Source organism: Enterobacter sichuanensis, from assembly GCF_002939185.1.
GTDB classification, from domain to species: domain Bacteria; phylum Pseudomonadota; class Gammaproteobacteria; order Enterobacterales; family Enterobacteriaceae; genus Enterobacter; species Enterobacter sichuanensis.
On record NZ_POVL01000033.1, the window covers coordinates 1 to 55331 of the forward strand.

Annotated in this window: 60 protein-coding genes; 16 read left to right on the plus strand and 44 right to left on the minus strand. The window is 55.3% G+C overall.

All coding sequences use genetic code 11. The annotated features are described in order from the left end of the window. Nucleotides 1-1070: Fic family protein (locus C5687_RS15060; protein ID WP_104557242.1), on the minus strand; the 1070-nt coding region annotated here is incomplete at its 3' end. A 204-nt stretch (nucleotides 1071-1274) separates the two neighbouring features. On the opposite strand from C5687_RS15060, the gene C5687_RS15065 reads away from it, so the two are divergent. Then, entirely contained in the window at nucleotides 1275-1634 is a 360-nt protein-coding gene (locus C5687_RS15065; RefSeq protein ID WP_104557243.1) for a hypothetical protein, read from the plus strand. On the opposite strand, the gene C5687_RS15070 is transcribed toward C5687_RS15065, so the two are convergent. From C5687_RS15070 to C5687_RS15145, 16 genes are all read right to left on the minus strand, one after another. Next, entirely contained in the window at nucleotides 1627-2169 is a 543-nt protein-coding gene (locus C5687_RS15070; RefSeq protein WP_104557244.1) for a plasmid pRiA4b ORF-3 family protein, read from the minus strand. The genes C5687_RS15065 and C5687_RS15070 overlap by 8 nt on opposite strands. 120 nt (nucleotides 2170-2289) lie before the next feature. Continuing rightward, nucleotides 2290-2475, minus strand: coding sequence for a hypothetical protein (locus C5687_RS15075; RefSeq protein ID WP_032645661.1), 186 nt, complete (start codon nucleotides 2473-2475; stop codon nucleotides 2290-2292). 69 nt (nucleotides 2476-2544) lie between these two features. Next, nucleotides 2545-3156, minus strand: coding sequence for a hypothetical protein (locus tag C5687_RS15080; protein WP_104557245.1), 612 nt, complete (start codon nucleotides 3154-3156; stop codon nucleotides 2545-2547). A gap of 680 nt (nucleotides 3157-3836) precedes the next feature. Continuing rightward, entirely contained in the window at nucleotides 3837-4148 is a 312-nt protein-coding gene (locus C5687_RS15085) for a PerC family transcriptional regulator (protein WP_104557246.1), read from the minus strand. Nucleotides 4149-4159: 11 nt separating this feature from the next. Further along, nucleotides 4160-4594, minus strand: a complete 435-nt coding sequence (locus tag C5687_RS15090) for a single-stranded DNA-binding protein (protein ID WP_104557247.1) — start codon at nucleotides 4592-4594, stop codon at nucleotides 4160-4162. 374 nt (nucleotides 4595-4968) lie between these two features. Then, nucleotides 4969-7725 (minus strand): TOPRIM and DUF927 domain-containing protein, encoded by a 2757-nt coding sequence (locus C5687_RS15095; protein WP_104557265.1) that lies wholly within the window; start codon nucleotides 7723-7725, stop codon nucleotides 4969-4971. 13 nt (nucleotides 7726-7738) lie between these two features. Further along, nucleotides 7739-8329 (minus strand): hypothetical protein, encoded by a 591-nt coding sequence (locus C5687_RS15100; protein WP_104557248.1) that lies wholly within the window; start codon nucleotides 8327-8329, stop codon nucleotides 7739-7741. Further along, nucleotides 8326-8526, minus strand: a complete 201-nt coding sequence (locus C5687_RS15105; protein WP_104557249.1) for a hypothetical protein — start codon at nucleotides 8524-8526, stop codon at nucleotides 8326-8328. The genes C5687_RS15100 and C5687_RS15105 overlap by 4 nt, the downstream gene beginning before the upstream one ends. Beyond that, nucleotides 8523-8786, minus strand: a complete 264-nt coding sequence (locus C5687_RS15110; protein ID WP_086872405.1) for a nicotinic acetylcholine receptor subunit beta — start codon at nucleotides 8784-8786, stop codon at nucleotides 8523-8525. Before C5687_RS15110 ends, C5687_RS15105 begins: the two co-directional genes overlap by 4 nt. Continuing rightward, on the minus strand, nucleotides 8783-9412 hold the full coding sequence (locus C5687_RS15115) for a host cell division inhibitor Icd-like protein (RefSeq protein ID WP_238380486.1): 630 nt from the start codon (nucleotides 9410-9412) through the stop codon (nucleotides 8783-8785). Before C5687_RS15115 ends, C5687_RS15110 begins: the two co-directional genes overlap by 4 nt. A 41-nt stretch (nucleotides 9413-9453) precedes the next feature. Continuing rightward, nucleotides 9454-10041 carry a BRO-N domain-containing protein gene (locus tag C5687_RS15120; RefSeq protein WP_104557251.1) on the minus strand — a complete coding sequence of 196 codons (588 nt, stop codon included), beginning with the start codon at nucleotides 10039-10041 and terminating at the stop codon, nucleotides 9454-9456. Between the two features lie 13 nt (nucleotides 10042-10054). Next, nucleotides 10055-10489: a hypothetical protein gene (locus C5687_RS15125; RefSeq protein WP_048994681.1), complete on the minus strand. Its 435-nt coding sequence runs from the start codon at nucleotides 10487-10489 to the stop codon at nucleotides 10055-10057. Then, nucleotides 10489-10707 carry a helix-turn-helix transcriptional regulator gene (locus tag C5687_RS15130; protein ID WP_001705541.1) on the minus strand — a complete coding sequence of 73 codons (219 nt, stop codon included), beginning with the start codon at nucleotides 10705-10707 and terminating at the stop codon, nucleotides 10489-10491. Before C5687_RS15130 ends, C5687_RS15125 begins: the two co-directional genes overlap by 1 nt. Before the next feature lie 105 nt (nucleotides 10708-10812). Then, nucleotides 10813-11694: a hypothetical protein gene (locus tag C5687_RS15135; protein WP_032635306.1), complete on the minus strand. Its 882-nt coding sequence runs from the start codon at nucleotides 11692-11694 to the stop codon at nucleotides 10813-10815. A 92-nt stretch (nucleotides 11695-11786) separates the two neighbouring features. After that, on the minus strand, nucleotides 11787-13115 hold the full coding sequence (locus C5687_RS15140) for a tyrosine-type recombinase/integrase (protein WP_104557252.1): 1329 nt from the start codon (nucleotides 13113-13115) through the stop codon (nucleotides 11787-11789). A 130-nt stretch (nucleotides 13116-13245) separates the two neighbouring features. After that, on the minus strand, nucleotides 13246-14109 hold the full coding sequence (locus C5687_RS15145; RefSeq protein ID WP_014830145.1) for a YicC/YloC family endoribonuclease: 864 nt from the start codon (nucleotides 14107-14109) through the stop codon (nucleotides 13246-13248). A 125-nt stretch (nucleotides 14110-14234) separates the two neighbouring features. Between C5687_RS15145 and rph the strand changes: the two genes are divergently transcribed. Both rph and pyrE read left to right on the plus strand, forming a co-directional pair. Then, a complete protein-coding gene (gene rph / locus C5687_RS15155; RefSeq protein ID WP_095452062.1) occupies nucleotides 14235-14951 on the plus strand; it encodes a ribonuclease PH in 717 nt (238 codons plus the stop codon). A gap of 67 nt (nucleotides 14952-15018) precedes the next feature. Beyond that, nucleotides 15019-15660, plus strand: coding sequence for an orotate phosphoribosyltransferase (gene pyrE, locus C5687_RS15160; protein ID WP_025758463.1), 642 nt, complete (start codon nucleotides 15019-15021; stop codon nucleotides 15658-15660). Between the two features lie 81 nt (nucleotides 15661-15741). Here the strand turns inward: pyrE and slmA are convergent, their stop codons facing one another. From slmA to coaBC, 3 genes are all read right to left on the minus strand, one after another. Continuing rightward, nucleotides 15742-16338, minus strand: coding sequence for a nucleoid occlusion factor SlmA (gene slmA, locus C5687_RS15165; protein WP_047957446.1), 597 nt, complete (start codon nucleotides 16336-16338; stop codon nucleotides 15742-15744). 120 nt (nucleotides 16339-16458) lie between these two features. Then, a complete protein-coding gene (gene dut / locus C5687_RS15170; RefSeq protein ID WP_008502691.1) occupies nucleotides 16459-16917 on the minus strand; it encodes a dUTP diphosphatase in 459 nt (152 codons plus the stop codon). Further along, nucleotides 16895-18106 (minus strand): bifunctional phosphopantothenoylcysteine decarboxylase/phosphopantothenate--cysteine ligase CoaBC, encoded by a 1212-nt coding sequence (gene coaBC, locus C5687_RS15175; protein WP_104557266.1) that lies wholly within the window; start codon nucleotides 18104-18106, stop codon nucleotides 16895-16897. The genes dut and coaBC overlap by 23 nt, the downstream gene beginning before the upstream one ends. 171 nt (nucleotides 18107-18277) lie before the next feature. Between coaBC and radC the strand changes: the two genes are divergently transcribed. The 4 genes from radC to mutM all read left to right on the plus strand — a co-directional run bounded on the left by radC (nucleotide 18278) and on the right by mutM (nucleotide 20473). Beyond that, nucleotides 18278-18946: a RadC family protein gene (gene radC / locus C5687_RS15180; protein ID WP_047957448.1), complete on the plus strand. Its 669-nt coding sequence runs from the start codon at nucleotides 18278-18280 to the stop codon at nucleotides 18944-18946. A gap of 218 nt (nucleotides 18947-19164) precedes the next feature. Beyond that, nucleotides 19165-19401, plus strand: a complete 237-nt coding sequence (gene rpmB / locus C5687_RS15185; RefSeq protein ID WP_002436699.1) for a 50S ribosomal protein L28 — start codon at nucleotides 19165-19167, stop codon at nucleotides 19399-19401. 22 nt (nucleotides 19402-19423) lie between these two features. Further along, nucleotides 19424-19591: a 50S ribosomal protein L33 gene (gene rpmG / locus C5687_RS15190; RefSeq protein ID WP_003024094.1), complete on the plus strand. Its 168-nt coding sequence runs from the start codon at nucleotides 19424-19426 to the stop codon at nucleotides 19589-19591. Between the two features lie 72 nt (nucleotides 19592-19663). Then, complete coding sequence (mutM, locus tag C5687_RS15195; protein ID WP_023309890.1) at nucleotides 19664-20473, plus strand: bifunctional DNA-formamidopyrimidine glycosylase/DNA-(apurinic or apyrimidinic site) lyase; 810 nt, start codon at nucleotides 19664-19666, stop codon at nucleotides 20471-20473. A gap of 2 nt (nucleotides 20474-20475) precedes the next feature. Here mutM and coaD read toward each other — a convergent pair whose 3' ends face one another. The 7 genes from coaD to C5687_RS15230 all read right to left on the minus strand — a co-directional run bounded on the left by coaD (nucleotide 20476) and on the right by C5687_RS15230 (nucleotide 28292). Then, a complete protein-coding gene (coaD, locus tag C5687_RS15200) occupies nucleotides 20476-20955 on the minus strand; it encodes a pantetheine-phosphate adenylyltransferase (RefSeq protein ID WP_025758454.1) in 480 nt (159 codons plus the stop codon). Between the two features lie 3 nt (nucleotides 20956-20958). Beyond that, nucleotides 20959-21729, minus strand: coding sequence for a glycosyltransferase family 2 protein (locus C5687_RS15205; protein ID WP_095452063.1), 771 nt, complete (start codon nucleotides 21727-21729; stop codon nucleotides 20959-20961). Next, a complete protein-coding gene (waaA, locus tag C5687_RS15210; protein WP_025758451.1) occupies nucleotides 21729-23003 on the minus strand; it encodes a lipid IV(A) 3-deoxy-D-manno-octulosonic acid transferase in 1275 nt (424 codons plus the stop codon). The genes C5687_RS15205 and waaA overlap by 1 nt, the downstream gene beginning before the upstream one ends. A 156-nt stretch (nucleotides 23004-23159) precedes the next feature. Continuing rightward, entirely contained in the window at nucleotides 23160-24794 is a 1635-nt protein-coding gene (locus C5687_RS15215) for a sulfatase-like hydrolase/transferase (protein ID WP_104557253.1), read from the minus strand. A gap of 18 nt (nucleotides 24795-24812) precedes the next feature. After that, nucleotides 24813-25784 (minus strand): glycosyltransferase, encoded by a 972-nt coding sequence (locus C5687_RS15220; protein ID WP_104557254.1) that lies wholly within the window; start codon nucleotides 25782-25784, stop codon nucleotides 24813-24815. An 8-nt stretch (nucleotides 25785-25792) separates the two neighbouring features. Continuing rightward, nucleotides 25793-26776 carry a glycosyltransferase gene (locus tag C5687_RS15225; protein ID WP_104557255.1) on the minus strand — a complete coding sequence of 328 codons (984 nt, stop codon included), beginning with the start codon at nucleotides 26774-26776 and terminating at the stop codon, nucleotides 25793-25795. A gap of 145 nt (nucleotides 26777-26921) precedes the next feature. Then, a complete protein-coding gene (locus C5687_RS15230; RefSeq protein WP_104557256.1) occupies nucleotides 26922-28292 on the minus strand; it encodes an O-antigen ligase family protein in 1371 nt (456 codons plus the stop codon). Between the two features lie 230 nt (nucleotides 28293-28522). Between C5687_RS15230 and C5687_RS15235 the strand changes: the two genes are divergently transcribed. Beyond that, nucleotides 28523-29626 carry a glycosyltransferase family 4 protein gene (locus C5687_RS15235; RefSeq protein ID WP_104557257.1) on the plus strand — a complete coding sequence of 368 codons (1104 nt, stop codon included), beginning with the start codon at nucleotides 28523-28525 and terminating at the stop codon, nucleotides 29624-29626. Here C5687_RS15235 and C5687_RS15240 read toward each other — a convergent pair. The 5 genes from C5687_RS15240 to rfaD are packed head-to-tail and all read right to left on the minus strand — an operon-like array spanning nucleotide 29605 to nucleotide 34784. Beyond that, complete coding sequence (locus C5687_RS15240) at nucleotides 29605-30714, minus strand: glycosyltransferase family 4 protein (RefSeq protein WP_104557258.1); 1110 nt, start codon at nucleotides 30712-30714, stop codon at nucleotides 29605-29607. The genes C5687_RS15235 and C5687_RS15240 overlap by 22 nt on opposite strands. Next, a complete protein-coding gene (gene rfaQ / locus C5687_RS15245) occupies nucleotides 30711-31820 on the minus strand; it encodes a putative lipopolysaccharide heptosyltransferase III (protein WP_104557259.1) in 1110 nt (369 codons plus the stop codon). The genes C5687_RS15240 and rfaQ overlap by 4 nt, the downstream gene beginning before the upstream one ends. Then, nucleotides 31813-32799, minus strand: a complete 987-nt coding sequence (gene rfaC, locus C5687_RS15250) for a lipopolysaccharide heptosyltransferase RfaC (RefSeq protein WP_059386609.1) — start codon at nucleotides 32797-32799, stop codon at nucleotides 31813-31815. Before rfaC ends, rfaQ begins: the two co-directional genes overlap by 8 nt. Nucleotides 32800-32802: 3 nt before the next feature. Continuing rightward, nucleotides 32803-33849: an ADP-heptose--LPS heptosyltransferase RfaF gene (gene rfaF / locus C5687_RS15255; RefSeq protein WP_025758441.1), complete on the minus strand. Its 1047-nt coding sequence runs from the start codon at nucleotides 33847-33849 to the stop codon at nucleotides 32803-32805. A gap of 2 nt (nucleotides 33850-33851) precedes the next feature. Then, on the minus strand, nucleotides 33852-34784 hold the full coding sequence (gene rfaD, locus C5687_RS15260; protein WP_104557260.1) for an ADP-glyceromanno-heptose 6-epimerase: 933 nt from the start codon (nucleotides 34782-34784) through the stop codon (nucleotides 33852-33854). A 215-nt stretch (nucleotides 34785-34999) separates the two neighbouring features. Between rfaD and kbl the strand changes: the two genes are divergently transcribed. The 3 genes from kbl to C5687_RS15275 all read left to right on the plus strand — a co-directional run bounded on the left by kbl (nucleotide 35000) and on the right by C5687_RS15275 (nucleotide 38173). Next, complete coding sequence (gene kbl / locus C5687_RS15265) at nucleotides 35000-36196, plus strand: glycine C-acetyltransferase (RefSeq protein ID WP_104557261.1); 1197 nt, start codon at nucleotides 35000-35002, stop codon at nucleotides 36194-36196. Between the two features lie 9 nt (nucleotides 36197-36205). Beyond that, complete coding sequence (gene tdh / locus C5687_RS15270; RefSeq protein WP_021242426.1) at nucleotides 36206-37231, plus strand: L-threonine 3-dehydrogenase; 1026 nt, start codon at nucleotides 36206-36208, stop codon at nucleotides 37229-37231. A gap of 141 nt (nucleotides 37232-37372) precedes the next feature. Continuing rightward, entirely contained in the window at nucleotides 37373-38173 is an 801-nt protein-coding gene (locus C5687_RS15275) for a glycosyltransferase family 2 protein (RefSeq protein ID WP_025758436.1), read from the plus strand. Between the two features lie 11 nt (nucleotides 38174-38184). On the opposite strand, the gene C5687_RS15280 is transcribed toward C5687_RS15275, so the two are convergent. From C5687_RS15280 to gpmM, 3 genes are read right to left on the minus strand one after another with little or no spacing between them, the layout of a single operon-like run. Then, a complete protein-coding gene (locus C5687_RS15280; RefSeq protein WP_045286242.1) occupies nucleotides 38185-39117 on the minus strand; it encodes a divergent polysaccharide deacetylase family protein in 933 nt (310 codons plus the stop codon). Nucleotides 39118-39120: 3 nt separating this feature from the next. Further along, nucleotides 39121-40380 (minus strand): murein hydrolase activator EnvC, encoded by a 1260-nt coding sequence (envC, locus tag C5687_RS15285; protein ID WP_025758434.1) that lies wholly within the window; start codon nucleotides 40378-40380, stop codon nucleotides 39121-39123. Between the two features lie 33 nt (nucleotides 40381-40413). Then, entirely contained in the window at nucleotides 40414-41958 is a 1545-nt protein-coding gene (gpmM, locus tag C5687_RS15290) for a 2,3-bisphosphoglycerate-independent phosphoglycerate mutase (protein ID WP_059386604.1), read from the minus strand. 247 nt (nucleotides 41959-42205) lie between these two features. Here gpmM and C5687_RS15295 point away from each other — a divergent pair, with 247 nt between their 5' ends. The 5 genes from C5687_RS15295 (at nucleotide 42206) to cysE (ending at nucleotide 45316) form a co-directional block, all read left to right on the plus strand. Beyond that, nucleotides 42206-42637: a rhodanese-like domain-containing protein gene (locus C5687_RS15295; RefSeq protein ID WP_013094920.1), complete on the plus strand. Its 432-nt coding sequence runs from the start codon at nucleotides 42206-42208 to the stop codon at nucleotides 42635-42637. 11 nt (nucleotides 42638-42648) lie between these two features. Then, nucleotides 42649-42900: a glutaredoxin 3 gene (grxC, locus tag C5687_RS15300; RefSeq protein WP_010426371.1), complete on the plus strand. Its 252-nt coding sequence runs from the start codon at nucleotides 42649-42651 to the stop codon at nucleotides 42898-42900. Between the two features lie 32 nt (nucleotides 42901-42932). Beyond that, complete coding sequence (gene secB / locus C5687_RS15305) at nucleotides 42933-43400, plus strand: protein-export chaperone SecB (protein ID WP_003860835.1); 468 nt, start codon at nucleotides 42933-42935, stop codon at nucleotides 43398-43400. Next, a complete protein-coding gene (gene gpsA / locus C5687_RS15310) occupies nucleotides 43400-44419 on the plus strand; it encodes an NAD(P)H-dependent glycerol-3-phosphate dehydrogenase (protein ID WP_025758430.1) in 1020 nt (339 codons plus the stop codon). The genes secB and gpsA overlap by 1 nt, the downstream gene beginning before the upstream one ends. A gap of 75 nt (nucleotides 44420-44494) precedes the next feature. Then, on the plus strand, nucleotides 44495-45316 hold the full coding sequence (cysE, locus tag C5687_RS15315; protein WP_008502718.1) for a serine O-acetyltransferase: 822 nt from the start codon (nucleotides 44495-44497) through the stop codon (nucleotides 45314-45316). Between the two features lie 32 nt (nucleotides 45317-45348). On the opposite strand, the gene trmL is transcribed toward cysE, so the two are convergent. The 9 genes from trmL to C5687_RS15360 all read right to left on the minus strand — a co-directional run bounded on the left by trmL (nucleotide 45349) and on the right by C5687_RS15360 (nucleotide 55302). Further along, nucleotides 45349-45819, minus strand: a complete 471-nt coding sequence (trmL, locus tag C5687_RS15320; RefSeq protein ID WP_025758428.1) for a tRNA (uridine(34)/cytosine(34)/5-carboxymethylaminomethyluridine(34)-2'-O)-methyltransferase TrmL — start codon at nucleotides 45817-45819, stop codon at nucleotides 45349-45351. Between the two features lie 45 nt (nucleotides 45820-45864). Then, the gene (locus tag C5687_RS15325; protein WP_104557262.1) at nucleotides 45865-47205 is read right to left on the minus strand and encodes an MFS transporter; all 1341 of its coding nucleotides are present in this window, start codon (nucleotides 47203-47205) and stop codon (nucleotides 45865-45867) included. A gap of 178 nt (nucleotides 47206-47383) precedes the next feature. Beyond that, nucleotides 47384-48571, minus strand: coding sequence for an FMN-dependent L-lactate dehydrogenase LldD (gene lldD, locus C5687_RS15330; protein ID WP_047957463.1), 1188 nt, complete (start codon nucleotides 48569-48571; stop codon nucleotides 47384-47386). After that, the gene (gene lldR / locus C5687_RS15335; RefSeq protein ID WP_025758422.1) at nucleotides 48568-49341 is read right to left on the minus strand and encodes a transcriptional regulator LldR; all 774 of its coding nucleotides are present in this window, start codon (nucleotides 49339-49341) and stop codon (nucleotides 48568-48570) included. The genes lldD and lldR overlap by 4 nt, the downstream gene beginning before the upstream one ends. Then, complete coding sequence (gene lldP / locus C5687_RS15340) at nucleotides 49338-50993, minus strand: L-lactate permease (protein WP_104557263.1); 1656 nt, start codon at nucleotides 50991-50993, stop codon at nucleotides 49338-49340. The genes lldR and lldP overlap by 4 nt, the downstream gene beginning before the upstream one ends. A 271-nt stretch (nucleotides 50994-51264) precedes the next feature. Continuing rightward, nucleotides 51265-51627 carry a YibL family ribosome-associated protein gene (locus C5687_RS15345; RefSeq protein WP_095441432.1) on the minus strand — a complete coding sequence of 121 codons (363 nt, stop codon included), beginning with the start codon at nucleotides 51625-51627 and terminating at the stop codon, nucleotides 51265-51267. Nucleotides 51628-51685: 58 nt separating this feature from the next. Continuing rightward, nucleotides 51686-52276 (minus strand): mannitol operon repressor MtlR, encoded by a 591-nt coding sequence (gene mtlR, locus C5687_RS15350; protein WP_025758418.1) that lies wholly within the window; start codon nucleotides 52274-52276, stop codon nucleotides 51686-51688. Beyond that, a complete protein-coding gene (gene mtlD, locus C5687_RS15355) occupies nucleotides 52273-53421 on the minus strand; it encodes a mannitol-1-phosphate 5-dehydrogenase (RefSeq protein WP_047957464.1) in 1149 nt (382 codons plus the stop codon). The genes mtlR and mtlD overlap by 4 nt, the downstream gene beginning before the upstream one ends. Before the next feature lie 99 nt (nucleotides 53422-53520). Further along, nucleotides 53521-55302, minus strand: coding sequence for a PTS mannitol transporter subunit IICBA (locus C5687_RS15360; RefSeq protein ID WP_104557264.1), 1782 nt, complete (start codon nucleotides 55300-55302; stop codon nucleotides 53521-53523). Between the last annotated feature and the right edge of the window lie 29 nt (nucleotides 55303-55331).

Below are 55331 nucleotides of genomic sequence, written 5' to 3' on the forward strand. Positions count from 1 at the left end.
TTAGCTGTGTATGTCCTTGCGCCTTCTTCTATAGGTTGAAGCATCCCACGCTCGATCAGCTTACCAATCTGATAAGTTATCTGCGGCCCCTTAAGCTCTGGGAGAACATCCTTCAAATCGCCTGCTTTTATGGTGCCTTTTTCCACGGCTCTTTTTAGCACCTTCGCTTCAAGGTCATTAATAAGACCGCGTTCAACGGAATAATCTACAGCCGGGTATAAAATCTTCGAGCTGAGGAAGCTTAGGTTGGTTAACTGGTCAACTTTTTTTAGTTCTACAGATATCCCAGACAGTACATATAGGCACCATCTTTCCAGCCCGTCTTCTGTGCCTTTATCTGCCTCACCCAGCATGGTGTAGTAACGTTCTCGGTCGTTACAGAAGACTGCTGTAGGATTTAGCACCCGGCCACCAGCCTGCACATTAAAGCCGTACTTAATTAACAGTGCGTAGGTTAGTAAGCGGACTGTTCGACCATTACCATTCCCGAATGGGTGGATCCAACCAAAACGATGGTGAGCCAGAGCTATCTTCATCAGGTCATATTTTGGTTTATCTGCACGATTAATAAAGGCAGTCAATTCTTCCATGTACCCTGGCACCAGCATGTGTTCGGGTGGAAGGTGTGCCGATTGTGCGATACTTACGTTGTGTTGGCGATATGCTCCGGGGGTTTTGTCGCCCTCTCGATCCAGCCCCAATACAGCAAGACTGTGCAGCTCCCTGATAAAGTGCTCAGTTATTGGTTCACCGTTTTTAAAATGCTGGTCGATGAATTCCATCGCTTCTTCGATGTTGTAAATCTCTTTCAACTGGTCAGTGGAACTGCTGGTGCCCTCAACCTTACTTTCAACGTAATCGGCAAGAGTTGTGTGGTTCCCCTCGATACGGGCTGAGCCTAGACTTTCAAGCATGTGAAAAACATCTTTTAACTGGACGAACAAAATCGGGTGCACGTCAGTTTCAAGCCTTAGGTGCCTAAGTAGCTCCAGCTCAGTTAGAACGTCAACTAACGGTGAGTCGAATTCAGGATTTATCAGGCCAAGCTCGAAGTGATTGAAGGTCGCCATAGTTTAATTATCTAAAATGCCGTGTATGCGTTATCTCAAAATCTACACGAAAAAACCTTTTCTATCCACCAGTTGTGGGTCATATGTACATGTGGTTATCTCAAATAACGCATTGTGAACATCTCAAAAAAGAGGAAACTTGAGCTTGCTATTTTCGCTCTTATTGTATGATACCTCTATCCCACAATAAGGAATCAGCCAGCCATGAGAATGACCAACCGCAAAAAAGAGATACTCAGCTACTTTGAACCTGATAGCCTCGATTGGGTTACTGGTGAGATTGGTGCGCCGCCGTTCGATGTGTCGGGCGTGGCCTACCTTCTTCATGGCATGGCGTCGTTCGATAAGCGCCACCAGCACGAATCAACCCGGCGAACTCTTGAAAGTATGGTTGCTGGTGGGTTGCTTGAGCGTGTGACGGTGTATGAGTCTCGTCAGGTACGGCGCGGCGGTGAGACTAACGCAACGGTCGTGCGTTACGGTTTACCCGGTCATTGTGCTGTTATGCGCGATACTGGCGGCGCTGATAACGCAATATCAGGTGAATACATGCGGGTCAGTTAAGAGCCTGCAATCTGTCGTTGATGCTGCTCAGGTCGTAAACCCGGCGCTCAATATCCAGCATCAGGAAATTGTGGATCTCGGCCTGTTGAGGATTATCAGAATCTCTGGCCTGTAAGAGCAATTCATTGTATCCATGCAAACCACCTGAGTTTTCCGCCGGGGTGGTGCCTTTCCCACGCAGGCAGCTAATGGGCTGATTACTCGTATCGTGTGTTTGCTTCTCCAGCACAATGACGCAATCCCACCAGTCGCCAAAGTCATACGTGTAAACCAGCTTATCCCCTTCATTCTGGAGCGCTGCCCATAGTGGTGTGATTGCCGCATTACCCATGCTTTCATCCTCACCCCATACGCGATACTCGCTACCGGGATCACCTTTACGCCCTTTCTCGAACATATACAGATGTTTGTCATTCCAGCCAAAAGCCAACTGGATGACCGCGTGAAGTTCACTAAAGGGGATTTGCTCCGGAACCAGCACACGCCGCCATATTGGTGGTTTGCTGTCTCGGATGGTTATCTTTAGTTGGTACATGCAAATCCTGAATAAATGCGAATCGGAAGGATAACGATACTGACGCACTCACAATTCTGTAAAGGTGAATAAAGGTAATTTGCTTAATACGCATAAGTTACATGGGGAATAATCCCGTATCTACCTGCGCGGCGCTGGCTTCTTCCACTGGTAGGCAGGCGCTCGCATCATCTCCCCGAACCGTTTACGCCGGACTGTATCAGCTTCAATAATACGCTCCATTTCCCGAACCTCTGCCGGGGTAAGCTGGTGGCCTTCATGCTCCAGCTTGGCGGCGGTCAGCGCTGCTATTTCACGTGGTGTCACTATGGCAGCCCCTGCTGTGGTGGGTAACTGGCTGATTTTAGCTAATTCTGTCAGAAAACCAGAATATCGCTACAACTCCAGCCCTATAGCTCGCGCTGCTTTCCCCGTCTTACGCTCAACCACGCCCCTGATTCTATCTACTACCGGACTGAATGCCTGCCAGTAAGCCATCTCCATAACTGATAACTCTGCCCGCTTCCTGTCAAACGTAGCCCAGCGCATCCCCTTTGGTTTTGGGAACATGCGAATGTCATTAAACAGATTATTGGCAAGGTCATTGCTTCCCCATATCGCGCATCGCTGCTGGCGTATCTTCATGCGCATCCTGTCCAGGATGTCGGCACTCTGGCTTTTGTAGTGGAGTTTCCAGCACGCCCGGCAGCCAATATCTTTCTTGCCGATATACAGCTTTGCAGCCCGTCTCATACAGTGGGGACAAACGTACCATTCCCGGACGCCATACCCGGCCTTCGTGGTTGTGGTGCGAATAGCCCGCGTCACGCCGTTGATTGTCATGGCGTAGCTGTCGGCTTGCCGGAAGGTATACAACGTTCCGCTTTCGGTCTGGGTATAAAGCTGCGTACCCGGTTCAGCATCCGCCAGCCTGCTACGCATGTTCGCAAGGAATGGCAACCCTATACGGGGCAGGTCGGTGGTATAGCTGCGCGTTCTGTCTCTCACTGGCTGGTCTCCTGCGAATTACTGCGCATTAACTGCGAACGGTGCGCAAATTGAATACGAAATAATATGCGTATTTTACTGTAAATTGCGCACCAATTTTGCAATTTCACATCAATAAAGCCAGTAACCGCGCGGGGTTGAGGATGGTTTGCGCATTGGTATCCGTTTCGTTTTGCGCAGATTTTTTGTGAACTGCGCAATTCGCAATTTACTGCGCAATATTCGGGTTTCGTATTTGGAGGATTTTTCACTTTGCGTACTGCGTTCGACTGTAGAAACCCAGCGATAATGCGGCTTACACGCTGGTACGCAATTGCGAATCGGTTTCGTATCACGCAATTAAAACTTAGGAAATCTTAGGAATCCTTATCAAAACTTATCATCTCCGTGGTGCTACTAACTGCGAATGGACTACACCAGAGCCAGCAGTATCAAGCCTATCCGCTATTTTGCGAATTCGCATTGCCGCCGTTAGAATTCGTCAGATGGTACGCACGCTGAATGCGCAGTTTTGCCGCGTACCTGACTGCGTACTGCGAACCAGTGGCGCGAACCAGAATATTATGGACAACCTAAATCACGTTCTGGCTTCCAGCCCGCGACTGGCGCGGGTTTAGCGCTACGAGGGTTTAAAATCTGTCAAGAACAGTCCAGAATTTACAGCCGTTTTAGTGCGAACATTACTGCGAACAGTCGCCCCCGATGGTGGCCTGTCGTTGCTTCTTACCACCATTTAATCGGAAGGCATTGCCGTTTGGTTGCGCTATCCCCATGCGGTGTTGTGTCTCAGTGACTGCTTTATGCAGATCTCCGTAATCACCGGTTTTCACTGGGGGGCGCTTCACGTTCGTCAGACACGTATCACGGCGCTGCTTTACCCATTCCCGTTCATCATCCTCAGCACAAAGCATCATGACTTCCTGCCAGCGTGTCGCAGCCCTGCGATACAGCCCCTTTGCTTCCAGAGCCTCTGCTTTACTATCGTTGACCATGTTTATCTCCCTCAGAATGGCGTTTCATCGTCTAATGGTGGGCGTTGGTCGTATTCATCACGGGATGGCTGCTGTGCACGTCTCAGCGCGTCCGTTGCCTGTCCTCGCTGTCCTGCCTTCCCGCCGGGGCGTACCGTTCTGGCGCTGATCACACTGTCGGCTACTACCTGATACCCCTGCTGTGTACCGCCATCCTGCCCTGTCCACTGGTTGAGTTGCATATTGCCTGCCACGCTCACAAGGTCGCCTTTCTGGTGCTTTGCCAGCGCATCGGCCTGCTTCCCAAAAGCAATAACGCCCAGCCAGAAGGTTGACTCTCCCGCCTCTGCCGCATTACAGGGGAGCGACACCGCCAGCCGCGCCATAGCCATGTTGTTACCGTTCGTTGTGGTGCGAGTCTGGGGATCTGCCACCAGCCGCCCGTATGCTGAAATTTGTGCTGTCATTGTTACCTCACCGGATTATTAGTTTTGCTAATAACGATTTCTTAACGTGGGACACCTGCCGATTTTTTTTCATAGTAAGCAGAAATAGTGTTGTCTCAGTTGTCTTTGTTGTCTCACGGCGCTACAGGCCGCGCCACGTCTGGATTTTGCCGAGACAACATTGATGATTTTGTGTTGTCTCACGCAGGGTAAATGTTGTCTCACTGCCAGCCAGGCAAAAAATCAAACTTTCACTATGTTGTCTCAAAACAGCTAAATGTTGTCTCGATGTTGTCTCAGGAAATGAAATAAAAACCTTATAAATCAATTGAATTTACAAGTTGAGACAACAAAGACAACTGAGACAACACTAAAACTACGTATGTGAAAAAATATCACTCCTCTGGCTGGGTGGTTTCCTCTGCCATGAAGTTGAGCACATAAACGCGGATTTGCCTGCCATCCTCTCGCACACGCCCCTGATAACCTCTGCCACTGGTCGGTGGGGTGAGCATCCCGACGCGTTTAAGTACCTCGGCAAACTGTTTGGCATTGAATCCCCGCGCTATCTCCTGCTCGAAGGTCGCCGGGAAGGTGTAGAAAATTATCGGGTCGCTGTCGTGGTTCCCCTTCTTCCTGTATCCGGCTAAATCACGGATGGGTAAATCACGGGGGTCATAACCCAACGGTGCGTAGCGACTCAGGCCATGCGCATTCAAAAACGCCTCCGTCTGCTCAATAATCTGCTGGTGTTCTTTGTTCCCCGTACCGAACTCACGCAACCATGCGTTGTAGCTGTGCTGTATCGCATCGCGGCACGTCTGAGCATCCCACCCGGTGACTACTTCACCCAGCAGCAAAGCAGCCTCCAGAATGGCAAAACGTGCGGCCACGCGGTGTACCTGCTCGCCATAGTCAGCAGGAATAAGACCGCGCCAGCGGGCTTCACACGCACGCACGGTATCAATGGCCTGCTGCTGGTGGTTTGCCAGCCACCTGATCCACTCCCGCCCGGCAGCGCCGTGATGGTGCTGGTAAGCATCTTTCAGCGCGTCGGCGTGCTGTTTGCCGTTCTGGTGGTCGTGGAAGCGTACCGCCTTACTCAGCGGGATATTCAGCAGGCGCACCAGTTGCCCGGCTTTGGTTTTGCGTCCGGCGGTGGCGATGAAGGTTTCTAAGTCCATTTCACCGGTACTGATCGCCACGGTGCGCCAGCGCTTTAAATCGCGGTTGCCACCCTCTTTTGCGCCCTGCAATTTCCCCACACCGTTAAACAGCGCATAGGCAGACTGCGACACGCTTACCGGGTCTGCCCCTTGCCCGACTTCATCCAGGGGCATCAGCCCGTCATTGTGTGCGGCGGCTTCGTTCGCCAGCCCCAGCGCCGTGCCGTACCATGTCAGGCGGAGTAAGTCCGGGTTGCCGTATAAGCTGCTCGCCACGTTCGCCGTGGTGGTTTTACCTGCGCTCGATTGCTCATAAAAGTGAATACCGAACCCGTCAGCGCCCGCCAGCCCGATTAACGGTGCTGCCAGTGCGGCGGCAATGCCCGTCATCATCGCGTAGTTACCGTATGCCAGACGCGCAACACTGTTACGCCAGCTCTCTGAGGTTCCCTCCACGGTGTACCCGGCAGCGGCAGAACTGCGGCCACTGAATAAAACGGGTTGCGCAGGTGCGCCGATTATCTCCCCGTCCGGCATGATGTATGCCCCGCACTGCCAGCCCGTAGCGTGAGCAACACGCCACAATTCCCGCGAGCCGCTACGCTGTAGCCAGTCAGCCAAAATTGCACGTAGACTGCTTTTGGTGGTGACGTTAACGCCGCCCGCTTTCAGGGTGCGCCATCCCTCTCGCTCGCCAATGTCAGCCAGGGGAATAGCCGCTGTTGTCGGTATGCCTGCGCCAAAGGCCAGCCAGCGCAGTATCAGATACTGATCCTTATCGTCCCTCCCGGTGCCGATAACGTCCATCGGTGAGGCCAGCCAGCTTTCATTGTTGATAATCTCGCCGCTTTCCTTGTCCACCTTAGGCGTGATCCAGTAAACGCCATCTTTGCGGCTCTCAATGCGGGGTTTTAGCGGGTCTTTCTCTGGCTGGTCAGTTTTACCGCCCTCAATGGCCTGTAGTTGTGGTTTCACGCATTCCCCCTGCGGCTGGTACATCGAATCGTTAAACGCAGCCGTAGCGACTTCCAGCCCGTTTTGCTGGTGATAGTCGTTCCAGTCGGCTTTGTAGTCTGTTGGCGGTACAGCAACCCAGCCCCTGACGGCAAGCGCAGCCTTTTCTGCGGCATCCGTGCCGGTATTGGGTTTGTCGTCCAGTCGGTCGTTATCCGCCGCAATGATGATTTCCGCCTGTGGGTGCTGCTGGCGTATCTGTATTGCGACGGGTAGCAGGTTGCCCGCGTCTATTGCACACACTGCCAGCGCGTCAGGACGCATCAGGTAAGCGGATAAGGTCGTTGCCAGTCCCTCAGCAATAATCACCTCCTGCGGCTGTTCCGGTGCGTTTACGGCGTGATATGCCCCGCGCTTTGCTGAACCTGTCAGGAGTCGCTTATCTCCCTGCGGCGTGATGGTCTGCGCCGCCACTACTGCGCCGGATTCATCCACCAGCGGCAGGAGTAGCGAACCATCGGACATAACCGGGTAATTAAACCCGGTCAGCCCTTTTGATTGCAGGTAATCAGATTCGCCCTGTGTGACACTCTGGCGCATTCCGGCATACAGACGGGCAAACGTAGCCCTTCGCTGCTCTGCGTCCTCTGCTGCCTGCTGCTGGCGCTCCTGCTCACGCTGCTGGCGGTCAGCTTCCAGTTGCTCCCTTCTCTGGCTGGCTGCTGTCGGGTCGGTTTGCGCTGCCCGGTAATCAATACCCAGCACATCAGCGGCAAGCTGTGCCGCCTCCGTGGTGTCGCAGTTGTTCACCTTCTTAATCAGGTCTAAGCCGTCGCCCGCGCCGCATTGGTTACAGATAAAGCTACCGCGACCGTTGTCGTCGAATCGGAAGCGATCCGTGCCGCCGCACGCGGGGCAGGGGGCATGGCGGCGTGATGAATCAGGCACATCGATAGACAGGCCAGCCAGTACATAAGGCCAGTTACCAGCAGCGGCGGCGGTCACTTCGCGGATAAGGTCGATATTACGCATCATGTTTCCCCCCTCAGTGCGCCAGCGGCATTTCAGGCCAGCCGTTTTCATCCAGATCAGCAATGAAGTGATCGTGTAGCTCTGCCAGCGTTTCACGTCCGAACGGGGTCAGCTCACCGCGCTCCGTATCCAGCATGGCCTGATAGAACACAATGGCGTTCTCCGTCCCCTGCTCAGTGCCGTAGCGCTCAATCAGTGCGCCCTCAATGTTGTTTGCCATCGCCAGCCGTTCAGCAAACGGGTAAACCACCATGCCCGCATTACCACTCGAGTAAATCGCAACCTGCGATGATGTGCCGTCAGCCTCAGTAACCGTGGTGGTGCCGTTCTCGCGCTTCATCTCAGAAACAAACGTCGCAGCAATCAGCCAGCGCCACATAATGACGTTATGCTGCGCGGTGAAGTCGAACCAACCACGCGCCCCGCCGTCAGCCACTGCAAAATGCAGGGCAAATCCTCCATCGGGCTTATTGTCATACTCACCCGCATCCAGACGTATTACAGCTTTTTCGTAGTTGATAAGATCAACATGCTCATACATCCCGGCATCATTCCGGGTCATGATATTGACGCCGTGCGGTGTGGCCTCTGCGCGATAATTCATGCCACCACCTCTATGCCCTTACTGATTTTTCTATGCTGCACACAAATAATTGCCCCAACGCTCCAGCCGTTGCGCTGTGCTTCGTGGGTCATTTGCAATTTGGCATCACTGGAGCTGACGGCATTGCCGTACCATGTGACCGGGATCGGCGCACCAGCGCCATCAAAGCAGGTGGCAATAACGCGGAAATTGCTCATGCGCTGGCCTCCGCATCAATTCTGGCTATATCGACAATCGTCAGGACTTTACTCAACCAGCAATACACGATAGCGGCCTGTTCATCGTTTAGTTGAGTGGCTAAATCGGTCATAACGTGAGCCAGCCCATTACGGGCGCGGGTCATACGTTCTGCTGTTCGGTCTGCCAGCGTAAAATCATCCGGGTAAGCCTGCTCGCGGGATAACATCGCTTCGGCTTCAAGCTCGGACGGATGGCGGTATAAGGCGTTAATGTTCATGCTGCCACCTCCTGACGGATACGGCCTGCAAAGAAACAGACATGATCTCGCGCCAGCGTGCGGCGGGCTTCGCGCTCAGTTTCAGCAGCAATGTGATGGATTTTGGCGGTAATTGTCGGCATGTCGCGGCGAACGGCAGCGATTAACCAGATAAATTGTGGATTTTGGGTAGGGGTAGTAGCCAGCATAGCGGCAGCCTCTGATTCATGGTTTTGAGAACCACCACCGGAAACGCCAATTTCGCTGGTGGTGAACTGTACAGGGTTGGCGTAACCGGGAATCAGAGAAACCGGCGCGGATTGCTCCGCCCCCATACAGTCCACCATTGAACGGGTGTAACTGCGCGGCACAAAAAAACACGCATAGCGCGTGTTGTGCGCTCTGATAATTACCGGGACGCCAATCCCGGCACCAGATTTTGCTGGTGCGCTATAACCATAAACCGGGTTGGCGATAGTCGGCAAGCCCTTTTTTCTGGACTCCAGAAACTCACCTTCGCGCGTGCGCGTACTGGTCTCGAAACTCTCCTCGTCACCACGACGAGAAAATGAGGAGCTGGCATTAGCTGGCACTGTTATGCCAGCTTTACCCTCATGCGCGTGCGCGATCCCGCGCAAGGTACACATCAGGCCAGCCAGGGGAAAGTCTCTTTTCTGGACGGCGGGCATTAGTGAACCTCCGGCAATTGAGGCTGATATTTGCGCCATAACTCAGTTTCTTCGGCGATTAGGCGGGACTTCTCACCTTTGCAGGCTTGCAGGTCTTTACCGCGCTTACTGGCCTTCTTGATGTAAGCTGCTTTGCGTTTGCTGTGGTCGTTCAGGAAGGCGAACGGCACACCATAGGAGCCAGTTTTACGAATAGACGGGATAACCTCGCGGAATACCCAGTTAGTGAAACGATGTGCGAACGTTCCGGCGGTGCTGGCCTTCCGGCTGCGGGCGATTAATTTGTAAAAGCCCGATTCGCAGACAGTACGCATAACCTGCAATCCACCGGGGGTGGGTGTTAAACACTCCCCCTTTTCATCGGCATCTAATCGCCTCAATGCGACTTTGTGATCGGCTATTTCCAGTGCCTCACAAACATCTTTGGCGATAAACCACGGATCGCCATCCATATTGACGATGCGAACTTTGATACCCTCAAACCGGATAACGGAAATATCCCCCTCGACTGCTTGAGGAATTTTTTTCTGGCTAACGTAGGATTGTGGGGCGGCCTCCGAATTGAATCGGCTTTTTTCGATAGTCATATTTTCGGCTCCGTTATGCGGCGTTAAACGCGTCCGGGTAGAGGTTCAGAATGTCGGTAATATCCTGCTGAGATAGCCCGTGATGTTCATTAATGGCGGCATTATGGTTCACAAGTTGGATCACCTTGAGAACGTCGCCACGGCAGGAAAAGCGGTAGCGCAGGTGTGCGCCGATACCATCCGGGTTTTTCTCGTCGATACGCTCCAGTTGAATATCAAGCTGGCGCTCCAGTTCAGACGCATAATTACGCCCGGATGAAAGACGGCAGTAGCGCAGAATATCATTTTCTGTCCATCCCTCTACGCCAGTGCGCAGCATATAGACGCGGGCGCGGTGTTTCTTTGGGGTTCGCTTAGGTACTTGTACCGGGCTGGTGGTCGGCGTAATATCAGACGTGCGAATATCTGAGTTAGCCGCCTGCTGTACGGGGCGGTTTTTCTTTTCCATTACGCTACCTTTCCCCGGCGCTCAGCCAGCCAGTTATTAATCTCTACCGCATCAAAGGCGGTCACGTTATCGGTGAGTTTTACCGGGCGCGGCAGAGTACCGTTCTTAACCCAGCGGTCAATAGTTGGCATGGAAACACCCAGAAGTTCCGGCATACGAAAACGGCGGATGTATCCAGTAGTAGGAAGTGCTGATTGCGCTGCGTTATGTGCTGTCATATGTCCTGTAACTCCTGTGATAGCTGTTGAAGTTACGGTAATCATGTGAGCAGGGGGATTAGATGTCATCGCAACGAAAAATGGATTTTCGCTGCGAAATTATCTTTATGATTTAAAAGATTTGTTAGCCGATGAGAAATATTCATCCAGTAAGCGGGAGCTTAATTTTAAACCCCTATCCAGCATTTCTGCTTTGAGGGCTTCTTGTGTCCACCTTTTAGAGGTTGGTTCGGCTTTTTTTAAAGCGTTGAGCACCGCGCCAAGCAGTAAAAGGCTTTCATCGAGGTTCAGGAGACTGTTGTTATCACTGAGTGTTTTCTTTTCAAATTCTGCAATATTTTCTTTTCTGAATACGAACTCGACATTACCCAGCCCATCAGCAGGATAGAAAAAGGGATGATAACCATCGAGGCTAAAGTCAACAAACCTCTGTGATTCTTTGTCGTACAGTTTAGGTTTTCCATTTTCATCTGACTTGATGGCATATTCATTGAACGCGTTCAGAATATTCACCAGACCAAATTCTGTTAAGAGGAAAGCACCTTCCATGTTGTGAAATTCACGGGGAACCTTGTCGCGTGAAAGGTCAAACTCGTGCATAACATCTAAAGATTCTGCCCCAACCATCGGTAGATCGTATATGCCATGATTTATACGAAAAACATCACTGACTCTTTCTATATCTTCGTATTCATAATCTAGTTGCTCGTTAGAATAGAACTCATCACCAGCAATGGTTCTAATTACTGCGCCGTCGCTATTGGTTTCAATGATCCATTTTTCACAAACCTTTCGTTGTGATGTTTTGATGACCTGTGAAGCGATAGCGTAACGGCCTTCATCCAGCATTGCTGAAATTGTAATGTGGCCTTCTACAGCCAATTGTAGACAATCGGCTACAGATACCTTTTCACCGAGAGTTGTGGTTAACCTGTTTGCGGTTTCCTCGATGGTCAACCAACTTTTTAACTGGAACAATTTGCTCATAGCGTAACCTTTCACGCAATGCCTAAAATAGGATTGAGTCAGGCGGTAAGGCTATCCGCTTTTCGTCCCGTCGAACTAGGCTCAATCTGTTCTTACGATAGCTTATGCGCCTTTATGATAGGCGTCACGTTGTAATCTTCACCGCGTTCCAGTGCCACCAGCAAATCACACCACAATGTAAGTGCGGCTTTGCGTTCCTCAAAATATTGGTAGCGGTTATAAATCCCTTCAACCCCCTTAATTCGGTGGTTGAGGCAGCGTTCGGCCACCACTGGATCAACGCCCAGCGCAGCAAGATGGGTACGGGCAGTACGCCGGAAATCATGAATGGTGTAGTTGGGTACATCGGGCATTTCAGCGCGAACCTTTGCCAGCGCAACGGGCAGGGTACTTTCCTGAATATGGGGGATCATCCGGCTTTGCATCTTTCTGGCTGGCAGCACCCATGCTGTATTGCATGAGAACGTGTGAAGCTCCCGTAGCCATGCAACTGCTGGTGGGGGTAACGGTATGTCGATAGCATCGCCGTTTTTGCTGCGTTCTTCGGGTAAGTGCCAGATTGCCCCGTCTAAGTCGAATTCTTCCCAGCGGGCAGCGCACAATTCCATCTTACGCACGCATAAGGTCAGCAGTAGCTTGAAGGTAAGCTCGTTCTGGCGGCTGAATCCCTTCGCCATACGCATGGCCTGAAACAGCCTGATCAGTTCTTCACGGGTTAACCATCGGTCACGGGCAACCTCTTTCCCGCCAGCGTCTGACACCTCAAAGGCTGAACACGGGTTAATCTCCAGTGCGTGCCGCTTAATGCCGTAGTCAAATATGCGGCGTGTCCAGCGCAGAACGTCCGTAGCGATGGTTGGCGCACCACGGTCAACAATACCTTTCAGCATGTCGTCAATGTGGCGGGGCTTCACGTCCTCCACCTTCATGTTACCAATGCAGGGGTTTATATCTTTGTCGATACGGCGGCGCAGAATGTCGGGGTGCTTCCAGCGCGGCAGTATCTGACGCTCAAAGTATTCAGCCGCCAGATCTGAAACGCGCATAGCGTTCTTCTCTGCTTCCATCTTCGCCAGTGCTTCGGTTTTGCGCTCCTGCTTCTCTCCGGCAACGTCATAGCCCAGCGATACACGCGCCGATAATTCTTTGGCGGATTCTCTGGCTTTGGCTAATGACAGTTCAGCATAAGAGCCAATTAGCATAGCGCGGGACTTCCCGGCAAGTTTATAGCGGAATCTCCATGTAGGGATTTTGTCGGCCGCACGGTAACGCAGGTATAAACCGTTCCCGTCTGCCCGCCCCTCGAATCGCTCCCCGCTCTTAATCCATGCACGGATCTGCATATCAGTCAGTTTTGGCATTTTGCGAATATCCAAACTTTGAATAGGGGGTGTACCCAAAGTGATGTACACAAACCTCATTGGGTACACCTTTGTGTACACTCTAATCATGCGCTTTGTTGCGTCGTTATGATAGCCCATGATAACAAAAAAGCCCGCTGGGTTGCGGGCTTGTTGTGATCTATGCGTCGTCTTGAATCTTGCTGATAGTTTACTCGATATTCTGAATCTGCTCGCGCATTTGCTCAATCAGTACCTTGAGCTCAATTGCTGAATTCGTTACCTCAGCATTGATCGACTTAGATGCCAGAGTGTTCGACTCGCGGTTGAACTCCTGCATCATAAAGTCGAGGCGGCGACCTACGGCTTCTTTCTTCTTCAGAATGTTGTAGGTCTCTTTAACGTGCGCTTCCAGACGATCCAGCTCTTCTGCGACGTCAACGCGCTGCGCCATCAGTACCAGCTCTTGTTCCAGGCGGTTGTTTTCCAGCTGAACTTCCGCTTCTTCCAGTTTGGCAACCAGGCGCTCGCGCTGCCACTGCAGCACTTCTGGCATATGCGTGCGCACTTTTGCCACTTCGGCGCTGACCCCTTCAAGGCGCTGCTCAATCATCGCTTTCAGCGCCTGGCCTTCGGTTTCACGGGCAACGATAAAGTCATCCAGCGTGCTGTCGAGGGCGGCAAGAATTTCAGCGGCAATCGCGTCCAGATCCTGCTCACCGGCGGCCATCACGCCAGGCCAGCGCAGAATATCAACCGGGTTGATTTCGCCTTCATCGCTCTGCATTTTGACCCAGTTCGCTGCATTGACGAGCTGTTTCGCCAGTTTTTCGTTAAGGATCAGTTCGCCCTGCGCGCTGGCATCAGGCTCAAAACGCAGATTACATTCCACTTTGCCGCGCGTCAGACGGGTACGGATACGCTCACGTACCACTGGCTCAAGGCTGCGGAACTGCTCCGGCATACGGAAATACGTTTCCAGGTAACGCTGGTTTACCGAGCGCATTTCCCATGTGGCGCTACCCCAGCTACCCTTGATTTCACGCCGGGCGTAGGCGGTCATACTGCGGATCATAGACATTCCCGTTTTTAAAGGAGAGATGGGGGGATTATAGCTTTCGGGGGCTTCTCAGGATAGGAATAAGCGTCCTTTATCCGTATAATGCGCAGCCACATTCGTTTCAAGCCGGAGAATTCATCATGCGTCCAGCAGGTCGTAGCGCCAATCAGGTGCGTCCCGTCACTCTGACCCGTAACTATACAAAACACGCTGAAGGCTCCGTTCTGGTTGAGTTTGGTGACACTAAAGTGCTGTGCACCGCCTCCATCGAAGAAGGCGTTCCGCGCTTCCTGAAAGGCCAGGGCCAGGGCTGGATCACGGCTGAATACGGCATGCTGCCGCGTGCGACCCATACCCGTAATGCCCGCGAAGCGGCAAAAGGTAAGCAGGGCGGTCGTACCATGGAAATTCAGCGTCTGATTGCGCGGGCGCTGCGTGCCGCTGTTGACCTGAAAACGCTGGGCGAATTCACCATCACGCTGGATTGCGACGTCATTCAGGCTGACGGTGGTACGCGTACCGCCTCCATTACCGGGGCCTGTGTAGCGCTGGCGGATGCTCTGAATAAACTGGTTGCGACCGGCAAGCTGAAAACGAATCCAATGAAAGGCATGGTTGCGGCGGTCTCCGTGGGTATCGTTAACGGTGAAGCGCTGTGCGATCTGGAATATGTCGAAGACTCTGCCGCCGAGACCGATATGAACGTGGTCATGACCGAAGACGGTCGTATCATTGAGGTGCAGGGCACCGCAGAAGGCGAACCTTTCACCCACGAAGAACTTCTCACCTTGCTGGCTCTGGCCCGAGGGGGAATTGAATCTATTGTAACGACGCAGAAGGCGGCGTTAGAAAATTGATTTTAAAGGCGACTGATGAGTCGCCTTTTTTTTGCCTGTAAGACAGAAAAGACAAAGGAGCGAATCCATGAAACCGTATCAGCGCCAGTTTATTGAGTTTGCGCTTAACAAGCAGGTTCTTAAGTTTGGCGAGTTTACGCTGAAATCCGGGCGCAAGAGCCCCTATTTCTTCAATGCCGGGCTGTTTAATACCGGGCGCGATCTGGCATTGTTAGGCCGTTTCTATGCCGAAGCGCTGGTGGACTCCGGGATTGATTTTGACCTGCTGTTTGGCCCGGCCTATAAAGGCATTCCGATTGCGACCACCACCGCGGTAGCGCTGGCGGAACACCACGATCGCGACGTGCCGTACTGCTTTAACCGCAAAGAGGCCAAAACTCACGGTGAAGGCGGGAATCTGGTCGGCAGCGCGCTGCAGGGCCGCGTGATGCTGGTGGATGATGTGATCACCGCGGGCACGGCGATCCGTGAATCGATGGAGATTATTCAGGCTAACGGGGCGACGCTGGCTGGCGTGCTGATTTGTCTGGATCGTCAGGAGCGGGGTCGCGGCGAGATCTCCGCCATTCAGGAAGTGGAGCGTGATTATCATTGCTCAGTGACGTCAATCATCACCCTGAAAGACCTGATTGCGTACCTGGAAGAGAAGCCTGAGATGGCTGACCATCTGGCGGCGGTACGCGCATACCGGGAAGAGTTCGGAGTATAATTGTATTGCCCGGTGGCGCCAGCTTTACCGGGCAATACAACCCCAGGCCGGATAAGGCGAAGCCGCCATCCGGCAACGATGTTACTGTAACTGAGCAGCCACTAGCGGCCAGCGGGCGTCAAAATCGTCCGTTGGGCTGTATTTGAACTCGCTGCGCACAAAGCGGGAGAGCATCCCTTCGCAAAACGCCAGGATCTGGCTCGCCAGTAGTGTTTCATCCGTGCTGTAACCTTCACCTTCACGCATTTTCTTCTCGCGCAGTACCTGGCGCAGCTGCGCTTCAATACGCTCGAAAAGCTGATTAATGCGGCCCTGCAGTCTGTCCTGCTCGAACATCAGCGCGTGGCCGGTCAGGATACGGGTTAAACCTGGATTGCGTTCACCAAAGCCCAGGATTAACAGCACAATCAGACGTAGACGCGCGGTGGTGTCTTTTTCGTCTTTCAGGATCAGGTTGATGCGTGTGATCAGGCTGTCTTCGATAAATTCGATCAGGCTGTCGAACATCCGGGTTTTGCTCGGAAAATGACGATACAGCGCCGCTTCAGACACGCCTACGGAGGCGGCCAGTTTGGCGGTGGTGATGCGTTGGCTACCATCGCTGGATTCAAGCATCAGCGCCAGAGATTGAAGTATTTCTTCGCGACGATTCCTTTTCGCGGTTTGTTTTTCTGCCATGTTACAAAATACCCCTGAAAATAAGCACTTGTCAGGCTGGCATCCACACAGCGACCGCAAACTGACGTTTGCGGTTTGTTATGACGTTATGGCGCTGTGAGATGCGTGTCTGTCGGGCGGTTATTTGCGCCCGGAATGGCCGAAGCCGCCTTCGCCACGGTCGGTGGCATCAAAGTCTGCCACCAGGTTAAATTCTGCCTGTACCACCGGTACAAAGACCATTTGCGCAATACGCTCACCCGGTTCAATGGTGAAACTGTCCTGACCACGGTTCCAGACGGAGACCATCAGTTGACCCTGGTAGTCGGAGTCAATCAGGCCCACCAGGTTACCCAGCACGACGCCATGCTTATGGCCGAGGCCAGAACGCGGCAGGATCACCGCCGCCAGAGACGGGTCAGCAATGTGAATGGCCAGGCCAGTCGGCACCAGGGTGGTGGCACCCGGCGCCAGTTCTACGGCGTCATCGAGACAGGCGCGCAGGTCAAGTCCGGCAGAGCCGGAGGTGGCATAGGTTGGCAGCGGGAATTGCTCGCCAACACGCGGGTCCAGAATCTTAACGTCGATTTTTTTCATCATAACGGGTAACGATCTCGTCGAGTAATTGTTGGCCCAGGAGTTCCTTGCGCTCAAGCGGTAAGACTTTATCTCCATCCTGCCAGAAAAGGTGCAGTGCGTTGCTGTCGCTGTTAAATCCTTGTGTGGCCAGCGATACGTCGTTCGCGCAAATCAAATCGAGGTTTTTGCGGGTACGTTTTTGCCGGGCATATTCTTCCACATTATTTGTTTCTGCGGCAAACCCAACAACGTAAGGACGGTGGCTTTTTAGTGCGGCGACACCGGCAACAATGTCCGGGTTTTTCACCATTTTTAGTGTTAATTCATCACCTTGCTTTTTAATTTTCGCCTCGGCGATGGTCTCGGCGCGGTAATCTGCGACGGCCGCACAGCCGATAAATATTTGCTGGCTTTGCGCATGCGCCTGCACGGCGGCTTCCATCTCCAGCGCGGTGGTGACGTCAATTCGCGTGACAAACGCAGGCGTAGGCAGCGACACCGGGCCGCTCACCAGCGTCACGTTCGCGCCGCGTTTTGCTGCCGCGGCCGCAATCGCAAAGCCCATTTTGCCGGAGCTGTGGTTGGTGATATAGCGCACTGGATCCAGCGGCTCACGCGTCGGGCCTGCGGTAATCATGATGTTGAGATGTTGCAGATCGTTGACAGGCGAAAAATGCGCGGCGGCCATATCGACAATGGTTAGCGGGTCAAGCATACGCCCAGGGCCAACGTCACCACAGGCCTGGCTGCCGCTGTCCGGTCCCCAGATCAGCAGGCCGCGCGAGGTCAGCGTCGCCAGATTATGCTGAGTCGCCGCGTTGCGGTACATCTGCTGGTTCATGGCAGGCACAACGGCAACAGGCGCAGGTGTGGCCAGACAAATGGTGGAGACAAGGTCGTTTGCCATACCGGCGGCCACCCGGGCGATTAAATCCGCGGTGGCGGGGGCAAGGATAACCAGGTCAGCCCATTTCCCGAGCTCAATATGGCCCATCGCGGCTTCAGCGGCCGGATCAAGCAGACTGTCCGAGACCGGGTACCCTGAAACCGCCTGCAGGCTCAATGGAGTGATAAAGGCTTTACCGCCTTCGGTTATCGCGACCCGCACATCGGCCCCGCGCTCGCGCAGACGACGCACCAGCTCTGGCGCTTTATAGGCAGCAATACCGCCGCTCACGCCAAGAACGATTTTTTTACCGGCCAGGCTCATCATGATTCTTTCCTGTTGGGTTTCACCAGAGAGCGGGCATTTTATCACAATCCCTAAAACCGGGTGATGTTGTCCTTCGGGCTCTTTGCGAGGCGCTACGCAAGAACGCAACGTGGCCGTCGAGCGGCTGGTTGGCCTGTGGCAGCATGAGGTTAAAAAAGGAGAAAGAACATGGAAGACGAGGATGAGCAGCTGCTGCCGCGCGAAAAGCTGCTGCGCAATGGCGTCACTCTGTTAAAAGACGATGAACTGCTGGCGCTCTTTTTACGTACCGGCACGCCCGGAAAAAACGTCTTTGCGCTGGCAAAAGAGCTGATCGCGCATTTTGGTTCACTGTATGGGCTGTTGACCGCCGATCTGGCGCAGTTTAAGCACGTCGAGGGGATCGGCGTGGCGAAATATGCCCAGTTACGGGGCATTGCCGAACTTGCCCGCCGTTTTCACAATGTTCGCATTGAGAAGGAAGAGCCGATCCTGACCCCCGTGATGACGCGCGAATTTCTGCAAAGCCAGTTAACGGATGCCGAACGTGAGATCTTTATGGTGATCTTTCTCGACAACAGAAACCGGGTGCTGAAACATAGCTGTCTCTTTGCGGGCACATTAAGCCATGTTGAGGTGCATCCGCGTGAAATTGTGCGGGAAGCGATAAAAGTGAATGCAGCGGGCGTGATCCTCGCGCATAATCACCCCTCTGGCTGTGCACAACCAAGCAGAGCTGACAAAGAGATCACCGAACGCATTATCAAATGCTGTCAATTCATGGACATTCGTGTGCTGGACCATCTGATAATTGGCCGCGGAGAGTACATTTCTTTTGCAGAACATGGCTGGATTTAGGCTATTTCTCGCGATCCATCGGGATCTTTGTCTGTTCGGGACTTGAGCACACCGCCGAGTCAGCGTATACTACGCCACCTTTGAGAATCTCGGGTTTGGCATTTGGGCCTGGCAATCGAGAGTTCACTTAGAACTATGCGATGACCGGGCTGTAAAGCCTGACGAGGCGCCGATACCCCATACGAAGCTCGAGCTAATTTGATTTTTGGAGAATAGACATGTCCCGAGTCTGCCAAGTTACTGGCAAGCGTCCTGTGACCGGTAACAACCGTTCCCACGCACTGAACGCGACTAAACGCCGTTTCCTGCCGAACCTGCACTCTCACCGTTTCTGGGTTGAGAGCGAGAAGCGTTTTGTCACCCTGCGCGTATCTGCTAAAGGTATGCGTGTAATCGATAAGAAAGGCATCGATACAGTTCTGTCTGAACTGCGTGCCCGTGGCGAAAAGTACTAAGTACTTAAAGAGGAAATAAATCATGGCTAAAGGTATTCGCGAGAAAATCAAGCTGGTTTCTTCTGCTGGTACAGGTCACTTCTACACCACCACGAAGAACAAACGTACTAAGCCGGAAAAACTGGAACTGAAAAAATTCGATCCAGTTGTACGCCAGCACGTACTGTACAAAGAAGCTAAAATCAAATAATTTTAGCCTCCTTGTATCGAAAAACCCCGCAACTGCGGGGTTTTTTGCATTCTGCATCTCAACGGAGGAACCATGCCTGAATTACCTGAGGTAGAGACCAGCCGCCGCGGCATTGAGCCCCATCTGGTCGGTGCGACGATTCTTCACGCCGTTGTCCGTAATGGACGTTTGCGCTGGCCGGTGTCCGATGAGATCCATGCCCTGAGCGATAAACCCGTCCTGAGCGTGCAGCGCCGGGCGAAATACCTGCTGCTGGAACTGCCCGACGGCTGGATTATTATCCATCTGGGAATGTCCGGTAGCCTGCGCATTCTTACCGAAGAACTGCCTGCGGAAAAGCACGATCACGTCGACCTGGTGATGAGCAACGGTAAAGTGCTCCGTTACACCGACCCACGGCGCTTTGGCGCGTGGCTGTGGACCAAAGAGCTGGAAGGGCATAACGTGCTCGCGCATCTGGGGCCAGAGCCGCTCTCAGACGCGTTTAACGCCGAATACCTGAAAGCGAAGTGCGCGAAGAAGAAAAGCCCGATTAAGCCCTGGCTGATGGATAACAAACTGGTGGTCGGCGTGGGGAATATCTATGCCAGCGAATCACTGTTTGCCGCCGGGATCCATCCCGATCGGCTGGCCTCTTCCCTCTCCGCTCAGGAGTGTGAACTGCTGGTCAGAGTGATTAAAGCGGTACTGCTGCGCTCGATTGAACAGGGCGGAACAACCCTGAAGGACTTCCTGCAAAGTGATGGCAAGCCGGGCTATTTTGCACAGGAGCTGCAGGTGTATGGTCGTAAAGGTGAACCGTGCAGAGTCTGCGGCACGCCGGTGATTGCCACGAAGCACGCCCAGCGCGCCACGTTCTACTGCCGTCAGTGTCAGAAATAGCGCTACTTTAGCTTTTCCATCAATGCCTGGTGGACGTTATCCGGCAGGAAATGGGTCACATCGCCGTGATGACGCGCCACCTCTTTTACCAGCGTGGAAGAGATAAACGACCACTCTTTGGAGGGCATCAGGAATACGCTCTCCAGCTCCGGCATCAGATGGCGGTTCATGTGCGCCAGCTGCATCTCATACTCGAAGTCTGCCACCGCGCGCAGACCGCGGATAAGAATGTTTGCCTGCTGAGCGCGGGCGAAGTTCGCCATCAGATCGCTAAACCCGACCACTTCAACATTCGGCAGGTGCGAAATGGCATCGGTAGCCAGCTGCACGCGCTCGTTCAAATCAAACATCGGTTTTTTGCTGGGGCTGGCGGCAATCGCCAGGATCACCTTGTCGAACATGCACGCCGCACGGGTGATGATATCAAGATGACCGTTAGTGATCGGATCGAAGGTACCCGGATAAATCGCTTTTGTGCTCATGGCTCACGTTTTCTCAGAGTAGCCGCGGCAGAGCGCCCACAGCTCGGTGTATTTGTTGAAAGTATACTGGGCATTCACCACCGCCAGTAACCACCCCTGTTTACCGTCCAGTATGCCGCCACGCAGCAATAGCGTCTTCAGAAACGCCCCCAGCGTGTGGGTGAAGATTCCGGTCAGCGTGGTCTTTTTACCGCGCTGGTGACGCTCCTGCGCCCATGCGGTGGCGTAGTTAAGCTGTTTACGCTGGAAGCTGGCGAAATCCCGACAGGTCAGGTGCAGCAGATCGCCCGTCAGGGAGATCACCTGCGCGCTACCGCAGTCCAGAGATTCATGGACCAGGTTGTCGTTGTACTGGTAACGTTCGCGCTCGTAGAGGCGCATCACACGGTCTGGATACCAGCCGCTGTGGCGCATAAACCGGCCGAGGAAGTAGTTGCGGCGGGCAATGCTGTATACCGCGCCAGGCTGAGGCGAGGCAAGCACCGCCTGAATGGCCTGCTGAAGTTCTGGCGTGACGCGCTCGTCAGTATCGAGCATCAGGACATAATCGCCCGTGGCGTATCCCTGCGCGCGCTGGCGCTGGATGCCATAGCCTTGCCAGTCTGTGTCGATAAAGACCCTGGCGCCCGCTGTCCGGGCAACGTCTACCGTGTTGTCCGTGCTGCCGGAATCGAGCACGACAATTTCGTCAGCCCAGGCAACGGAGGCCAGGCAGTCCGGAAGCAGGTCGGCGGCGTTTTTGGCGATCATCACAACCGACAGACGCGTTGACATTAGTGGCTCCGCTGAGGCAGATAAGGTTGCAGAAGTTGCAGCAGACGGGTGAGCGCGCCCTGGTTCTGATGCAGCACTTCGACGGCATGGCGACCGTACCACAGGCGGTAATCTTCGTCAGTCAGAAGGGTCGAGACCTCTTTGACCACGGAGTCCGCATCGGTCACGGTGATTAAACCCTCGGCCTGCTGCAATTTTGCGCAGATATCTTTGAAGTTAAACGTGTGTGGACCCATCAGCACCGGAATGGCATGCGCTGCCGGCTCCAGCGGGTTATGGCCGCCGCGCGCCACCAGGCTGCCGCCGACAAAGGCCAGATCGGCAATGCCGTAGAGCAGCATCAGCTCGCCCATCGTATCGCCAATCACCACCTGAGTGCTGCCGGAAGGGATCTCGCCGCTGCTGCGCAGGGTATAGCTGAAACCGCCTTTCTGCACCATTTCTCGGGCATCTTTAAAACGTTCGGGATGGCGTGGAACGAGGATCAGCAGTAAATCGGGGAATTTTTCCAGCAACTGACGATGAGCCTGCAGGATAATGGCTTCTTCGCCATCATGGGTGCTGGTTGCAATCCAGACCTGACGACGCGGCGCCCACTGGCGACGCAGGGTGATTGCGCGAGCAGCAAGTTCAGGGGTAACAGAAATATCAAATTTCAGGCTGCCCGTTACCGCGAGCTGGTTGCGTTTGAGCCCCAGAGAGACAAAGCGGGCGGCGTCTTCTTCGTTTTGCGCGGCAATAAGCGTAATTTTGCCGAGCAGGCGACGCATAAATTTACCCAGCTTGCCGTAACCTTTCGCCGAGCGCTCTGACAGGCGCGCGTTGGCAATCACCAGCGGAATTTTACGGGCATGCAGGGCGGAAATCATGTTCGGCCACAGTTCGGTTTCCATCACGATCACCAGTTTCGGGCGAACGGTATTCAGGAAACGATTCATGGCGCAGGGCAGATCGTAAGGGAGATAGACGTGATGAACGTCTTTGCCAAAAGCGGATAACGCGCGCTCCGAGCCGGTCGGCGTCATCGTCGTGACGGTGATCGGCAACGACGGATAGCGGTGACGCAGGGCGCGAACCAGCGGGATCGCCGCCAGCGTTTCACCGACAGAAACGGAATGCAGCAAAATACCGTCCGGTGCGACTTTATTGCGGCAGAAGCCATAGCGCTCAGCCCAGCGTTTACGATACGCAGGCGCTTTACGGCTACGAAGCAACAGTCTCAGCCACACCAGCGGCTGAATGATGTAGAGCAGAGCGGTATACAACAATTCCAAGCGATTATCCGTTTTTTTAGTTTCGGCGGGCAAATTCTAAGCATTTGGGCCGTCTAAAGCTATCTCTTTGGTGTTTTTAGGCATCCATTTGCCTGCGTTACGTTCATTCGCAGATAAAAAAACGGGCAATCACTTGCCCGTTTATGATGCTTCTGATTAACGCTCCGCTTCGGGAAGCGCATTCAGATGGTAGGTTACGCGCTCCGACAGACCACGGATATCACCGCCGGTGATGAAGAAGCTGTCATCTTTTTGGTTAGGGTTGCTGACGTCATAACCCAGCATTTTGTTGATAAGCGTCGCCACCTGGTAATGGTTCAGTGGCACTTGCGGGCTGATGTTCTTCATGGCGTACTCCGGATCGTTACTGAAGTACAGGAACGGTACCTGAGCAATCGGCATTTCCACCACGGAGTGACCGAACAAACCGTTATCGCCCACGCGTTCGCCGTGGTCAGAGGTGATAAATACCAGGACCGGCAGTCTGGATTTTGCCATGGCCAAACGAATAGCGGATGCCAGTTCTTTATCGTACAGACGAACGGCGTCGTCATACTCATTTTTCTTCTGAGCAACGTCATCACTCAAACGCGGCGTAGAAAATTTAGCAAAGCCCTGAGGGATGTTACGCTCGTACGGGATATGCGGCGCACGGCTGTTGAGGACCATCAGGAACGGCTTGTTCCAGTCCAGCGTGGCCTTTTCTACGGATGGCGTCAGGACAACGTCAGCACCGACATCTGGTGCCGGACGGATCTGTGTATCTTCCCATAAATCGATGTCATGGATGCCAATCCAGTTACTGAGGCCTTCCAGCCCCTGAGCGGAGATAAAGGCGGTCTGATAACCCTGTTTCTTCGCGTTGGCAAAGATATTGGTGGATTTAGATTTATAGGCCCCATAGTTATCCGGTTCACGCAGGTTGTTCACCAGCATTGGAATGGCCACACGCGTGGACACCGCGTTGGAGACAATCAGCCGGCCTGTACCCTGATACTGCTGCAGCAGCGCTTTCAGCTCTGGCGTGGTATCTCGCTCGTAGCCCAGGGCGCTGACGTGGTGCGGGTTAAGGCTCTCACCAATCGCCAGAATAATGGAGTATTTACCGGCGTGCGTTCCCGCAACAGGGGTGACCTGGTAAGGGTCGTAATGGGTCAGATTCTGGTTTTCACCCGACATCGCTTCCGGGATCAGGCGAATAGCGCTGAAGCTCATCGCGGACAGGCCGTTACGCAGCAGGGAGTGGCGCAGGTCCGGGTTGAATTTGTACATCTGCCCGTCGACCGCTTTGTAGAACTGGCCGACAAACATCACGACGATGGCAAGCAGGCAAGGAAGCGCAATCCATTTGTGCCAAAGCGGCGCCAGACGACGCGCAAAGACTAGCGCAAAGACGATGGCCACAATCATGATGGCGAAGTAGATGCCCAGTGAACCCAGACTGTCGGTGATCCCGCTGGCAATGTCTTTTGTTTCCACGAACGCCAGCCAGACTTCACTTGGGCCATAGAACTGACCGTAGAACTGGTAGTACACCGCTTCCGAAATCTGCACGATAAACGTGACGGCCAGCAGCAGGCGAGTCAGGAAGAAACGCGCACTGGCAGCAGCCAGCAGAGAGATGATCAGATACAGTGAGATATCACCGGATTTCGGCTGATAGACATGATCTTTCAGCAGAATGATGATTTCTGAGAGCGAGAACAGCAGCAGGAATGCCAGCGTCAACCCCAGGGTACGCAACAGATTACTGCGTGGGGTGAACGAAGAGGATGAAGTTGTTTTAAACATGGAAGGACTCTATTCCGATCAGAACTTTTTAGTCAGCGGGCGAATGGCTTTACCAAAGCCAAAGCGCAGTGCGCGAACCACCGTAGGGCGATTGTGCAATCCTTTACGCCAGATATCCTCAAACAGGGCGTACCAGCGTGCAGCGACCGCTTCGCGGGAATAGACCTGGAGACGTTTTTCACCCTGCTCGCGCATCTGACGATACAGTTCAGGGGAATTTTTCAACCGCATAATCGCATTAAAGGCTTCATCAGGGGTTTTGGCGATCAGGTAGTCCAGCTCACTCTCGCGGATTGCACGATAAGAGGGCTCGTCGTCGCAAACCATCACTGTTTTGCCCAGCCAGTTGTTAATGAGCTTACTGGCAGGCTTACGCGCCAGTTTGTGGTCGTGTGATTTGCGAAAGCTGATGCAGACGTCCACGTCCTGGTAGTTTGTCCAGTTATCGAACGAGATGCGGAGCTCAATACCTTGTTCGGCAAGGCGTTGCTTAAAATTCCCTTCGCGGTATTCGTCCGGGAAACTGTCCACACGGCCAAAGAACGCGACGGTTTTGATGGTCTCGTCGGTGCGCTCACGGGGTTTCACGCCCGGCTGTGGCCAGTAGGGAACGAAGATACGGTTGTTATGGTTATCCACTTCCGGGTTCTGGTCGACGACAACATCGGCGCCAATGACGGGAGGACGGTCCGCACGTGCGACCACGGTGAAGCCACGCCACGGCTTCACACGAGAACCAAAGTCGTCGTTATGCATCAGGTTAATGGCATCGGGTCTGCATTCGGAGCCAAACGAACACTCGATTGCGTCACCATAATAGTGCTTCAGCGCCAGCGTGGTCTGGAACGTCCAGCCACCGCGGCCGCCACAATAAAATCGCTCCGGAATATCGTCAGGATTGACATGGTTATCCAGAAGGGTCTGGAAATCAGCGTAGTTTTTAGCGATGAAATCCGCGCGGGAGACCGCGTGTAATTTAAGTTTGCTCATAATTTCCGTTAGCCAAGAATTTTTTTAAGACGGAAGTAGCGACGTCCCAGACGCCACCGTTGGCGGAAGCCGCGCGCATTTTGCCAGATCAGGGTCCAGATACCGCGATCGAAAAGCTCACGGGTGATCTCGCGTTTTTTGGCCATATCGTCAATGTTGTTAATACTGTGCAGGATCCCCAAACCCTCTTTGGCGATTTGCCAGTGACAGGCCGGCACGCGTTTCACCTGTTCCGGATAGCGCTTATTGATAGCGTCCAGCATCTCCAGAATCTTCATATAATGGCGCGAGGAACGCATACGCGTATCGTCCGTGCCTGGGGTATGAGAAACGGAAGCGGAGTGGATCAGGTAATCGTAATAGACCTCATCAATATACTGCACGCGTCTGGCGGTGAGCAGCACTTCCGTCGTCCAGGGGATATCCTGATGACGCAGGCCGTGTTCAAAGCGAAAACCCTGCTCTTTAATAAAGGCGTGTCGATAGATATTCAGCCATGTCACGTGCAGGAACTTGCGGGATTCGAGCGCCATCTGCAGCCAGGTTGGGCCGTCCAGTACGTCTGTTGACGCGAGTTTATCTGAGGGGAAGATCTTCTTCGACGGGCGTCCGTCATCATAAATATAGGTGCCGTTGCAGGTCGCGACGTCCAGTTGCCCGGCAAGCGCAATTTCCAGCAAACGCGGATACATCCCCGGGTAGATGACATCATCAATATCCGGAAACGCGACGTAATCGCCCGTTGCCATGGCGAGACCGGTATTACGGGCCGCGGAGACACCGCCATTAGGCTGGTCAATAACCTTAAAAAGACTGAATTCACTGGCGTAGCGGGCGATGATATCTGCAGAACCGTCAGTTGAACCGTCATTAACAATAATAAGTTCCAGACCTGGCAGATTCTGTTTCTTAATGCTTTCAAAAAAAGCGCTCAGGAAATTTTCGCCATTATAGACGGCGACAACGAGGCTTAATTGAGGCGTTCCAGACATGCTTACTCCGTAATGTCATGCGGTGAGATGCGGCCGACGAGCTTTACAGTTACGTACAATGGCTTTTCGACAGCCGGCAGGCAAAAGAGTTCTGATGGATACCTGTGCGCCGGCATTTATGACCCCCGGCGCAAGGTACACGCGATCAGGTGGTTGTTTCTGTCTGTTTAGCGGGGCGTAATGCGCACATCCCAACCAGCAACCCGGTTAACAGCATATATTGCTCCAGGTAGTGATCTTTCAGATTGTGGTCGACCATGGTTCGCGAGAAGAAGCCAACCGTAAACAGCAGCAGGAACATTCCTACCATCGCGTTACCATGGCGGAACTCACGCCAGCCGATATACCAGCAGCCTGCCAGTAAAATCAGCCAGCCCGCGATGCCCGCAACGCCGTTCTGAATACCAAACTCAATCAGGCCATAGTGGCTGTGCGGGATATTAATGCGATTGTCCTGTGTGTCGCGACGCAATACGTAGCGGAAGGCCTCCTTGCGGGGCCCCATTCCCGCAGGATGCTCACCCACCAGTTTCCAGCCCTGATGGAAGAAGCTGGCGCGGCACCCGTTGGAGTGGTTCATTGGTCGGCCCAGATCGTTCCTCGGTACCGTCCCGTTAGTTTTGTTGTAGCAAAAGCTGGTGAAAGGCGCGTTCCAGCCTGTTACCGCATCATCTTCCAGGCTTTGCCAGCGCGGATCGGTTTTCCAGGAGGCATAGCCCAGAAGCGCGGTAACGATAATGATGCCCAGAAGGATACCACCAGTGAGCACCACGCGACTGCGACGCATACTGTGCAGGCTGAGCAGAATGAAGGTGGAGAACAGGCTGCCGACCAGGCCGATCGTTCCCCAGCGGGTATCAACTAACGCAGTGCAGACAAGGTTACACAGCAGCATAAAGGCGAGGAACGGTGTCTTCAGGCGTAAGAAACGCTGATGCAGCAGACCGCGCGCAAGCAGTTCGGCAAGCAGGAAACCGGTGATCATATTGACCTGGAAGCTCATGCGCGTGCGGTTATAAACAATCCGCGTTTCGCCCCAGTGGATCACGCCGTCTCGCCAGTAAAGCCAGGCGGTATCAAGCAGGTGAATACAGACGACGCCCCAGAAAAAAAGGACGACGAGAGTAAAGAAACGGGCAGCCGATAAAGAGGGGAAGCGCTCCTGAATCACCGGTAATAACACCAGCCCCGCACAGAAAAGTAATACCGGACGTAACCACTGACCATCCCAGGTCGATACCATTTCTTTAATATCTGGTGCGACAAAAAAGCCGTTGATCAGGATAAAGAAGGTTAAGGCCCACAGCACAATAAGCACGAACTTAATTTTGTTTAAGTCCAGCGCTTTTCTCGCCACGGAAGAGCTAAAGAAAAGACCGAGCGCCACCACAATATTAGGATAAATCAGACCGTTACGATGAAAAGGGAGCTGATCGTTTGGGATTGGCCAGATAAAACATAAAGCCAGTACAGACAGGACTAAAAGACCTGTCAGGATGTTACGAGTATTTGTCATAATTTTGGTACTGGTAAAGGATCTCGGCGTTAATACCGGTTAGTTAACAATGCCATGCGCAAATTCCACTGATTTCGAATGGAATAAAAGCCTGAGAAAATTACCACAGAAGCCATAACTACAGAAGGACAATGTTTGTAAGCAAGATTAATCCGCCTGTGCATTACCGTAATACCCACGTATATAATCGGCAGTCTGAACAGCGGTTTCAGCTTAACGACAGGAAATGTATGCATATTGTTCACACTGAAGCAGACGGCGGCAAAGGCGGACAGCCTCTGCGCATTATTAACGAATCGCTAGGGATGATTCAGCGTGGCCACCAGGTGACTCTCCTGTGTCCGGAAACCGCGCCGCTGCACGCCCTGGCGCGCAATGCCGGGTTAACGGTGGTCACTATGCCGTTGAAGCGTAAGAACCTTAAAAACCTGCAGTTGCTGCGTCGCTGGCTGAAGGATAACCGTCAGTCAATTGACGTCATTAACAGCCATAACTCTGCCGATACCTGGCTGGTGGCGCTGGCGAATTTGACGCTCTCCAGTCCCGTACCGCTGGTGAGAACCCGTCATGCGTCCGGCGTACCGCGTAACAACTGGACGACCCGCTGGCTGTTCCGCACGGCCTGCGCGCATATCGTGACCACCGGGGAGGCGCTGCGCCATCAGGTGGCAAACATTGGCGTGCCGATGTCCCAGAGCACGTCGGTGCCAAGCGGCGTTGATACGCAGCGTTTCCATCCGGGAGATAAGCACCAGGCCCGGGCTCATTGTGGTTTGTCTCAGGATGATTTCTGGCTGGGCGTGGTATCGCATTTGCGCCCGAACAAAGGCCATAGCGTACTGCTGCGCGCCCTGGCGAAAATCGACAATCCGCAGATCAGGCTGGCGATTGTTGGCGAAGGCCCGCACAAAGCGGCGCTGGAGCAGGAAATCACCGCCCTGGGGTTACAGCAGCGCGTAGTCATGGCGGGGCATCAATCCGATCCGGAACGCTGGTTCCCGGCATTTGATATTGCGCTCAGCCCTTCGCACGATATGGAAGGTGTCCCGCAGGGCGTGCTGCAATCGTTAGCCTGCCGCGTTGCGACCATTGCGACGGATGCGGGTGGAACGGGAGATGCGGTGATTAACGGGCAAACGGGATTGCTCATCGCGCAGCGCGACGAAAACGCACTGCACGATGCCATCCTGCAACTCTATGACGACTCAGCCCTTCGCGAGACGCTCGCGCAACAGGGATATGACTATCTGAGCACGCACTTTACCCGGGAATGTATGCTGGACGCGATGGAGAAAGTCTTCTCTGATGCGGTTCAGCGCAGCAAATCACGATAAAGCGCCTGTAGCTCTTTCGCCATTCTGTCCAGGGTGAAGGGCTCGGCAGTTGCACGCGCAGCGGCGGAGTAATCAACACCCTGTTCCTGGCCTTTTAGCCATAGCGAGATGGCCTGCTGGTAGCCTTCACTGTCCAGCGCATCACGCACCCAGCCGTTTTTACCCTCGATAATCCACTCTGCCGCGCCGCAGCCGTGGCTGGTAAGCAGCGGTAAACCGCAGGCCAGCGCTTCCACGCAGACGTTCGGGAAGGGATCGTAGAGCGTCGGCAGGATAAGCGCATCCGCCGTGCCATACACTTCACGCACGTTGGCCACCGGCCCCAGGAATGTCACGCGTGAGGAAACACCCAATGTCTGCGCCAGTTTTTCAAACTTCCGGGCATGTTTATCGCGTCCGGCAACCAGCAGCCAGACGTCAGGATGCGCCACAATAGCACGCAGCGCGGTAGCGACGCCTTTACGGCTGAAGCCCGACCCAACATACGCCAGCACCGGTGCATTACGGGGAATACCCAGCGCATCGCGCTGCGAAAGGGCACGGACCTCAGGACTAAACTGAACGGTGTCGACGCCGTTATAGATCACCGTCAGCTTGTCGTCCGGCAGTCCGAAGCGACGGGCGATATCATCACGCACCATCTTCGAATTACAGATCACCTTGCGCAGCTGCGGATGGGTAAACATCTGCGCCTCAGCCTGCAGGATGTAGCGGTGGTACCGGCTGAGCGACTGAGCCCAGCGCGCCAGCGGCGACAGAATGCGGCCATATTGCTCAAGCCAGGTGGCGTGAACCCCGTCGCCAGCCCGAAAGATGGTCGCTCCCGGTATGCGTTCGTGGCTTTGCACAATATCAAACTGCGCAAAATGCGCGGCTGCTTCGGTGGCAAAACCGGACTCACGGGCGATGCGGTTACGAAACGGCGGATTGACCGTCAGCGTTTTCCAGCCTGCGGCATCCTCCCACTGGCGGGCAATCAGCGTGACATCAAGCGACGTATCCTGCGCCAGCACGTTCAGCGCACGCGAGACGAAACGCTCTGCGCCACCGTTGGGGTTGTAAGTCTGTCGGACAATCGCCAGCTTCATGCAGGGGTTTCCGTTTCGAGGAGCATCGTATCGATGGCGCTCAGCACCTGCTGCGGGGTGATGGCGGTAATGCAGTCTGAGACACCGCTGTCTCCGCAGCCCGCTTTGCCGCACGGCTGGCAGGTGAACCCGGCGACAATCACACGATAGTTCACCCCCCACGGCGCCCACTTGATGGCACCGGTAGGGCCAAAGATGGCGACGGTTGGCGTACCGACGGCGCTTGCAAGGTGCATCGGCATAGAATCGACACCGAAGTACACCCGCGCGTGCTTCATGAGCGCGCCCAGCTCTTTCAGGTTCAACTGACCGCTTAAATCAAAGACCGGCTGGGTGAGCGCAGCGCGCAGCGCGTCCATGTAGGCCTGCTCTTCTTTTGACGGCGCGGCGGATAGGATAATCGGCAGGCCGCGCGCCGCCAGGTTATCAATGGTCGCTGCCAGCTTGTTGATATCCCAGGCCTTAAACATCCAGCGCGAGGTCGGGTGAACCAGAATGTAGGATTTACTCGTGAGTCCAAAACCGGCCAGCTTTTCAGCAACGGAGGCTTCCGCCGCGTCGCCGGGGACAAACAGCGTGTGTTTGTCTTCGTCGCACTGCGGATGAATGCCGATCCGGCGCAGGGCATCCAGATTGACCTCCACCATATGGCGGCTGTTGTCCTGGATCGCCGGGTAGAGCGTGGTAAATGATTTCACCCAGCGACGACGCGCAAGGCCGCTGCGTTTATCCGGTTTGAAGCCGACGGAAACGCGCGGTTTCAGGCGACGCGCCAGACGCGCGCCGTGCCAGTGTTCGGTCAGGTTAATCAGCACGTCATACTGACGGCCTTTCAGGGTCGTGAGCAGCGCGCGGTAGAGGCGGAATTGTTCAAACCAGCCCTTCTTGCGCCAGTTGCGCCCAATGGTATGGACCTGGTCGATATGCGGATGGCTGGTCAGCATCGCCTGCGTGTCGTCATAGACCAGCGCATCGACTTCCACGTTCGGCCAGTTCTTTTTCAATACGGTGAACACCGGCGAAGTAAGTAGCACGTCACCGTGGTGACGTAATTTAACGATCAGTACGCGCCTGGGTGGACGCTCCGTTGAGAAAAAATCAGACATAAGCTCTCTCTGCTGCCAGCAAAGGCTCTAATTGCGCAAATACCGCAGCGGCACTGAGGTCGCTCAGCTGCGATGAGTGTTCCGGGCGGCAGATATATTGATTTTTTCCATAGCCGCCGATAAGGCCCGGGTCCGTTGGGCCGTAAAGCGTAATATTAGGTCGATCCAGCGCCGCCGTCAGGTGGCTGAGGCCCGTATCCACGGAGACCACTGCCGTAGCGCCGGCCAGCGTCCGGGCGACGCCATCCAGTTTCATGCGCGGCAGAACGTCCACATAATCAAACCCTGCCGCCAGGCGTTTGGCGCGCGCTTCTTCATGGGGAGCGCCCCACGGGAGTTTGATACGTAACCCTGCACTCCCCAGCAGGCCGATCAGTTCGCGCCAGTGCGCTTCCGGCCAGTGTTTGTCGTCGCGGGTCGTCGCATGCAGAAAAATCAAATACGGTGCGCCTTCTTGCTGCGAACTGTGAAGGAAGTGCTGCGAAATGGCGTAATCACCCTGGGTTTCCGGTTTGGCATAACCGAGGCTTTTTGCAAACAGCTCGCGGGTTCGTTCGACGGCATGCTGTTGTTTTGCAATGTGGTGACGGCGGTTATAGAACAGGCTCGCCAGCGGTTCGCGGGCGGTCTGCCAGTCCATGCCGTGCTTTATGCCGTGTGCCAGTCGCGTCACCAGCGCGGCGCTTTTGACCAGCCCCTGGGCGTCGATGATGGCATCATAACGCTGCGCCTGTACCGCCTCGCGGAAGGCCTTGCGTTCGGCTTTAATCGGCGCGGAGAACCACGCTTTGCGCCAGCGACGAATCGCCACCGGGATCGCGCGGTCGACCGCTTCGTGCCAGGTGGGGATCTGCGCGAAGCCCTCTTCCACCACCCAGTCAAAACGAATGCCCGGTAGGGCCTGCATGGCGTCCGTCAGTGACGGCAGCGTGTGCAGCACATCGCCCATCGACGACGTTTTAACGATCAATACCCGCATCCGTTATCCTTCTTCGCTCAACAGCAGTTCGTTAAGCTCTTCAAGAACGCGCTGCGGGGTAATGTCGATCAGGCTCTGGTGATAGCCTTCTGCTGCATCGCCTTTGCGCACTTTGTGATAGCCCGTGATCAACCGAATAACGCGCGCTTTATGCGAAAGCGGTGGCGTGAAGTCCGGGCTGCTTGGGCCATACAGCGCAACCAGCGGGCGGTTGAGCGCAGCAGCAACGTGCATCAGCCCGGAGTCGTTGGTGACCACGGCTTTACAGGCGGCAATCAGGATCACCGCCTGCTCAAGCTGGGTTTCTCCCGCCAGGTTACGGCACCACGCCTGTTGCTCGGTACTGAGCGTCGCGAGGATTTCGTTGCCCGCCTCGTGGTCTTTTGCCGAACCGAACAGGACAATCTGGTAGCCTTCGTCAATCAGCTGTTTCGCCAGCTCCGCATAGTGATAGTGCGGCCAGCGTTTTGCCGGGCCGAACTCGGCGCCAGGGCAGAAGCCAATCATCGGACGTTCCGACGAAAGACCAAACGCGTTGCAGGTGTGGGATTTTTCACCCTCGTTAACCTGAAGCTGTGGCCAGAGCAGCGGCTGCGGCAGATCTTTCGCGCTGCGCATGACCCCTTTGTCATAGGCCAGCGCCACATAGCGCTCCACCATCAGCGGCCAGGCCTCTTTATCCAGCACGCGTGCGTCGTTCAGCAGGCCGTAGCGCATTTCACCGCGCCAGCCGGTGCGGTGCGGGATGCCCGCAAAGAAAGGCACCAGGGCGGATTTAAAGGAGTTTGGCAGGACATACGCGCGGTCATAGCGCTTCTCGCGCAGGCTGTGGCCGAGTTTACGGCGTTCGCCAATTTCCAGCGCCCCGTGGCCGAGCGGCATCGGAATGGCGTCATTCACTTCCGGCATGCGCGATAACAGCGGACGGCACCACGCGGGTGCCATCACGTCGATTATCGCCTGGGGATAGCGCGCCTTGAGCGTGCGATAGAGACTTTGCGACATCATCATGTCGCCCACCCATGACGGGCCGATCACCAGAATTCTCATACTTACGCGTCGCGGTTCAGCCAGGCCATATACTCCGTTACGCCTTCGGCAACGGTTTTGAACGGTTTGTCATAGCCTGCTTTACGCAGGTTAGTGAGATCCGCCTGGGTGAACGCCTGGTAGCGGCCTTTGAGCTTGTCCGGGAACGGAATGTACTCAATGCTGCCTTTTTTGTGGTACGCCAGCGTGGCGTCAGCCACCGCCTGGAAGGACTCCGCACGGCCAGTTCCCAGGTTGAAGATGCCGGACACGCCGTTCTCCCAGAACCACAGGTTTACGGCGGCCACGTCGCCCACGTAGACGAAGTCACGCTTAAAGCCGTCGCTGCCTTCGAACAGTTTCGGACTTTCGCCATTATTCAGCTGGGTGTTCAGGTGGAAGGCCACGCTTGCCATGCTGCCTTTGTGACCTTCGCGCGGCCCGTAGACGTTGAAGTAGCGGAAGCCGACAATCTGGGAGTTCGCTTCTGGCAGGACCTGACGCACGTATTCGTCGAACAGGAATTTAGAGTAACCGTAGACGTTCAGCGGCTGCTCATATTCGCGGGACTCGATGAAGTCCGTGGTACGCCCGCCGTAGGTTGCCGCAGAAGAAGCGTACAGGAACGGAATTTCACGCTCGAGGCAGTAGTGCAGAATCTCTTTGGAGTACTGATAGTTGTTGTCCATCATGTACTTGCCGTCCCACTCGGTGGTGGATGAGCAGGCACCTTCGTGGAAGATGGCTTCGATCTCGCCGAACTCTTCCCCTGCCATAATCTGGATAAGGAAGTCTTCCTTATCCATATAATCAGCGATATTCAGATCCACCAGGTTGACGAACTTGGTGCCGTCTTTCAGGTTGTCAACCACCAGGATGTCGGTGATGCCTTTGTCATTGAGAGCCTTAACAATATTGCTGCCGATAAAGCCCGCGCCGCCGGTAACGATGATCATAACTGTAACCTTTGAAGTGTGAAGCCCGGGGACAATCCCGGACGCTAATGTTTCTATCATATCATTAGTATGGCTGCCCTTCAGCCATTCACCTTCACAGCGCAGGGGTACGCGTGATTTCTGCTGCAAAAACGACAAGAGATAATGTGTCATCTCGTCATGAACTATAGGTTTGGGTAATATGTCCCGAAATTTGCCGAGTCTGGAGAATTGCAATGCGTGGTGATTTTTACAAACAGTTAAACAGCGACCTCGACACCGCACGTGCGGAAGGGTTGTTCAAGGAAGAGCGTATTATCACGTCTGCCCAGCAGGCGGACATCACCGTTGCCGATGGCAGCCATGTGATCAACTTTTGTGCGAACAACTACTTAGGTCTTGCGAATCACCCTGAGCTGATTGCCGCGGCGAAAAACGGCATGGATACCCACGGTTTCGGCATGGCTTCCGTACGCTTTATCTGCGGTACCCAGGATAGCCACAAGCAGCTTGAGAAAAAGCTGGCGAACTTCTTAGGTATGGAAGACGCCATTCTGTACTCCTCCTGCTTCGACGCTAACGGCGGTCTGTTTGAGACCCTGCTTGGCGCAGAAGATGCCATTATCTCCGACGCCCTGAACCACGCGTCCATCATTGACGGCGTGCGCCTGTGCAAAGCGAAGCGCTACCGCTATGCCAATAACGACATGGTTGAGCTGGAAGCGCGCCTGAAAGAGGCGCGCGAAGCGGGCGCTCGTCATGTGCTGATCGCCACCGACGGCGTGTTCTCGATGGACGGTGTGATCGCCAACCTGAAGGGCGTGTGTGACCTGGCGGACAAATATGACGCGCTGGTGATGGTCGATGACTCTCACGCGGTCGGTTTGGTCGGCGAAAACGGCCGTGGTTCCCACGAATACTGCGACGTGATGGGCCGCGTGGACATCATCACCGGTACGCTGGGCAAAGCGCTCGGCGGCGCGTCCGGCGGCTATACCGCTGCGCGTAAAGAGGTGGTTGAGTGGCTGCGTCAGCGCTCCCGTCCGTACCTGTTCTCCAACTCCCTGGCGCCGGCTATTGTGTCTGCCTCCATCAAAGTGCTGGAGATGGTGGAATCCGGAGCCGAACTGCGCGATCGCCTGTGGTCCAACGCCCGTCTGTTCCGCGAAAAGATGAGCGCAGCAGGCTTTACGCTTGCCGGTGCTGACCACGCGATCATTCCGGTCATGCTGGGCGATGCGGTCATCGCGCAGAACTTTGCCCGTGAACTGCAAAAAGAAGGGATTTACGTCACCGGGTTCTTCTTCCCGGTGGTGCCAAAAGGTCAGGCGCGTATCCGCACCCAGATGTCTGCGGCGCATACGCCTGAACAAATTGAACGTGCGGTGGAAGCCTTCACCAGCATCGGCAAACAGCTGGGCGTCATTGCCTGAGGACGTAAGATGAAAGCGTTATCCAAACTGAAAGCGGAAGAAGGGATTTGGATGACCGACGTGCCGGAACCGGAAGTCGGTCATAACGATCTGCTGATCAAAATTCGTAAAACGGCTATCTGCGGTACTGACGTTCACATCTATAACTGGGACCAGTGGTCACAGAAAACCATTCCGGTACCGATGGTTGTCGGCCATGAATACGTTGGCGAAGTGGTGGGTATCGGTCAGGAAGTAAAAGGCTTCAAAATTGGTGACCGTGTCTCCGGTGAAGGCCATATCACCTGCGGTCACTGCCGTAACTGCCGCGGCGGACGTACCCACCTGTGCCGTAATACCATCGGCGTGGGCGTGAACCGCCCGGGCTGTTTCGCAGAATACCTGGTGATCCCGGCCTTTAACGCGTTCAAAATTCCGGACAATATTTCTGACGATCTGGCCTCCATCTTCGACCCGTTCGGTAACGCGGTACACACCGCGCTCTCCTTCGATCTGGTTGGTGAGGACGTGCTGGTCTCCGGCGCGGGCCCGATCGGCATTATGGCCGCGGCGGTGGCGAAGCACGTTGGGGCACGTAATGTCGTGATTACCGACGTGAATGAATATCGTCTGTCGCTGGCGCGCAAAATGGGCGTGACCCGCGCAGTGGATGTCTCGAAAGAGAGCCTGACCGACGTGATGGAAGAGCTGGGCATGACCGAAGGCTTTGACGTGGGTCTGGAGATGTCCGGTGCGCCACCGGCGTTCCGCACGATGCTGGATACCATGAACCACGGTGGCCGCATCGCGATGCTGGGTATTCCGCCGTCGGATATGTCTATCGACTGGAACAAAGTCATCTTCAAGGGGCTGTTCATCAAAGGCATCTATGGCCGTGAGATGTTTGAAACCTGGTACAAGATGGCGGCGCTGATTCAGTCTGGTCTGGATCTGTCCCCGATTATCACTCATCGATTCTCCATTGATGAGTTCCAGCAGGGCTTTGACGCAATGCGTTCCGGTCAGTCCGGGAAAGTGATCCTGAGCTGGGATTAACAGAGAAAGCGCCTTCGGGCGCTTTTTTACGCCCTCTTCACGTTTCTGACATCCGCAATCAGAATATTTTGATTTTTTCTTCGCTTTTTTACCCACACACTTATAAAGTTTGTTGATTATCCGTTTACGTTTACAGTGCCTATGTTCAAGCTCACCGTTTGTTTATTGACCTGTAATTCTGCGCGTTTATTGCGCGAGGTTATCCCGCCACTGTTAACGGTGGCAGATGAAATTGTCGTTGTGGACTCCGGCAGCACGGATACCACGCTGGATATTTGTCGCGAATATGGACTTTCTATCCACCATCACCCCTATGCCATGCACGGCGCGCAGATGAATTATGCCGTTGATCTGGCGAGCAATGACTGGGTGTTGTGTATGGACAGTGATGAGATCCTGGATGCCGAAACGGTCGATTTTATTCTGGCACTGAAAGCCGGGGATGAACCTTCCGCCGATCGCGCCTGGCGCATCGCCCGATACTGGCATGTGCTGGGTGAAGAGGTACGCACCATTTACCCCGTCTCCTCTCCCGATTTCCCGGTACGGTTGTTTAATCGTACCCAGGCCCGTTTTAACCACCGTCCGGTGGACGACAAAGTTGAAGGCAAGATTATTGCAGTAAAAATGCCGGGACGGGTGCGCCACGACACGTTTTATAACCTGCATGAAGTGTTCAACAAGCTGAACAGTTACACCACCCGTCTGGTGAAATACCAGCCTGTCCGCCCCTCAATTGGACGCGGCATAATCAGTGCGATCGGGGCGTTTTTCAAATGGTATCTGTTTAGCGGAGCCTGGCGTCAGGGCAAAGTCGGCGTGGTGACAGGACTCTATGCCACCGCTTACAGCTTTTTGAAGTATTTCAAATCCTGGTATCAGCATCAGGAGAAAAAAGAGCCCGTTGCGAAAGAGCATACGGACTCTCAGACGGCAAAATAAGCGTCAGGCAATCACGCTTTTTTTCCCCATCCCTGCCACTGCTGCTGGACGTATTTCACCAGCGTACTGTTGCTGATGCTGTCACCAATGACAGAGAAGAAGCGAGTCGCGTAGACCGGTTCAGGCGGCTGCTTCAGCACGCAGCGCTTCACGCCGCGGAACGGATTACGCGGCGCTGTCGGCGCGGGCTGTGCAGAATTCGGCGTAGAGGTATCCACCTGCGGCTCGTTCAGCAGATCGCTCGGGCGCACCAGCGTGATATCAGAAGGTAACGTCGGCAGCATTTGTTGCAGAACGCGAACGGTAGACGGGTGCGGGTGACCGATGGCAATGGCCGAGCCATTGCGGCGGGCCAGCTGCACCGCGCGATTAAACTGCACGCGGATATCGGCTTCGTTCTGGGTATCATCCAGGAACACTTTACGCTTAATGACTTTGACGCCCGTTCCCTGTGCGGCACGCATCGCCTGACTGTTGCCGATGGTCATGCTGTCGAGGAAATAGAGGTTGTAGCGCTCCAGCGCCTGCATCACTTTAAGCATCCCGTACAGGCTCGAGGTCATCGCGCTGCCCATATGGTTGTTCAACCCTACGGCATACGGCACTTTGTTGTATGCGTCGCGGATGATGCGCTCGATCTCATCGCTGCTCATATCCGGGCGCAGGGTGTCTTTTTCCAGCGGCTGCTTGCTGAGCGGTGCCATCGGCAGATGGATGAGGACCTGATGCCCGGCGTTATGGGCTTTAGTCGCCATCTCACGCGCGTGGGGCGCATTCGGAAGGACGGCGACAGAGATGGCTGACGGCATCGCCAGCACCTGATTTTCATAATGTGGACGATAACCGAAGTCATCAATCACAATGGCGAGTTTACCTGCATATACCGGTGCAGCCAGCGCCAGTGCGCTGACGACGGAGAGAACAATGCGACGAAATTGAAGCAAAACTTATCTTCCCAACCACGGCTGTGGATTGACCGCCTGACCCTGACGACGAATTTCGAAATAGAGTGACGGGCGGCCCTGACCGCCACTGCTGCCCACAAGGGCGATGGGTTGGCCCGCGCGCACCTGTGTGCCGACGCTGACCAGCGCGCTCTGGTTGTAGCCGTAAAGACTCATATCGCCTTTACCGTGTTCGACCACGACCACCAGCCCGTAACCCTGCAGCCAGTCGGCCAGAATCACGCGGCCATCAGCGATGGCTTTCACTTCGCTACCTTCAGACGCACCGATAACTATCCCTTTCCAACGTAGCTCACCCTGCAGCTGTTCGCCATAGCGATGCAGAATTGAACCACGAACGGGCCAGTAAGCCTGACCGCGAGGCGAGCCCAGGCCGCCGGTACGTGACATCAGGGAACGTTCGCTTTCGCTTGGCTTGTAGGTCGTCCCTTTACGGGACGCTTCCTGCTGTTTGTCGCGAACGGCCTGCGCCTCGCGGGCCTCTTTTTCAGCGCGCGCTTTTGCCGCGGCTTCCGCACGGGCGATGCTGTTACGCAGTTTTGATTCGTTGGCGCGCATTTCGCTCAGCTGGCTCTGACCTTCCTGAATGGAAGATTCAAGGCCGGAAAGGGTTTTCTTACGCTCGTTGCGGGCCTGCTCAAGTTTTGCCTGCTGGGCCTGCTGATCGTAGAGCAGCGTCTGCTGCTGGGTCTGCTTCTCTTCCAGCTCGGCTTTTTGCGTGGTGACCTCTTCGCGCGTCTGCTTCAGCTGCGCGATAGTCTCCTGACGCGCCTGGTTCAGGTAGCCGAAATAGGCCTGCAGGCGCTGGCCGCGCTGGCTCTCTTCACCGCTGAGGATCAGTTGCAGACCGGTGTGTTCACCCTGGCGGAATGCGGCATCAAGCTGTGCCGCAAGGTTGCGCTCCTGCGCATCGCGTTGCCGCTCCAGTCTGGCAATCGACGCGTTCATCTCGTCGATCTGCTTATTCAACTGGGCAAGGGTGTTTTGCGTTTCACGGAGTTTACGCGTGGCGGCAGAGATGGCCTCTTCCTGCTGCTTAAGCTGGGCGAGCAGGGCGGCGCGCTGCTGTTGCTGCTGGCGTACCGCACGCTCTTTGGCGGCGATATCGGCCTGAATGGATTTCAGCTGGTCACGGTCATCCGCGTGGGCGGATGCGGCGCACAGCAATACGCCAGCGCTGAGTGCGCTGGCGTAAAACAGAGGTCTGACTGATAACCTAAGCGGCTTCACGACCCATGTGATTGAAAAAATCGCCTTTCCCCTCATGGGGAGCGATTATTCCACGATGAACAGCGGCTTACCAGTCATCTCTTCAGGGATCGGCATCCCCATCAGCGACAACATGGTTGGCGCGATGTCAGAAAGCTTGCCGCCTTCCACTGCTTTCAGTGATTTATCACCGACATAAATCAGCGGAACGGGCAGGTTGGTGTGAGCCGTGTGCGCCTGGCCAGTTGCCGGGTCGCGCATCTGTTCAGCGTTACCGTGATCCGCGGTGATCAGCAACTGGCCGCCAACGGATTCAACCGCTTTCGCGACCTGCTCAACGCAGTGGTCCAGCGCTTCAACTGCTTTTACTGCCGCTTCCATCACCCCGGTATGACCCACCATGTCGCCATTCGGATAGTTACAGATGATGGTGTCGTACTTGCCGCTAACGATTGCCGCAACCAGCTTTTCGGTCAGCTCAGCAGAGCTCATCTCTGGCTGCAGATCGTAGGTGGCGACTTTCGGGGAATTAATCAGAATGCGCTCTTCGCCAGGGAACGGCTCTTCAACACCACCGTTAAAGAAGAAAGTGACGTGCGCATATTTCTCGGTTTCGGAGATACGCAGCTGCGTCTTATCATTCTTCGCCATCCACTCACCGAAGGTATTCGCCAGTGAAGCGGGTGGATATGCGCATGGAGCCTTGATATCAGCGGCATATTCGGTCAACTGGATGAAGTTAATGTTCACCACTTTCTTACGGGCAAACCCGTCGAAGTCGCTGTTGACAAACGCACGGGTAATTTCACGCGCGCGGTCAGCACGGAAGTTCATGAAGATCAGCGCGTCGCCATCTTCCATCGCGGCATCCGCCTGGCCTTCAGCACGAATCACGGATGCTTTCACGAATTCGTCGTTTTCATCACGCGCGTAAGCGGCTTCAAGCGCTTCAACGGCGGTCGCGAACTGGAATTCACCTTTTGCCAGGGTCATCAGGTCATAGGCCTGTTCCACGCGATCCCAGCGGTTGTCACGGTCCATGGCGTAGTAACGACCGATAATGGAGGCCACGCGGCCTTTACCCAGCGCGGCGAATTTGTCTTCGAAGGCTTTCAGGGAGCCTTTTGCGCTGCGTGGTGGCGTATCGCGGCCATCCAGGAAGGCGTGCAGATAGATTTTTTCCGCACCGCGCTCAGCGGCCAATTCAACCATCGCCATGATGTGATCTTCATGACTGTGAACGCCGCCTGCAGAGAGCAGACCCATGATATGTACGGCCTTGCCAGCGGCAACGGCGTTATCGACGGCATCGCACAGCGTTGGGTTGGCGAAGAAGGTGCGTTCTTTGATTTCAACGTCCAGACGCGTCAGGTCCTGATACACAATACGTCCGGCGCCCAGGTTAACGTGACCCACTTCGGAGTTGCCCATCTGGCGATCCGGCAGGCCCACTTCCAGGCCAGACGCGTCAATCAGCGTATGTGGACGTTTTGCCCACAGCGCATCCATGACGGGGGTTTTGGCGGTGAAAATAGCGTTATCCTGGCTGTCTTCACGGTAGCCATAGCCATCCAGAATCACCAGTACCATAGGTTTTTTAGAAACCGACATTGCGACAACCTCATGCTCAAGAGTCAAAATTTGCGTAATTTTACTACAGCTGAATCGATCAAATAGCCGCAGAAGATCAAAGAAAGCGTAAGGGCAAGGTGCTTCTCAGACCATTTTGAGGCATTTTTTTAGGTGGCATGCCGCAGAAAATGGATTAGGTTAGGGTCGCTGGCTGTATTTGCCACAACGCACAGGTATACTCCTGTCCTGGTTTTTTTAATCACTAAGTCGGGAGTAGTTACCCTCCATGCAAGAAATTATGCAATTCGTTAGCCGCCATCCGGTTCTGAGCATCGCGTGGATTGGCCTGCTGGCCGCTGTGCTGTTCACCACATTTAAGGGTCTGACGTCTAAGATTAAGGTTATCACCCGTGGTGAAGCGACGCGTCTGATTAACAAAGAAGATGCCGTCGTAGTCGATCTGCGTCAGCGTGACGATTTCCGTAAAGGGCACATTGCGGGTGCGATTAACCTGCTGCCTGCTGAAATCAAAGCGAATAACGTGGGCGAGCTTGAGAAGCATAAAGCCCAGCCGATTATCGTTGTTGACGGTACCGGCATGCAGGCGCAGGAATCCGCCAGCCTGCTGCATAAAGCAGGCTTCGAAAACGTATCTGTGCTGAAAGAAGGCATTTCCGGCTGGAGCGGGGAAAACCTTCCTTTGGTGCGCGGTAAATAAGGAGTTCAGTGATGGCCAATATTGAGATCTACACCAAAGCGACCTGCCCGTTCTGCCATCGTGCGAAAGCGCTGCTGAACAGCAAAGGCGTCACGTTCCAGGAACTGCCTATCGACGGTGACGCGATTAAACGCGAAGAGATGATTCAACGTAGTGGTCGCACAACGGTTCCGCAGATTTTTATTGATGCGCAGCACATTGGCGGCTGTGATGACTTGTATGCGCTCGACGCCCGTGGTGGACTCGATCCCCTGCTGAGCTAAGAGACTTTAGGACAATTAAAAAGGGTTTTTCCATGTCAGAACAAAACAACACCGAAATGACTTTCCAGATCCAGCGTATCTACACCAAGGATGTCTCTTTCGAAGCGCCAAATGCGCCGCACGTTTTCCAGAAAGACTGGCAGCCAGAGGTTAAACTTGATCTGGATACCGCATCAACCCAGCTGGCTGATGACGTGTATGAAGTCGTACTGCGTGTGACCGTGACCGCCTCTCTGGGCGAAGAGACGGCTTTCCTGTGTGAAGTACAGCAGGGGGGGATCTTCTCCATCGGCGGTATCGAAGGTAACCAGATGGCGCATTGCCTGGGTGCATACTGCCCGAACATTCTGTTCCCGTATGCGCGTGAATGCATCACCAGCCTGGTTTCCCGCGGTACATTCCCGCAACTGAACCTTGCGCCAGTTAACTTTGATGCGCTGTTCATGAACTATCTGCAGCAGCAGGCTGGCGAAGGTGCTGAACAACATCAGGATGCCTGATGAGCACTGTTAATGCGTCAATGACTGTGATCGGTGCCGGCTCATACGGCACCGCTCTTGCCATCACGCTGGCAAGAAATGGTCACGAGGTGGTCCTGTGGGGCCACGACCCAAAACATATCGCGACGCTGCAGCGCGACCGCTGCAACGTGGCGTTTCTCCCGGACGTTCCGTTCCCTGACTCCCTGCACCTGGAAAGCGACCTTGCGACCGCGCTGGCGGCCAGCCGCAACATTCTGATTGTCGTCCCGAGCCATGTATTCGGGGAAGTGCTGCGTCAGATTAAGCCGCTGATGCGCCCGGATGCACGCATTGTGTGGGCGACGAAAGGGCTGGAAGCCGAAACCGGACGCCTGCTGCAGGATGTTGCCCGTGAAGCGCTGGGTGATGATATCCCGCTGGCGGTGATTTCGGGCCCGACCTTTGCCAAAGAGCTGGCCGCTGGCCTGCCAACGGCGATTTCGCTGGCATCAACCGATCAGACCTTCTCCGACGATCTGCAACAACTGCTGCACTGCGGCAAGAGCTTCCGCGTCTACAGCAACCCCGATTTTATCGGCGTACAGCTGGGTGGGGCGGTGAAGAACGTGATTGCGATTGGTGCCGGCATGTCCGACGGCATTGGTTTCGGTGCCAACGCACGTACGGCGCTGATCACCCGCGGCTTAACCGAGATGTCCCGCCTTGGCGAAGCGCTGGGTGCCGATCCGGCCACCTTTATGGGGATGGCGGGCTTAGGCGATCTGGTGTTGACCTGTACCGACAATCAGTCCCGTAACCGCCGCTTTGGGATGATGCTCGGACAGGGCAGCGATGTGAAAGCCGCGCAGGAGAAGATTGGTCAGGTGGTTGAAGGCTACCGCAATACCAAAGAAGTTCGCGAATTGGCGCACCGGTTTGGTGTCGAAATGCCAATAACCGAGGAAATTTATCAGGTATTGTATTGCGGAAAAAATGCGCGCGAGGCAGCATTGACCTTATTAGGTCGTGCGCGCAAGGACGAGCGCAGCAGTAACTAGTCGGAACCGTTATCACCTGAATGACCCAGCCAGCGCAGAACTGGCTGGTCATTATACTATCGTCTGGAGTTAGCAATGCCGTGTGAAGAACTGGATATCGTCTGGAATAATATTAAAGCCGAAGCCCGGGCGTTGGCCGACTGTGAGCCGATGCTGGCCAGTTTCTACCATGCAACGTTACTCAAGCACGAAAACCTCGGCAGCGCTCTGAGCTATATGCTTGCCAACAAGCTGGCGTCCTCGATCATGCCCGCCATCGCCATTCGTGAAGTGGTGGAAGAAGCTTACGCCGCTGACCCGGAGATGATCGCCTCTGCCGCCTGCGATATCCAGGCCGTGCGCACCCGTGACCCTGCCGTCGACAAATATTCTACGCCGCTGCTGTACCTGAAAGGCTTCCACGCCCTGCAGGCTTACCGCATCGGCCACTGGTTATGGAATGAAGGCCGCCGCGCGCTGGCTATTTTCCTGCAAAACCAGGTTTCCGTAACCTTCCAGGTGGATATTCACCCGGCCGCGAAAATTGGCCGCGGGATCATGCTCGACCATGCCACCGGCATTGTTGTCGGTGAAACGGCGGTCATTGAAGATGATGTCTCGATCCTGCAGTCGGTTACCCTGGGCGGTACCGGTAAAACCAGCGGCGATCGCCATCCGAAAATTCGTGAAGGGGTGATGATTGGCGCGGGCGCCAAGATCCTCGGCAATATTGAAGTGGGGCGCGGCGCGAAAATTGGCGCGGGGTCTGTCGTGCTGCAGCCTGTGCCGCCGCACACCACCGCCGCTGGCGTGCCGGCGCGCATCGTCGGCAAACCCGACAGCGATAAACCGTCCATGGATATGGACCAGCACTTCAACGGCATTCACCATACCTTTGAGTACGGTGACGGCATCTGAGATTTTGCCCGGTGGCGCTGCGCTTACCGGGCCTACCTTAGAATGGCGCCCGGATACCCAAGCTGGCGCCATGCTTCATAGACCACCACCGACACCGCGTTCGACAGGTTCATGCTGCGGCTGTCCGGCATCATCGGAATACGGATTTTCTGCTCAGCGGGCAGGGCATCAAGGATTGTGGCGGGCAGGCCGCGCGTTTCCGGGCCAAACATCAGATAGTCACCCTCCTGATAGCTCACGGCGCTGTGTGCGGGCGTCCCTTTAGTGGTCAGGGCGAACATGCGCTGCGGCTTTTCGCTTTCCAGAAACGCGGCGTAATCAGGGTGGCGCACCACGGCGGTAAATTCATGATAATCCAGCCCTGCGCGGCGCAGACGTTTGTCGTCCCACGTAAAGCCCATCGGCTCAATGATATGCAGGCGAAAACCGGTGTTGGCACACAGGCGAATAATATTGCCGGTATTTGGCGGAATTTCTGGTTCGAATAAAACGATGTTAAGCATACTGCCCCCTTAATTGCGGGGGCAGAATAGCAGAAAAGAGAGGGACTACGCGACGCCGGGTTCCTGCAGGCGACAGCGCAGCATTTTATAGACGGTGGCCCCCGCGGCGACCAGTGCGGGCAGGCTGAGGATCATTAAAATACTGTCTGCCTGCCACTGCAGCGAAAGCAGTTGCGCGCTGGTCATGGTGCCCGCCACGCCGCCAAAACGGCCGATCCCCTGCATCCAGGCGATGCCCGTCGCGCGACATTCGGTGGGATAAAAGGTGGCGGCCAGGGTTTGCATGCCCGATTGCGCGCCGTTCATCGCGATCCCCATCAGGAATATCAAGGCGCCAAACAGGACGATATGGTTATGCTCAAGGCCAAGCAGCAGGATCAGCCCCATGGTCAGGACAAATCCTCCTGCGACCACTTTGTGCGCTTCCCAGCGGTCCATCATCCAGCCTGCGAGCAGAATGCCTGCGGTACCGCCAAAGGTGAACAGTGACGTCAGCCAGGCGGATTCCGTCAGAGCATAACCCATCCCCTGCATCAGCGTCGGCATCCAGCTCAGCAGGACGTAATAAATCACCAGCCCCATAAAATAGGTCACCCACAGCATCAGGGTGCCGGGTAGCCAGGGCATGGAAAACAGCTGCGCCACGCTCCCTTTTTTAGAGACGACCCGTTCCTCCTGCAGGAAAAAGCCGGTCACGCCATCCAGCGTGCTGCGGGCGAAACGGCTGGCGATGCGGCGGATCAGCATCACGTCTTTCCCGCGCTGCACCAGAAATTTCACCGACTCTGGCAAAAACAGCGCCAGCAGCAGCGTTAACATCAGCGGGGCAATCGCGCCGGTCAGCAGTACGCTCCGCCAGCCATGATGAGGAATCAGCCAGGAGGAGATCGCTCCGCCGCCCGCCGCGCCCAGAGGGAAACCGCAGTACATGGTGTTAATCGCCATGGCGCGACAGCGCTGAGGGGCAAATTCTGAGATAAGCGTGATAGCGTTAGGCATTGCCGCCCCCAGCCCCAGCCCCGTCAGGAACCGCCATAGCGTCAGGGTGTTAAGGGTTTGCGCCCAGGCGGCACCCAGGCTTGCAAGACCAAAGAACAGACACGAAAAGACCAGCACGCGCTTACGCCCCATTCTGTCCGACACCGGACCGGCGATCAGCGCGCCCAGTGACAGCCCCAGCAGCGCCGCACTTAGCACCGGCCCCAGATCCTGTTTATGGATACCCCATTCAGCCGACAGCGTAGGCGCAATGTAGCCCATCGCCGCCGTATCAAAACCATCGATCGCCAGAACCAGGAAACCCAGCACGATAAGAAGCCAGTGAAATCCTGAAAAGCGACTGTCATCGATCACCTGCTGAATATCCACCTTGCCTGAATACGTCATACGCACCCCTCTGATGTGATGTTGTTTTTGTGTTCTTGTATTTGCTTGTCTATACAATTGCGGACGGCAGGGGGATGTCAAATTTTCTTATCCAATATGTTATCTGGATGTTATTTTTGGCAGAAAAAAGCGCCCGAGGGGGGATCGGACGCGTGAGGGAAGGCAACGGGGGGAAGCGTCAGGCGGCGTTACCCTGAGCAAGGGGAGCCAGCGCTGCCGGTAATTTATTTAACTCCTGCACCAGAGAATCTTTACTGATTTCGCCGATCGTTTTCGCACCGGTCAGCGTCATCGCCACCTTCATCTCTTTTTCGATCAGGTTAAGCAGATTTGCCACGCCAGCCTGGCCGCTGGTGGCCAGCGCATACAGATATGCCCGACCCAGCAGCACGCTGTCGGCACCCAGCGCAATCATACGCACCACGTCCAGCCCGTTGCGGATGCCGCTATCGGCCAGGATGGCAATATCGCCTTTCACCGCATCGGCTATCGCCGGCAGGGCGCGCGCGGAAGAGAGCACCCCGTCAAGCTGGCGTCCGCCGTGGTTAGAAACCACAATCCCGTCTGCGCCAAAGCGTACCGCGTCGCGGGCATCTTCCGGGTCGAGGATCCCTTTGATCACCATCGGGCCGTCCCAGAATTCGCGGATCCACTCCAGGTCTTTCCAGGAGATGGACGGATCGAAATTGTTCGCCAGCCAGCCGATGTAATCTTCCAGCCCGGTCGGTTTACCCAGATACGCCGAGATATTTCCCAGATCGTGCGGACGGCCGTTCAGGCCAACATCCCAGGCCCATTGCGGGTGGGTCACTGCCTGCCAGTAGCGGCGCAGGGCGGCATTCGGGCCGCTCATGCCGGAGTGGGCATCACGGTAGCGCGCGCCAGGTGTCGGCATATCGACAGTAAAGACCAGCGTGGAGCAGCCTGCTGCTTTGGCGCGCTCCAGCGCGTTACGCATAAAGCCGCGATCGCGCAGGACGTACAGCTGGAACCACATTGGGCGCTTGATGGTGGGGGCGACCTCTTCGATCGGGCAGACGGACACGGTAGAGAGGGTAAACGGAATGCCTTTGGCATCCGCCGCGGCGGCCGCCTGCACTTCCCCGCGACGGGCGTACATGCCGCACAGGCCTACGGGCGCAAGGGCCACCGGCATGGCGAGCGTTTCGTTAAACAGTTTTGTCTCAAGGCTCAGGTCAGACATATTTTTCAGCACGCGCTGGCGCAGAGCCACCTCCGAAAGATCTTCCACATTGCGGCGCAGGGTATATTCGGCATACGCCCCGCCGTCGATATAGTGGAACAGGAACGGGGGCAAAATGCGCTGCGCCGCGGCGCGGTAGTCACTGGCTGCTGAAATAATCATGCTTTGTTCTCCCTGGAAATATCACTGTCGCCAGGCAGACGGGTAATACGCGCCTGTCGGGCCTGGTCTTCATCGAATCGTTTAATAGTGGTGTGCACGAAGCCCAGGTGCGCCATCATCGCTTTGCGCGCGGCCCCGGCATCACCGGCCAGAATGGCGTTGAGCACCGCCTCGTGTTGTTCAGTGAGCTGGGCAAACACCGGCGGGACCAGATACATGCGCTGGCGGCTCTGCTTCACGGAGGATTGCAGCAGGTCGAAGAAACCGCGCATGGTCTGGAGCAGCACCACGTTGTGCGACGCCTCGGCAATCGCCAGGTGAAAACGCACGTCCGCCTGGGAGGCGATATCCGGGTCGCTGCTTTGCGTGGCCTCAAAGCAGGCTTTGAGCTTCTCTTTGTCGGCGTCGGTTGCCCGCATGGCCGCGTGCCAGGCGGTACTGGTTTCGATGGCGTGACGCGCTTCAAGGATGTCGAAGCTGTAGTCCGGGTCGTTCTCCATCAGCGTTTTCAGCGGCTGAACGATGTTTTGCTCGGACCAGTCGTCATGCTGCCAGCGTACAAAGGTGCCGCCGCCGCGACGGCTCACCAGTACCCCTTCGCTGACCAGCGTGGCCAGTGCTTCACGCAGTGAGTTGCGTGATACGCCAAGCTGGGCGGCGAGCTGGCGCTCGGCGGGCAATTTCATGCCCGCTTCCAGCTGTTGTTCTTCAATCAGCGCCCGCACGCGAGAGGCAATCTCGTCGGACAGGCGTCTGGGCATCACTATCATGGGATCATCCAGGTTAAGACATAGGCCTGCAGGGTGGTAATCACCCCGACCATGCAGGTGAATATCAGGCTGTGTTTCACGGTAAAGCGGAACAGATCCGACTCTTTACCGACCAGTCCCACCGCCGCACAGGCAATGGCGATGGACTGCGGAGAGATCATCTTCCCGGTCACACCGCCGGTGGTATTCGCGGCCACTAACAGCACGTCTGAGACGCCGATTTGCTGGGCGGCCGTCCCCTGCAGGGCGGCGAACAGGGCGTTAGACGAGGTATCTGAACCGGTCAGGAACACCCCCAGCCAGCCGAGGAACGGCGAGAAGAAGGTAAATGCGTGGCTGGTATGCGCCAGCGCCAGTGCCAGCGTCGATGACAGGCCGGAGTAGTTCGAGATAAACGCGAACGCCAGTACCATGCCGATGGAGTAGATCGGCAGCATCAATTCTTTAATGGTCGCCGCAAAGGTCTGCACCGCAGCGGCAGGCTTCATGCGCAGCCACACAACAGAAAGAATAGCGGCAAACAGAATGGCGGTGCCGGTAGCGGAGAACCAGTCGAATTTATAGACCGCGGCATACGGCGTGGCGGCGTGCACCACCGGCGGCATACGGGCGACCATCTTATCGAGGAACGGCACAGAGATGTTAATCACCATGTCATACAGCGCGCCACCTGGGGCAAACAGGGCCTTAAACGGCGGGATGCTCCAGAGCGTCACCGTGGCAGTCAGGAAAAGGAACGGCGACCATGCGCGGATGACCTGGCCTGCGGTATAGCCTGTACGCGCCAGGGTTTGATCGACCTGTGAGGCGCCCATGTCGGCGAAGCGGAAAATACGTACCGGCTGCCAGCGCTTCAGGAACAGCGTCAGACAGACCAGCGAGACCAGCGAAGAGATGATGTCCGGCAGCTCCGGGCCGAGGAAGTTGGAGCTGAGGTACTGTGCAATAGCGAACGAACCGCCGGCGACCATCACCGCAGGCCACGTCTCTTTCACGCCGCGCCAGCCATCCATAATCGCCATGATCCAGAACAGGACGATAATGGTCAGGAACGGCAGCTGGCGGCCCACCATCTGGCCGATCTCAAAGCTGTCCAGCCCGGTCACCTGGCCTGCGACCAGAATCGGGATCCCCATTGCGCCAAACGCCACCGGTGCGGTGTTCACAATCAGACACAGTCCCGCGGCATACAGTGGGTTAAAGCCCAGCCCGACCAGCAGCGCGGCGGTGATCGCCACCGGTGCGCCGAAGCCAGCGGCCCCTTCAAGAAACGCCCCAAAAGAGAAGCCGACAATCAACATCTGCAGGCGCTGATCCGGCGTGATGGAGAGAATCGACGAGCGGATGATGTCGAACTGCCCGGTTTTCACCGAGATTTTATAGACAAACACCGCGGCGATGATGATCCACGCAATCGGCCACAGGCCGTAGAAGAAACCGTATACGACGGAGGCCAGGGCGCGATCGACCGGCATTTTGTAGAAGAACAGCGCCACCAGCAGCGCGATGGCGACGGTGTACGTCGCGGCAAGGTAGCCCTTCAGCTTGAGCTTAATCAGCGCAAAGAAGAAGAACAGGATCGGCAGCGATGCGATCAGGCTCGACAGCCAGATATTTCCGGCCGGGTCGTAGTTTTGTTGCCAGAGGCTCATGCAGGTCTCCTGGGGACCAGACAGCCTGCGCTGCGGGTGAGTCTCCGCTCATCTCTGCGTCACAGTCTGTGTAAAAGTGGTCCTGCCAATATTGTGTTGTAGGGTTAATGACAATGAATGGTTAACCAGATGTTATGAGCTAGCAATGGTTTTGTGAGCGAAAATGATGGAATTGTGAACCGGGGGAGGATTGATTGCGCTATTGGTTGGACCAATTCACGCGAAGGGGAAAAGAGTAGGCCGGGTAAGCGCAGCGCCACCCGGCATGAAATCAGAATGCCGTCTTACAAAAACCCGTCATCTCTTTCAGGCCCATTTCGCGGCCAAGCTCGGTCATCGGGTGGACCACCACCAGACCACGGACGCTTTTCTTCAGCTTGCCCATGTCGGCCTGCTCTTTTTTGGTGATCGCGCGGCGGTGCGGCATGTTCATCAGCTTCTGCGCTTCTTTGCTCAGCTTCTGGCCTTTAACTTCACGCAAACGCTCGATCTCCGCTTCCAGCTTCGCGGCCTCTTTCTCAAGCTCGGCGTACTTCTCGGCGGAATCGACCAGCGAGAGACCTGCCATCTGGTGGCGGATCAGATCCAGGCGGTCGCTCAGGCGTTTAATTTCGTTCTTTTCGACTTCTTTCATGACAAATAACTCTGAAAACGGGGAATTTACAGGGAAGGATACACCAATGTGAGCAGGCTTACTTCTGAAACGCTTTTTTTAAGCTGATTCGGGAAATCAGCTCAGTCAGGGAGAGGACCATCGTGGAACGGACAACCTGTTGATAACGCAGCTTTTGCATCGCGTACAGCTCAGGGTCGCTGTTGTCAAAATGGGGGGCAGGGGGGAGCGCAGTGACGCAATGCAGCTCCCCAAAGGGGCCAAGGATCTCGTCATCGGTAAAGGTGTACTCATTACCGTCATGATTGAGCTCTTCGCGCAGCGCCATCAACAGCTCCGCATCTTCATACTCTTGTCGGTTCAGCACGCCAAGACCATAAATCAGCTTCAGACGCACGGATAAATCGCCCAGCGGTCCGTCTCCGTCCAGTAACGGTTCTACAGCATATTTTACCGCGTAGTCGTCTTTGCGGAACACCTGAAGCACCAGGATATTCACCGCCTCGGTTAATAGCTCGACGGCGGCAATCAGGAAACTTCGTACGGTTTTGCCAGCATTCAGACGCTCAAGCACACGATTTTCAAAGGCCTGGGTTTGTTCCATTATTGCCTGCATATCTGACAATCTGTAATCAGGGCGCAGGATGACCTGCGCCTCACTGTGCATCATTTGGTTGCGTTGTATGCGTTAACCGCCTCCACAACCACGTCGCTGTTGGCGTCCAGACCGGAAATCTGCGCCAGCGCAGCTTGCGCGCCTTTGTCGTCAATCAACTGAGCCAGCTCAATCGCCTGGGGATCCTGCTCGCTGCGATAGTGCATCGCGGCGGCAATCCCTTTCACCAGGTTGGCGTGCGGCAGGCCGTATTCCAGCGTACCCAGCAGCGGCTTAATCAGGCGATCGCCCGCGCTCAGTTTACGCAGCGGCTGGCGGCCTACGCGCTCAACGTCATCTTTCAGATACGGGTTTTCAAAACGACCGAGGATTTTCTGGATGTATGCTGCATGTTTGTCAGCATCAAAACCGTAGCGTTTGATCAGCACCGCGCCGCTCTCTTCCATTGCCCCTTTCACCACCGCACGGATCTTATCATCAAGGATCGCGTCGCGAATGGTCTGATGACCGGCCAATTTCCCGAGGTAGGCGGTTATAGCATGCCCGGTGTTCAGCGTGAAGAGTTTGCGTTCGACAAATGCCATCAGGTTATCGGTTAATTCCATTCCCGGAATGGTCGGCAGCGTGCCTTTAAACTGGGTTTTATCAACGATCCACTCGCTGAAGGTTTCCACGGTCACTTCCAGCGGATCGTTGGTCGCAGATTCTGACGGCGGGACGATACGGTCAACGGCGGAATCCACAAACCCGACGTGCGCTTCCACCCAGGCTTTGTCTTCCTCTGCTACGGCGTTGAGCACGTGGCCTTTGAGCTGCGTGGTGCCGCGCACCATGTTCTCGCAGGCAATGATGTTCAGCGGGGTGTCGATGCCCTGCGCTTTACGTTTTGCCAGGCCTTTTGCCACCGCAGGGGCGATACGCTCCAGTACCACCGGGCCCACCGCCGTGGTGACCAGGTCAACGCTGGCGATAAGGTCGATAACGTCGTCGCCGATACTGCTTACCGCGTTGACGCCAGTGACCGTTTCAACCTGCTCATTTTCACCCACCACATGTACCTGGTAGCTATGACGGTCATTCAGGGCATCCAGAACGACCTGATTTACATCGGCGAATGTCAGCGTAATGCCCGCGTCTGCCAGCAGTTTGCCGATAAAGCCACGACCGATATTACCTGCGCCAAAATGTAATGCTTTCATAGTGTTAACCTTAATCAATGTTTTTACCCGAGAGGGCTGGGGTGAGGAACGTTTTCCCCTCACCCTAGCCCTCTCCCCGGAGGGGAGAGGGAAGAGAACTTATTTGTTAAGCAGAGCCAGCACTTCTTCCACGCTGGTGGTATTGGCCAGACGCTCAATGACAGACTCATCATCCAGTGCGTTAGTCAGGCTGGTAATCACCTGAATGTGCTCGTTGTTACGCGCGGCGATACCAATCACCAGACGGGCGATGTCGTCTTCTTCTTCACCGAAGCGCACGCCCTGCGGGTACTGACAGAATACGACGCCGGTTTTCAGAACGCGATCTTTCGCTTCCACCGTACCGTGCGGCACCGCGATGGATTCGCCCAGGTAGGTTGGCGTCAGTTTTTCACGTTCCAGCATCGCGTCTACGTATTCAGGCTGAACGTAGCCGCCTTTTACCAGCTGCTCACCGGCAAAGCGAATCGCTTCTTCTTTGGTTGCCGCAGTGCGACCGAGGAAGATGTTCTCCGCCCCCAGTTTGAACAGGTGGGTATTGCTCTCGTCAAAGCTGTCCTGCAGGCTGGTGCGCACTTTCACTTCGTTATCTTCGTGACGCTGCGCGGCAACCAAACGCTCGGTCAGGCTGGTGTACAGGCCGCTGTCGAGGAAGTTGGTCAGACCCGCATCCTGCACTTTCTTACGCAGCACGCCTGCACCCATTGCGCTGGAACCCATACCAGCATCACAGGCCACGATGATTTTACGCACGTGGCTCAGGTCGTTAGAGACATCACCGGCGGCCAGTGGGGTCGCGCCTTTGGATTCGGCTTTCATGTCGTGCATACGACGGGTTGCTGCTTCGATGTCATCATCTTCTTTCACTTTGCTGGTTTTCAGCAGAATAGAAGAGACCACGAAGGAGACCGCCATGGCGGCAAAGATGGCCGCGATGTTTGCGAAGTAAGCCCCTTTTGGCGTCATTGCCAGCACCGCCAGGATAGAGCCCGGAGAGGCCGGAGACACCAGGCCACCGCCCAGCACGCTCAGGGTGAACACGCCGGTCATACCGCCGAGGATAACGGCCAGGATCAGACGTGGGTTCATCAGTACGTACGGGAAGTAAATTTCGTGGATACCGCCCAGGAAGTGGATGATAGCCGCACCGCCAGCAGACTGCTTCGCGCTGCCGCGACCAAAGAAGATGTACGCCAGCAGCACACCCATACCCGGGCCCGGGTTGGCTTCAATCAGGAAGAAGATGGACTTGCCGAGGTCATGCGACTGCTGAATACCCAGCGGCGAGAAGATACCGTGGTTAATGGCGTTGTTGAGGAACAGGATTTTCGCCGGTTCAACAAAGATAGACGCCAGCGGCAGCATCTCGTGCGCCACCATGAAGTTAACGCCAGCCGCCAGAATTTTAGACAGGACTTCAACTGCCGGGCCAATGCCGAGGAACGCCAGAATCGCGAGGATCATCCCGATGATGCCCGCAGAGAAGTTGTTCACCAGCATTTCGAAGCCGGATTTGATCTTACCATCAACCCAGACGTCGAATTTCTTAATCGCCCAGCCGCCCAGAGGGCCGGCAATCATCGCCCCGAGGAACATCGGCATATCCGCGCCGACGATAACCCCCATCGTGGTGATGGCACCCACGACGCCACCACGGTCACCGCCCACCAGACGACCACCGGTGAAACCGATGAGCAGTGGCAGCAGGTAAGTAATCATTGGGCCAACAAGTTTCGCCAGCGTTTCGTTAGGCAACCACCCTGTCGGAATAAACAATGCAGTGATGATACCCCACGCGATAAACGCGCCGATATTTGGCATCACCATGTTGCTGAGGAAACGACCAAAGCTTTGAACTTTGATCTTGAAATCGGATGACATAAAACACCCCTTCTTTTGATTACGCTTAG

Bases quoted from the DNA above. Each gene is read 5' to 3' on its own strand.
- dut (WP_008502691.1), bottom strand. From the start codon at position 16,917: ATGATGAAAAAAATCGACGTTAAGATTCTGGACCCGCGTGTTGGCGAG.
- C5687_RS15240 (WP_104557258.1), bottom strand. From the start codon at position 30,714: ATGAAGCTGGCGATTGTCCGACAGACTTACAACCCCAACGGTGGCGCA.
- mutM (WP_023309890.1), top strand. From the start codon at position 19,664: ATGCCTGAATTACCTGAGGTAGAGACCAGCCGCCGCGGCATTGAGCCC.
- C5687_RS15110 (WP_086872405.1), bottom strand. From the start codon at position 8,786: ATGAACATTAACGCCTTATACCGCCATCCGTCCGAGCTTGAAGCCGAA.
- grxC (WP_010426371.1), top strand. From the start codon at position 42,649: ATGGCCAATATTGAGATCTACACCAAAGCGACCTGCCCGTTCTGCCAT.
- cysE (WP_008502718.1), top strand. From the start codon at position 44,495: ATGCCGTGTGAAGAACTGGATATCGTCTGGAATAATATTAAAGCCGAA.
- rfaC (WP_059386609.1), bottom strand. From the start codon at position 32,799: ATGCGGGTATTGATCGTTAAAACGTCGTCGATGGGCGATGTGCTGCAC.
- rpmG (WP_003024094.1), top strand. From the start codon at position 19,424: ATGGCTAAAGGTATTCGCGAGAAAATCAAGCTGGTTTCTTCTGCTGGT.
- rfaD (WP_104557260.1), bottom strand. From the start codon at position 34,784: ATGATCATCGTTACCGGCGGCGCGGGCTTTATCGGCAGCAATATTGTT.
- C5687_RS15095 (WP_104557265.1), bottom strand. From the start codon at position 7,725: ATGCGTAATATCGACCTTATCCGCGAAGTGACCGCCGCCGCTGCTGGT.
- kbl (WP_104557261.1), top strand. From the start codon at position 35,000: ATGCGTGGTGATTTTTACAAACAGTTAAACAGCGACCTCGACACCGCA.
- C5687_RS15140 (WP_104557252.1), bottom strand. From the start codon at position 13,115: ATGAGGTTTGTGTACATCACTTTGGGTACACCCCCTATTCAAAGTTTG.
- C5687_RS15295 (WP_013094920.1), top strand. From the start codon at position 42,206: ATGCAAGAAATTATGCAATTCGTTAGCCGCCATCCGGTTCTGAGCATC.
- lldD (WP_047957463.1), bottom strand. From the start codon at position 48,571: ATGATTATTTCAGCAGCCAGTGACTACCGCGCCGCGGCGCAGCGCATT.
- C5687_RS15215 (WP_104557253.1), bottom strand. From the start codon at position 24,794: ATGTTTAAAACAACTTCATCCTCTTCGTTCACCCCACGCAGTAATCTG.
- C5687_RS15100 (WP_104557248.1), bottom strand. From the start codon at position 8,329: ATGAATTATCGCGCAGAGGCCACACCGCACGGCGTCAATATCATGACC.
- C5687_RS15220 (WP_104557254.1), bottom strand. From the start codon at position 25,784: ATGAGCAAACTTAAATTACACGCGGTCTCCCGCGCGGATTTCATCGCT.
- C5687_RS15135 (WP_032635306.1), bottom strand. From the start codon at position 11,694: ATGAGCAAATTGTTCCAGTTAAAAAGTTGGTTGACCATCGAGGAAACC.
- rph (WP_095452062.1), top strand. From the start codon at position 14,235: ATGCGTCCAGCAGGTCGTAGCGCCAATCAGGTGCGTCCCGTCACTCTG.
- pyrE (WP_025758463.1), top strand. From the start codon at position 15,019: ATGAAACCGTATCAGCGCCAGTTTATTGAGTTTGCGCTTAACAAGCAG.
- C5687_RS15235 (WP_104557257.1), top strand. From the start codon at position 28,523: ATGCATATTGTTCACACTGAAGCAGACGGCGGCAAAGGCGGACAGCCT.
- C5687_RS15115 (WP_238380486.1), bottom strand. From the start codon at position 9,412: ATGTGTACCTTGCGCGGGATCGCGCACGCGCATGAGGGTAAAGCTGGC.
- gpsA (WP_025758430.1), top strand. From the start codon at position 43,400: ATGAGCACTGTTAATGCGTCAATGACTGTGATCGGTGCCGGCTCATAC.
- coaBC (WP_104557266.1), bottom strand. From the start codon at position 18,106: ATGAGCCTGGCCGGTAAAAAAATCGTTCTTGGCGTGAGCGGCGGTATT.
- rpmB (WP_002436699.1), top strand. From the start codon at position 19,165: ATGTCCCGAGTCTGCCAAGTTACTGGCAAGCGTCCTGTGACCGGTAAC.
- tdh (WP_021242426.1), top strand. From the start codon at position 36,206: ATGAAAGCGTTATCCAAACTGAAAGCGGAAGAAGGGATTTGGATGACC.
- secB (WP_003860835.1), top strand. From the start codon at position 42,933: ATGTCAGAACAAAACAACACCGAAATGACTTTCCAGATCCAGCGTATC.
- C5687_RS15125 (WP_048994681.1), bottom strand. From the start codon at position 10,489: ATGGAAAAGAAAAACCGCCCCGTACAGCAGGCGGCTAACTCAGATATT.
- coaD (WP_025758454.1), bottom strand. From the start codon at position 20,955: ATGAGCACAAAAGCGATTTATCCGGGTACCTTCGATCCGATCACTAAC.
- gpmM (WP_059386604.1), bottom strand. From the start codon at position 41,958: ATGTCGGTTTCTAAAAAACCTATGGTACTGGTGATTCTGGATGGCTAT.
- trmL (WP_025758428.1), bottom strand. From the start codon at position 45,819: ATGCTTAACATCGTTTTATTCGAACCAGAAATTCCGCCAAATACCGGC.
- C5687_RS15205 (WP_095452063.1), bottom strand. From the start codon at position 21,729: ATGTCAACGCGTCTGTCGGTTGTGATGATCGCCAAAAACGCCGCCGAC.
- C5687_RS15145 (WP_014830145.1), bottom strand. From the start codon at position 14,109: ATGATCCGCAGTATGACCGCCTACGCCCGGCGTGAAATCAAGGGTAGC.
- rfaQ (WP_104557259.1), bottom strand. From the start codon at position 31,820: ATGTCTGATTTTTTCTCAACGGAGCGTCCACCCAGGCGCGTACTGATC.
- radC (WP_047957448.1), top strand. From the start codon at position 18,278: ATGGAAGACGAGGATGAGCAGCTGCTGCCGCGCGAAAAGCTGCTGCGC.
- C5687_RS15065 (WP_104557243.1), top strand. From the start codon at position 1,275: ATGAGAATGACCAACCGCAAAAAAGAGATACTCAGCTACTTTGAACCT.
- rfaF (WP_025758441.1), bottom strand. From the start codon at position 33,849: ATGAGAATTCTGGTGATCGGCCCGTCATGGGTGGGCGACATGATGATG.
- C5687_RS15130 (WP_001705541.1), bottom strand. From the start codon at position 10,707: ATGACAGCACATAACGCAGCGCAATCAGCACTTCCTACTACTGGATAC.
- slmA (WP_047957446.1), bottom strand. From the start codon at position 16,338: ATGGCAGAAAAACAAACCGCGAAAAGGAATCGTCGCGAAGAAATACTT.
- C5687_RS15070 (WP_104557244.1), bottom strand. From the start codon at position 2,169: ATGTACCAACTAAAGATAACCATCCGAGACAGCAAACCACCAATATGG.
- lldR (WP_025758422.1), bottom strand. From the start codon at position 49,341: ATGATAGTGATGCCCAGACGCCTGTCCGACGAGATTGCCTCTCGCGTG.
- C5687_RS15105 (WP_104557249.1), bottom strand. From the start codon at position 8,526: ATGAGCAATTTCCGCGTTATTGCCACCTGCTTTGATGGCGCTGGTGCG.
- C5687_RS15085 (WP_104557246.1), bottom strand. From the start codon at position 4,148: ATGGTCAACGATAGTAAAGCAGAGGCTCTGGAAGCAAAGGGGCTGTAT.
- C5687_RS15360 (WP_104557264.1), bottom strand. From the start codon at position 55,302: ATGTCATCCGATTTCAAGATCAAAGTTCAAAGCTTTGGTCGTTTCCTC.
- C5687_RS15120 (WP_104557251.1), bottom strand. From the start codon at position 10,041: ATGACTATCGAAAAAAGCCGATTCAATTCGGAGGCCGCCCCACAATCC.
- mtlD (WP_047957464.1), bottom strand. From the start codon at position 53,421: ATGAAAGCATTACATTTTGGCGCAGGTAATATCGGTCGTGGCTTTATC.
- C5687_RS15345 (WP_095441432.1), bottom strand. From the start codon at position 51,627: ATGAAAGAAGTCGAAAAGAACGAAATTAAACGCCTGAGCGACCGCCTG.
- C5687_RS15225 (WP_104557255.1), bottom strand. From the start codon at position 26,776: ATGTCTGGAACGCCTCAATTAAGCCTCGTTGTCGCCGTCTATAATGGC.
- lldP (WP_104557263.1), bottom strand. From the start codon at position 50,993: ATGAGCCTCTGGCAACAAAACTACGACCCGGCCGGAAATATCTGGCTG.
- C5687_RS15090 (WP_104557247.1), bottom strand. From the start codon at position 4,594: ATGACAGCACAAATTTCAGCATACGGGCGGCTGGTGGCAGATCCCCAG.
- C5687_RS15230 (WP_104557256.1), bottom strand. From the start codon at position 28,292: ATGACAAATACTCGTAACATCCTGACAGGTCTTTTAGTCCTGTCTGTA.
- C5687_RS15275 (WP_025758436.1), top strand. From the start codon at position 37,373: ATGTTCAAGCTCACCGTTTGTTTATTGACCTGTAATTCTGCGCGTTTA.
- mtlR (WP_025758418.1), bottom strand. From the start codon at position 52,276: ATGATGCACAGTGAGGCGCAGGTCATCCTGCGCCCTGATTACAGATTG.
- C5687_RS15325 (WP_104557262.1), bottom strand. From the start codon at position 47,205: ATGACGTATTCAGGCAAGGTGGATATTCAGCAGGTGATCGATGACAGT.